This window comes from Streptomyces sp. NPDC059743 (genome assembly GCF_042732975.1).
GTDB lineage: Bacteria > Actinomycetota > Actinomycetes > Streptomycetales > Streptomycetaceae > Streptomyces.
On record NZ_JBHWGS010000020.1, the window covers coordinates 56,419 to 111,821 of the forward strand.

At 69.6% G+C, this 55,403-nt stretch carries 59 protein-coding genes (2 of these 59 only partly in view); 26 read left to right on the forward strand and 33 right to left on the reverse strand.

Annotated elements, in window-relative coordinates; genetic code table 11:
• The 7 genes in view from ACFV6H_RS30790 to ACFV6H_RS30820 are tightly spaced (at most 29 nt apart) and all read left to right on the forward strand, a layout consistent with a single transcriptional unit that may run on beyond the window.
• Nucleotides 1–961, forward strand: the 3' portion of a protein-coding gene (locus ACFV6H_RS30790; protein WP_385548725.1) for a D-2-hydroxyacid dehydrogenase. 38 nt of this gene lie to the left of the window's left edge; only the last 961 of its 999 coding nucleotides appear in the window; the start codon falls outside the window, past its left edge; its stop codon occupies nt 959–961.
• Between the two features lie 4 nt (nt 962–965).
• A complete protein-coding gene (locus ACFV6H_RS30795) occupies nt 966–2,075 on the forward strand; it encodes a radical SAM protein (RefSeq protein WP_385548728.1) in 1,110 nt (369 codons plus the stop codon).
• Complete coding sequence (locus ACFV6H_RS30800; RefSeq protein ID WP_385548731.1) at nt 2,075–3,202, forward strand: hypothetical protein; 1,128 nt, start codon at nt 2,075–2,077, stop codon at nt 3,200–3,202. Before ACFV6H_RS30795 ends, ACFV6H_RS30800 begins: the two co-directional genes overlap by 1 nt.
• A 29-nt stretch (nt 3,203–3,231) precedes the next feature.
• Nucleotides 3,232–4,029, forward strand: coding sequence for a radical SAM protein (locus tag ACFV6H_RS30805; RefSeq protein ID WP_385548734.1), 798 nt, complete (start codon nt 3,232–3,234; stop codon nt 4,027–4,029).
• Nucleotides 4,030–4,052: 23 nt separating this feature from the next.
• The gene (locus tag ACFV6H_RS30810; protein ID WP_385548737.1) at nt 4,053–5,777 is read left to right on the forward strand and encodes a carbamoyltransferase; all 1,725 of its coding nucleotides are present in this window, start codon (nt 4,053–4,055) and stop codon (nt 5,775–5,777) included.
• Between the two features lie 5 nt (nt 5,778–5,782).
• Complete coding sequence (locus ACFV6H_RS30815; protein ID WP_385548740.1) at nt 5,783–6,397, forward strand: HD domain-containing protein; 615 nt, start codon at nt 5,783–5,785, stop codon at nt 6,395–6,397.
• Nucleotides 6,394–7,380: a glycosyltransferase gene (locus ACFV6H_RS30820; protein ID WP_384981898.1), complete on the forward strand. Its 987-nt coding sequence runs from the start codon at nt 6,394–6,396 to the stop codon at nt 7,378–7,380. The genes ACFV6H_RS30815 and ACFV6H_RS30820 overlap by 4 nt, the downstream gene beginning before the upstream one ends.
• A 7-nt stretch (nt 7,381–7,387) precedes the next feature.
• On the opposite strand, the gene gltX is transcribed toward ACFV6H_RS30820, so the two are convergent.
• Together gltX and ACFV6H_RS30830 are read right to left on the reverse strand one after the other, a co-directional pair.
• Nucleotides 7,388–8,758: a glutamate--tRNA ligase gene (gene gltX / locus ACFV6H_RS30825; RefSeq protein WP_384982401.1), complete on the reverse strand. Its 1,371-nt coding sequence runs from the start codon at nt 8,756–8,758 to the stop codon at nt 7,388–7,390.
• Nucleotides 8,759–8,865: 107 nt separating this feature from the next.
• Nucleotides 8,866–9,474: a PH domain-containing protein gene (locus tag ACFV6H_RS30830; RefSeq protein WP_384981895.1), complete on the reverse strand. Its 609-nt coding sequence runs from the start codon at nt 9,472–9,474 to the stop codon at nt 8,866–8,868.
• Nucleotides 9,475–9,583: 109 nt separating this feature from the next.
• Here ACFV6H_RS30830 and deoC point away from each other — a divergent pair, with 109 nt between their 5' ends.
• The 4 genes from deoC to ACFV6H_RS30850 all read left to right on the forward strand — a co-directional run bounded on the left by deoC (nt 9,584) and on the right by ACFV6H_RS30850 (nt 13,247).
• The gene (gene deoC / locus ACFV6H_RS30835) at nt 9,584–10,531 is read left to right on the forward strand and encodes a deoxyribose-phosphate aldolase (RefSeq protein ID WP_384792048.1); all 948 of its coding nucleotides are present in this window, start codon (nt 9,584–9,586) and stop codon (nt 10,529–10,531) included.
• A 5-nt stretch (nt 10,532–10,536) separates the two neighbouring features.
• Nucleotides 10,537–11,994, forward strand: a complete 1,458-nt coding sequence (locus tag ACFV6H_RS30840) for an aldehyde dehydrogenase family protein (protein ID WP_385548744.1) — start codon at nt 10,537–10,539, stop codon at nt 11,992–11,994.
• Nucleotides 11,994–12,890, forward strand: coding sequence for an aldehyde dehydrogenase family protein (locus ACFV6H_RS30845; protein WP_385548747.1), 897 nt, complete (start codon nt 11,994–11,996; stop codon nt 12,888–12,890). Before ACFV6H_RS30840 ends, ACFV6H_RS30845 begins: the two co-directional genes overlap by 1 nt.
• 105 nt (nt 12,891–12,995) lie before the next feature.
• Nucleotides 12,996–13,247 (forward strand): type II toxin-antitoxin system prevent-host-death family antitoxin, encoded by a 252-nt coding sequence (locus ACFV6H_RS30850; protein WP_385548750.1) that lies wholly within the window; start codon nt 12,996–12,998, stop codon nt 13,245–13,247.
• Between the two features lie 42 nt (nt 13,248–13,289).
• Here the strand turns inward: ACFV6H_RS30850 and ACFV6H_RS30855 are convergent, their stop codons facing one another.
• On the reverse strand, nt 13,290–13,706 hold the full coding sequence (locus ACFV6H_RS30855; protein ID WP_385548753.1) for a hypothetical protein: 417 nt from the start codon (nt 13,704–13,706) through the stop codon (nt 13,290–13,292).
• A gap of 199 nt (nt 13,707–13,905) precedes the next feature.
• Between ACFV6H_RS30855 and ACFV6H_RS30860 the strand changes: the two genes are divergently transcribed.
• Nucleotides 13,906–14,565, forward strand: coding sequence for a uridine kinase (locus ACFV6H_RS30860; RefSeq protein WP_384981881.1), 660 nt, complete (start codon nt 13,906–13,908; stop codon nt 14,563–14,565).
• Nucleotides 14,566–14,815: 250 nt separating this feature from the next.
• Here ACFV6H_RS30860 and ACFV6H_RS30865 read toward each other — a convergent pair whose 3' ends face one another.
• The gene (locus ACFV6H_RS30865; protein WP_384791991.1) at nt 14,816–15,601 is read right to left on the reverse strand and encodes a SigE family RNA polymerase sigma factor; all 786 of its coding nucleotides are present in this window, start codon (nt 15,599–15,601) and stop codon (nt 14,816–14,818) included.
• A 192-nt stretch (nt 15,602–15,793) separates the two neighbouring features.
• Here ACFV6H_RS30865 and afsQ1 point away from each other — a divergent pair, with 192 nt between their 5' ends.
• From afsQ1 to ACFV6H_RS30890, 5 genes are all read left to right on the forward strand, one after another.
• On the forward strand, nt 15,794–16,471 hold the full coding sequence (gene afsQ1, locus ACFV6H_RS30870; protein WP_079124961.1) for a two-component system response regulator AfsQ1: 678 nt from the start codon (nt 15,794–15,796) through the stop codon (nt 16,469–16,471).
• A gap of 146 nt (nt 16,472–16,617) precedes the next feature.
• Nucleotides 16,618–18,132, forward strand: coding sequence for an ATP-binding protein (locus ACFV6H_RS30875; RefSeq protein WP_385548994.1), 1,515 nt, complete (start codon nt 16,618–16,620; stop codon nt 18,130–18,132).
• Between the two features lie 5 nt (nt 18,133–18,137).
• Nucleotides 18,138–19,013 (forward strand): hypothetical protein, encoded by an 876-nt coding sequence (locus ACFV6H_RS30880; RefSeq protein WP_385548758.1) that lies wholly within the window; start codon nt 18,138–18,140, stop codon nt 19,011–19,013.
• Between the two features lie 115 nt (nt 19,014–19,128).
• Nucleotides 19,129–19,704 (forward strand): VanZ family protein, encoded by a 576-nt coding sequence (locus ACFV6H_RS30885; protein ID WP_385548760.1) that lies wholly within the window; start codon nt 19,129–19,131, stop codon nt 19,702–19,704.
• A gap of 91 nt (nt 19,705–19,795) precedes the next feature.
• Nucleotides 19,796–19,996, forward strand: coding sequence for a PspC domain-containing protein (locus tag ACFV6H_RS30890; protein ID WP_161230585.1), 201 nt, complete (start codon nt 19,796–19,798; stop codon nt 19,994–19,996).
• A 117-nt stretch (nt 19,997–20,113) separates the two neighbouring features.
• Here the strand turns inward: ACFV6H_RS30890 and ACFV6H_RS30895 are convergent, their stop codons facing one another.
• Both ACFV6H_RS30895 and ACFV6H_RS30900 read right to left on the reverse strand, forming a co-directional pair.
• On the reverse strand, nt 20,114–20,503 hold the full coding sequence (locus tag ACFV6H_RS30895) for an ATP-binding protein (RefSeq protein WP_384981867.1): 390 nt from the start codon (nt 20,501–20,503) through the stop codon (nt 20,114–20,116).
• Between the two features lie 202 nt (nt 20,504–20,705).
• Nucleotides 20,706–21,821 (reverse strand): adenosine deaminase, encoded by a 1,116-nt coding sequence (locus ACFV6H_RS30900; protein ID WP_384791979.1) that lies wholly within the window; start codon nt 21,819–21,821, stop codon nt 20,706–20,708.
• Nucleotides 21,822–21,935: 114 nt separating this feature from the next.
• Here ACFV6H_RS30900 and ACFV6H_RS30905 point away from each other — a divergent pair, with 114 nt between their 5' ends.
• A complete protein-coding gene (locus ACFV6H_RS30905) occupies nt 21,936–22,754 on the forward strand; it encodes an alpha/beta hydrolase (RefSeq protein ID WP_384791976.1) in 819 nt (272 codons plus the stop codon).
• 167 nt (nt 22,755–22,921) lie between these two features.
• On the opposite strand, the gene ACFV6H_RS30910 is transcribed toward ACFV6H_RS30905, so the two are convergent.
• Nucleotides 22,922–23,971 carry a LysR family transcriptional regulator gene (locus tag ACFV6H_RS30910; protein ID WP_385548766.1) on the reverse strand — a complete coding sequence of 350 codons (1,050 nt, stop codon included), beginning with the start codon at nt 23,969–23,971 and terminating at the stop codon, nt 22,922–22,924.
• Nucleotides 23,972–24,033: 62 nt separating this feature from the next.
• On the opposite strand from ACFV6H_RS30910, the gene ACFV6H_RS30915 reads away from it, so the two are divergent.
• From ACFV6H_RS30915 to ACFV6H_RS30925, 3 genes are all read left to right on the forward strand, one after another.
• Nucleotides 24,034–25,374: an MFS transporter gene (locus tag ACFV6H_RS30915; RefSeq protein ID WP_385548769.1), complete on the forward strand. Its 1,341-nt coding sequence runs from the start codon at nt 24,034–24,036 to the stop codon at nt 25,372–25,374.
• A 103-nt stretch (nt 25,375–25,477) separates the two neighbouring features.
• Nucleotides 25,478–26,173, forward strand: coding sequence for a L,D-transpeptidase family protein (locus ACFV6H_RS30920; RefSeq protein WP_384791967.1), 696 nt, complete (start codon nt 25,478–25,480; stop codon nt 26,171–26,173).
• 65 nt (nt 26,174–26,238) lie between these two features.
• A complete protein-coding gene (locus ACFV6H_RS30925; protein WP_385548772.1) occupies nt 26,239–27,252 on the forward strand; it encodes a sigma-70 family RNA polymerase sigma factor in 1,014 nt (337 codons plus the stop codon).
• A gap of 13 nt (nt 27,253–27,265) precedes the next feature.
• Here ACFV6H_RS30925 and ACFV6H_RS30930 read toward each other — a convergent pair whose 3' ends face one another.
• The 11 genes from ACFV6H_RS30930 to ACFV6H_RS30980 all read right to left on the reverse strand — a co-directional run bounded on the left by ACFV6H_RS30930 (nt 27,266) and on the right by ACFV6H_RS30980 (nt 37,883).
• Entirely contained in the window at nt 27,266–27,607 is a 342-nt protein-coding gene (locus tag ACFV6H_RS30930; protein WP_385548775.1) for an STAS domain-containing protein, read from the reverse strand.
• 69 nt (nt 27,608–27,676) lie between these two features.
• The gene (locus tag ACFV6H_RS30935) at nt 27,677–28,270 is read right to left on the reverse strand and encodes a Uma2 family endonuclease (protein ID WP_384981843.1); all 594 of its coding nucleotides are present in this window, start codon (nt 28,268–28,270) and stop codon (nt 27,677–27,679) included.
• 131 nt (nt 28,271–28,401) lie between these two features.
• Nucleotides 28,402–29,691, reverse strand: a complete 1,290-nt coding sequence (locus ACFV6H_RS30940; RefSeq protein ID WP_385548779.1) for a thymidine phosphorylase — start codon at nt 29,689–29,691, stop codon at nt 28,402–28,404.
• Nucleotides 29,692–29,816: 125 nt separating this feature from the next.
• The gene (locus tag ACFV6H_RS30945) at nt 29,817–30,224 is read right to left on the reverse strand and encodes a cytidine deaminase (protein ID WP_385548781.1); all 408 of its coding nucleotides are present in this window, start codon (nt 30,222–30,224) and stop codon (nt 29,817–29,819) included.
• A complete protein-coding gene (locus ACFV6H_RS30950) occupies nt 30,221–31,513 on the reverse strand; it encodes an ABC transporter permease (RefSeq protein ID WP_385548784.1) in 1,293 nt (430 codons plus the stop codon). Before ACFV6H_RS30950 ends, ACFV6H_RS30945 begins: the two co-directional genes overlap by 4 nt.
• Nucleotides 31,510–32,646, reverse strand: coding sequence for an ABC transporter permease (locus tag ACFV6H_RS30955; RefSeq protein ID WP_093590947.1), 1,137 nt, complete (start codon nt 32,644–32,646; stop codon nt 31,510–31,512). The genes ACFV6H_RS30950 and ACFV6H_RS30955 overlap by 4 nt, the downstream gene beginning before the upstream one ends.
• Nucleotides 32,643–34,262 (reverse strand): ABC transporter ATP-binding protein, encoded by a 1,620-nt coding sequence (locus ACFV6H_RS30960; protein WP_385548787.1) that lies wholly within the window; start codon nt 34,260–34,262, stop codon nt 32,643–32,645. Before ACFV6H_RS30960 ends, ACFV6H_RS30955 begins: the two co-directional genes overlap by 4 nt.
• 271 nt (nt 34,263–34,533) lie before the next feature.
• A complete protein-coding gene (locus tag ACFV6H_RS30965; protein WP_093590953.1) occupies nt 34,534–35,598 on the reverse strand; it encodes a BMP family protein in 1,065 nt (354 codons plus the stop codon).
• 161 nt (nt 35,599–35,759) lie between these two features.
• A complete protein-coding gene (locus ACFV6H_RS30970; protein ID WP_385548791.1) occupies nt 35,760–37,004 on the reverse strand; it encodes an amidohydrolase in 1,245 nt (414 codons plus the stop codon).
• A gap of 175 nt (nt 37,005–37,179) precedes the next feature.
• Nucleotides 37,180–37,617: a type II toxin-antitoxin system VapC family toxin gene (locus tag ACFV6H_RS30975; RefSeq protein ID WP_385548794.1), complete on the reverse strand. Its 438-nt coding sequence runs from the start codon at nt 37,615–37,617 to the stop codon at nt 37,180–37,182.
• Nucleotides 37,614–37,883, reverse strand: a complete 270-nt coding sequence (locus ACFV6H_RS30980; protein WP_384981832.1) for a CopG family transcriptional regulator — start codon at nt 37,881–37,883, stop codon at nt 37,614–37,616. Before ACFV6H_RS30980 ends, ACFV6H_RS30975 begins: the two co-directional genes overlap by 4 nt.
• Between ACFV6H_RS30980 and ACFV6H_RS30985 the strand changes: the two genes are divergently transcribed.
• Entirely contained in the window at nt 37,867–39,276 is a 1,410-nt protein-coding gene (locus ACFV6H_RS30985; protein WP_385548797.1) for a tetratricopeptide repeat protein, read from the forward strand. The genes ACFV6H_RS30980 and ACFV6H_RS30985 overlap by 17 nt on opposite strands.
• Before the next feature lie 81 nt (nt 39,277–39,357).
• Here the strand turns inward: ACFV6H_RS30985 and ACFV6H_RS30990 are convergent, their stop codons facing one another.
• The 7 genes from ACFV6H_RS30990 to ACFV6H_RS31020 form a co-directional block, all read right to left on the reverse strand.
• Entirely contained in the window at nt 39,358–40,197 is an 840-nt protein-coding gene (locus ACFV6H_RS30990; RefSeq protein WP_385548800.1) for a class I SAM-dependent methyltransferase, read from the reverse strand.
• An 85-nt stretch (nt 40,198–40,282) separates the two neighbouring features.
• Nucleotides 40,283–40,618, reverse strand: coding sequence for a DUF6087 family protein (locus ACFV6H_RS30995; RefSeq protein WP_385548803.1), 336 nt, complete (start codon nt 40,616–40,618; stop codon nt 40,283–40,285).
• Between the two features lie 24 nt (nt 40,619–40,642).
• Complete coding sequence (gene tgmC, locus ACFV6H_RS31000) at nt 40,643–41,845, reverse strand: ATP-grasp peptide maturase system methyltransferase (RefSeq protein WP_385548806.1); 1,203 nt, start codon at nt 41,843–41,845, stop codon at nt 40,643–40,645.
• Entirely contained in the window at nt 41,842–42,738 is an 897-nt protein-coding gene (locus tag ACFV6H_RS31005; protein WP_385548809.1) for an ATP-grasp ribosomal peptide maturase, read from the reverse strand. Before ACFV6H_RS31005 ends, tgmC begins: the two co-directional genes overlap by 4 nt.
• A 77-nt stretch (nt 42,739–42,815) precedes the next feature.
• On the reverse strand, nt 42,816–43,019 hold the full coding sequence (locus ACFV6H_RS31010) for a DUF397 domain-containing protein (protein ID WP_385548812.1): 204 nt from the start codon (nt 43,017–43,019) through the stop codon (nt 42,816–42,818).
• Nucleotides 43,020–43,059: 40 nt separating this feature from the next.
• Nucleotides 43,060–43,275 carry a DUF397 domain-containing protein gene (locus ACFV6H_RS31015; protein WP_385548815.1) on the reverse strand — a complete coding sequence of 72 codons (216 nt, stop codon included), beginning with the start codon at nt 43,273–43,275 and terminating at the stop codon, nt 43,060–43,062.
• A complete protein-coding gene (locus tag ACFV6H_RS31020; RefSeq protein WP_385548818.1) occupies nt 43,272–44,138 on the reverse strand; it encodes a helix-turn-helix domain-containing protein in 867 nt (288 codons plus the stop codon). Before ACFV6H_RS31020 ends, ACFV6H_RS31015 begins: the two co-directional genes overlap by 4 nt.
• Nucleotides 44,139–44,304: 166 nt before the next feature.
• Between ACFV6H_RS31020 and ACFV6H_RS31025 the strand changes: the two genes are divergently transcribed.
• Entirely contained in the window at nt 44,305–44,760 is a 456-nt protein-coding gene (locus ACFV6H_RS31025) for an ATP-binding protein (RefSeq protein ID WP_385548821.1), read from the forward strand.
• Nucleotides 44,757–45,383 carry a hypothetical protein gene (locus ACFV6H_RS31030; protein ID WP_385548824.1) on the forward strand — a complete coding sequence of 209 codons (627 nt, stop codon included), beginning with the start codon at nt 44,757–44,759 and terminating at the stop codon, nt 45,381–45,383. Before ACFV6H_RS31025 ends, ACFV6H_RS31030 begins: the two co-directional genes overlap by 4 nt.
• Nucleotides 45,384–45,435: 52 nt before the next feature.
• Here ACFV6H_RS31030 and ACFV6H_RS31035 read toward each other — a convergent pair whose 3' ends face one another.
• Entirely contained in the window at nt 45,436–46,287 is an 852-nt protein-coding gene (locus ACFV6H_RS31035) for a helix-turn-helix domain-containing protein (RefSeq protein WP_385548827.1), read from the reverse strand.
• 15 nt (nt 46,288–46,302) lie between these two features.
• Nucleotides 46,303–47,061 (reverse strand): DUF6879 family protein, encoded by a 759-nt coding sequence (locus tag ACFV6H_RS31040; protein ID WP_385548830.1) that lies wholly within the window; start codon nt 47,059–47,061, stop codon nt 46,303–46,305.
• A 246-nt stretch (nt 47,062–47,307) separates the two neighbouring features.
• Between ACFV6H_RS31040 and ACFV6H_RS31045 the strand changes: the two genes are divergently transcribed.
• Both ACFV6H_RS31045 and ACFV6H_RS31050 read left to right on the forward strand, forming a co-directional pair.
• Nucleotides 47,308–47,808: a hypothetical protein gene (locus ACFV6H_RS31045; protein ID WP_385548833.1), complete on the forward strand. Its 501-nt coding sequence runs from the start codon at nt 47,308–47,310 to the stop codon at nt 47,806–47,808.
• A gap of 76 nt (nt 47,809–47,884) precedes the next feature.
• Entirely contained in the window at nt 47,885–48,541 is a 657-nt protein-coding gene (locus tag ACFV6H_RS31050) for a class I SAM-dependent methyltransferase (RefSeq protein WP_385548836.1), read from the forward strand.
• A gap of 45 nt (nt 48,542–48,586) precedes the next feature.
• Here ACFV6H_RS31050 and ACFV6H_RS31055 read toward each other — a convergent pair whose 3' ends face one another.
• The 6 genes from ACFV6H_RS31055 to ACFV6H_RS31080 all read right to left on the reverse strand — a co-directional run.
• Nucleotides 48,587–49,495: an RNA polymerase sigma-70 factor gene (locus ACFV6H_RS31055; RefSeq protein WP_385548839.1), complete on the reverse strand. Its 909-nt coding sequence runs from the start codon at nt 49,493–49,495 to the stop codon at nt 48,587–48,589.
• A gap of 46 nt (nt 49,496–49,541) precedes the next feature.
• On the reverse strand, nt 49,542–50,762 hold the full coding sequence (locus ACFV6H_RS31060) for an NAD(P)/FAD-dependent oxidoreductase (protein WP_385548842.1): 1,221 nt from the start codon (nt 50,760–50,762) through the stop codon (nt 49,542–49,544).
• Between the two features lie 101 nt (nt 50,763–50,863).
• Nucleotides 50,864–51,946: a hypothetical protein gene (locus ACFV6H_RS31065; RefSeq protein ID WP_384981789.1), complete on the reverse strand. Its 1,083-nt coding sequence runs from the start codon at nt 51,944–51,946 to the stop codon at nt 50,864–50,866.
• A gap of 5 nt (nt 51,947–51,951) precedes the next feature.
• The gene (locus tag ACFV6H_RS31070; protein WP_093603039.1) at nt 51,952–52,884 is read right to left on the reverse strand and encodes an N-acetylneuraminate synthase family protein; all 933 of its coding nucleotides are present in this window, start codon (nt 52,882–52,884) and stop codon (nt 51,952–51,954) included.
• Between the two features lie 10 nt (nt 52,885–52,894).
• Complete coding sequence (locus tag ACFV6H_RS31075) at nt 52,895–54,109, reverse strand: cytidylyltransferase domain-containing protein (RefSeq protein ID WP_385548846.1); 1,215 nt, start codon at nt 54,107–54,109, stop codon at nt 52,895–52,897.
• Between the two features lie 182 nt (nt 54,110–54,291).
• A protein-coding gene (locus ACFV6H_RS31080; RefSeq protein ID WP_093603035.1) for a DUF6716 putative glycosyltransferase crosses the window boundary here: on the reverse strand, nt 54,292–55,403 show its 3' portion. Its footprint extends 214 nt past the window's final position; 1,112 of the gene's 1,326 nt are visible here — the last part of the coding sequence; its start codon lies beyond the right edge, outside the window; the stop codon is at nt 54,292–54,294.

A 55,403-nucleotide genomic window follows, 5' to 3' on the forward strand; every position in this document is an offset into this window, starting at 1 on the left:
GCACGCCTTCTGGCGCCTGTCCGCAGAACACGAGCGGTCCCTGCGAACCGGCTTCCCGGATGTCGATGTCCGTGCTGTCAGTGTCGGGAGTCTCCCCAACTGCCTTCCTTCTGCGCGGGTTTTCTTCGGGTGGCGGTTCGATCCCGCGTGGCTGGTCGGTGCCCCTCACCTGAAGTGGATCTCCTCGCCGGCAGCCGGTACGGATCACCTCCCCGTGACGGAGATCGCGGCGGCAGGGGTAGCTCTGACCCGCTCGTACGGATTCCACGGCCGGCCCATGGCCGAGCACGCCATGGGGTTGATCCTCGGCTTCTCGCGCGGTCTGTTCCTGAGCCAGCGTCTTCAGCGGAACCGGACCTGGTGGAAGGACGACCTCGCCGAGGAGTTCTTCGATCTGGCCGGGGCGACGATGGCCATCGTGGGCTGCGGCAGCATTGGTGGGCACCTCGCCCGGGCTGCTCGCGCCCTCGGTATGAACGTGATCGGCGTACGGCGCACGCCTCCTTCGGCTCCGCGCGACGGCATCACGTGGATACACGTATCGGCGGTCCACCAGGCGGTCGCCGTCGCCGACGTGGTGGTCGATCTGCTGCCCGCCACGAGCGCGACCCTGCACTTCTTCGACCACGAACTCCTCTGCGCCTGTAAGTCCGGATCTCTCTTCATCAATCTGGGCAGAGCATCGACCGTCGATCAGCGAGCGCTCGTCGCGGCCCTCGATTCCGGGCATCTGCGCGGGGCCGCCCTGGATGTCGCTGATCCGAAGCCCTTGCCCGCACGCGACCCGCTGCGGCTCCACCCTCGCGTTCTGCTCACACCGAAGAGCGCTGTCTTCTCCCGCACCTACATGGACGAGGCGGTCGCCTTCTTTGCCGACAACCTGCGTCGCCACCTCGCCGATCGGCCGCTGAACGGTCTGGTCGGTGCCCCTCTCGTCCACTCTCCCCTCGCAGGAGGCTGACCTCATGCTCAGCACCGGCCACCGCGACCTCGTCGCCGACTTCACCGCGACCGGCCGCAACCACCCCTATCTGGCGCTCACCCTGAACTCGCTGTGCAACCTGGACTGCGTGTTCTGCAAGCCGCGCTGCATGCCGGACTACGGGCACAAGGACCGCCCCCTGACCTCGGCGGACTACGCGGCCATCGCCGCCGAGGCCGGAGCCTGGCAGGTGAAGAAGGCCCACTGCTCCGGGGGCGAGCCGACCCTGCGGGCGGACATCCTGGCCGTGATCGAGGGACTGGCCGACGGCCTCGGACCCGGCGCGGCGATCGGCATGACCAGCCACGGCAACCTGCACCGCGGACTGAGCGTCGAGCGATTCCAGCGGGCCGGTCTGACGTACCTCAACGTCAGCCTCCACAGCCTCGACCCGTCTCGGTCTGCCGCGATCATGGGCGGCGGGGACCCCCGCGAAACCCGGGCCACGATCGACGCCGCGCTCGCCCTCGGCCTACGCGTGAAGATCAACTGCGTACTCCAACGCACCTACATCGAGGACGCGTTCGCGGTCGCCGAGCTGGCCAGAGACCTTCCCGTCGCCGTGCGTCTGATCGAGCTGCAGAACATCGGCCCGGCACAGGCCCTGTTCGACACGGAGTTCATCAGCGAGGCCGAAGTGCGCGATCGGCTCCAGCGATGGTTCACGGGCGCGGGCGAGGTCCCCCGTACCCAGCTCGGAGTTCGCAGCCCCGGCCGTTACCTGCGACCCGACGGCTGGGCCGGCTCGATCGGCTTCATCTCCAACTCCAGCTGCGCCACCTGCTCGGACGCGAACCGGATCAAGATCACCCCAACAGGTGTGGCCCGGCCCTGCATCCTCCACAACCGCGACATCCCCATGAAGGCCCACCTGGCCGACGGGACACTCAGCGACGCCTTCGCCCACCTGTTCCAGTCCATGCTCGACCGCGACACGAACGACGCGTGGCAGGGCTACCACTACGTCGACTACGACCTGCGCTGGGACCGGATGGAACGTCCCCAAGGCACCCCCGTGCTTCCCCTGCTGCCCCTCCTCAACACAGGTGCGGCTGAGCCCTCGTGTAATCGCCGCGCCCCCGGGGAGGGCTGATGGCCGCCGCCCCCGCCGACACACTGCCGCTGTACGCGGCGCTCGGTGACCTGTACGGGAACGAGCTGGACGCCCAGGGCGTCGGCGCGGCGATGCTCACCCACAAGTGGCAGTCTGCCGACCTGCTGGCTCCCCACTCCGACCTGGACGTACGCGTTCTGTTGCGCGAGGTTCCCGCGGACTGGCAGGAGTGGAACCACCGCCTCGCCGCCGCGCACCGCGCAGCGGTCAGGCGGGACGTCTCCCACCGCCGCCTCCTTGAGCACCCGCCCGGCTTCGCCTTCACCCTGTCCGAGGCCGACCGTCGGCTGATCTCCCCGCCCGAACTCGCGACCTGGAGCCTGATCTGCGGGAGCGCACGCGACTTCCAGCGCTGGAAGTCCCATGCGCAGATGGCACCTTGGAGCGGCGTCGACGAGCGGTTCTACCGCGGCATCCTGGACGCACGGCTCGGCGGACGGTATCGGCCGGCGGCCGACAGTACGGACAACGTGATCGAGGACATCCTCGGTTATCGACGCCACTGTGTCGCCTGGCACTATCTCGCTCCGTGCTGGTTCGCCGCCGCCGCGCTGGCAACCCGCACCCGCTGTCCCGGCAAGACAGCCGCCCTCACCCAATGGCACCCGGGCGGGCTGGAACGGTACGCCGAGCTGTTCCTGCGGTACGCGAAGGCCACCGGCACCATCCGGTCTGCTTCCGCTCCCACCGTGCGGCACCTCCTCCGAACCGCCGACGTCGCTCTCGAAGCGGCCATGCGACGAGTCCCCGATACACCGCTGGATACGGACCCCGACGACGCCGAAGAGCGTTCCCGCACTGCCTGGACGATGACTGCGGGGATGCTCCGCGTACGGGTCGCGCGCTGGCTGTACTACCTCGGCCCACCGCCCGGTGTCGCCACCGGATATCTGATCACGCGCGAGGCGAAGGAACTTCGGGCAGCGGCGGAAACCCTGCGATCCCTGGCCGCCGAGGGAACCGGGCCCTCCCAGCGACTGGCGGGCCGGATGGCCGAGCTGCTCCCCACGGGCCCCACCACCGCCGGCACCCTGCGCGACGCGCTCGCCCTCTGGAGGAGGCAAAGAGCGGTGGTGCAGGACTTCCTCACCTTCCAGGCCGAGTGACGTACCCCCTGACAGAAGGAGCGATCGCCATGCCCGCCGGAGATTTCCCTCCTGGGACCCTCAAGACCGCCAAGATCAAGATCACGACCAAATGCAATCGTTCCTGCGACTTCTGCATCTTCGCCGACGGCGCCCAGGGCGAGAACATGCCCCTGGAGACGTTCTCCACCGTCCTGACCCGGCTGGAGACCATCCCCTTCCAGCAGTTGCACATCAACGGCGGCGAGCCCGCCGTCCACCGGGACTTCCCCGCCCTCAGCGATCTGGCCCGCACCCGGCTGCCGGACAAGGTCATGGTCTTGGGCACGAACGCCATCATCCTGGCCCGTAACCAGCGGATCATGGAGGCCACGCTCCGCTCGTACGACCAGATCCTCATCGGTTGCGACGACGAGCACGAGAACTACGCGGAGGTCCACGCCGTCGTTCCCCGCCTCCGCGCGGCCGGCAGGACCGTCGTCATCAACAGCGTCCTGGAGGGCATCAGCACCACCCGGCTCGCGGAGATCGCGGACCTGTGTGCCGCACACGGAGCGATCCACGTCACCAACCACGTGCACCACGTCGATGTCGGCCAGCCGGCCAACAAGCTGCGCGGGATCTGCTCCCGTTACCTCGATCAGCATCTGATGGTCGAGCTGGACGGCTCCTGCTATCGCTGCTTCAACGCCATGGCCAAGGACGACAGCGAATTCAGCATCTGGGACGAGGACTTCACCGCCAAGGTGTTCGCACCTCGCCGCCATCACTTCCGGTTCTGCCTGAAGTGCCACGAGTACGCCGACTCCGGATCCGCCATCGTCCCCACTCCGGTCATCGTCGTCTGACTCGTATCTGGAGGTGCGCGCTCATGCCCGCAGTCCTTGGACTGAACTTCCACCACGACACATCCGCAGCCTTGGTCGTCGACGGCCGCCTCTACGCCGCCGAGGAAGAACGGTGGAGCGGCATCAAGCACCACCGGCACACACGCAAGGGCGTCCTCACGGCTCCCGCCCGTTCCCTCAACTGGTGCATGGAGGCAGCCGGTATCGGACCGGAGGACGTGGACGCCGTCTGGGCGGCCTCCATGCGCCCCACCCCCGCCGCCGGCTGGTGGCTGGCCAAGGAGCGTGACGAACTCGCCGCCCTGCTCCCTGCCCCGCTCGGAGAGAACCTGCGGCTGCTTTCCCATCACACCTCGCACGTCCTCTCCGGCTATCTGCTCTCCGGGGACGACCACGCGGCCGGACTCGTCATCGACGCCGGCGGCTCGGCTCTCGGCTCCGACTTCGGTCCGGGCCGCGAACGCATCACCGGCTACGACTTACGGCCCGACCGCATCGACCGGCTCCATCAGGGCATGCCCCTCGTAGTGCCCGGCCCCGTCGGGCCCCGACGCGTCCATTCCTCGCTCGGCCACTTCTACCGCAACCTCGCCCAGCGGGTGATCCCGCCGGGCGACGAGCCCGAGGGCAGCATGATGGCCCTGGCCGCCCTCGGTGACCCCCTGCGCTACGGCCCGCAGGTCCGCGAACTGATCCAGCTCGGCGACGAGGGCGAGATCCGCGTCGCGCATCCGATGGGCTCGGCGGACAGCGGCACCCCGCTGCTGATCGGCGGACGGGCCTGGGCGGCCGACAACGTTACGGATCGCCCCGAGGCCGAACGCGCGGATCTGGCAGCCGCCGTCCAGGAGGTGTTCGCCGACTCCGTCGTACACGTAGCCAGGCACGTACAACGGCTCACCGGAGCAAGCACCTTGGTGTTCTCGGGCGGCTGCGCCCTGAACTCCCATCTCAACGGTCACTTGGCTGCCGACAGCGGCTTCGACACGCTGTTCGTCGCCCCCGCACCCCATGACGCAGGCACGGCGGTGGGTGCCGCGTTGTACGGCTGGCACTACCAGCTGGGGCAGGCCCGCCTCCCCGTCCCGACCGATGCGGCCTGGGGCCCGGAGCCGGGCCACATATCCGACACGCTCGTGCCGCCCGGATATCGGGCGATTCCCCGCCTCGGGAAGGCTCTCGCCCCGACCGTGGCCGCGCTGCTCGCCGACCGCCACATTGTCGGCTGGGTGCGGGGACCGCTGGAATTCGGCCCGCGCGCCCTCGGCCACCGTTCGATCCTGGCCCACCCTGGCCACACCGGTACCCGTGATCGGCTCAACGCGATCAAGAGACGAGCCGCGTACCGCCCGTTCGCACCGGCCGTACTCGCCGAGCACAGCGCGAACTGGTTCGAGACCGAAGGCGACCCGTTCATGAACCGCGTCGCTCGCGTCCGGCCGAGCCGTGCGCCGCGCATCGCCGCGGTCACGCACCACGACGGCACCGCGCGCGTCCAGACCGTCTCCGCCGACCACCAGGGGCTCCGCGAGCTGCTGGAACAGTTCCACCGCCGCACCGGCCTGCCCCTCCTGCTGAACACGTCCTTCAACCGCAAGGGCGCCCCCATCCTGCGGACCGCCGAACAGGCGGTACGCGCGACAGCCGAGCTCGGGCTCGACGCCCTGGCCGTCGGCGACACGGTGCTGCTCGCCGACCACGTCCCCGATCCACACGGGCTGCTTCTGTCGAACACGCGCGAGAGGTGAGCCCGATGAGCCCGAATGACCGGGCACACATCCTGACCACGCTCGGCACTACGGAATGGAACGCCCGGGACCGGGCACGCGCGCGCGTGTCCGGTGGCCTGGCCCTCACGGTTTACACCGGCCATACGCGCGATCAAGGCACCCCCTACATCCAGCACCCCCTGGCCGTGGTCGCCGTACTCCGGGCCGAACTCGGTGTGACGCTCCCCGACACGCTTCTTCTCGGTCTCCTGCACGACGCCTTGGAGATCGATCCCAGCGCGGAGGCCCTCATCATGAAGAAGTTGGGCGGCGCCTTCACCGCCCGCCTCCGAGCCATCACCCCCGACCACCGGCTGGAACGAAGGCCGAAAGGCGCCCGGGACGAGACCCGCTGGCGGGCGAAGACGGCCGGTCTGCCACCGGAGGAACTCGTGGTGCGGTTCGCCGACCGTATTCACAACCTGCGCGACCTGCACCGCTCTCCGGACCTCGGCCGACGCACGAAGTTTCTCCGGGCTCTGGCCGACTTCCATCTCCCCCTCGCCGACGCAGCCCGCCCGCTCAGCACCCATCTGGAAGCGGCGCACGCGCTGCTCCACGCCGAGTACGTCCGCCACCAACAGGAGATACGTCCATGAGACAGGTCGTGTACTCGATGGAACCGGTCGGCCGTACGGGAGGCCGGGCCTATCTACGGATGCTCCATGACGTGACCGCCGCACGCATCGAATGGCGCACGGTGCCGGACTACAAACGGGCCTATCGTGTCCGGCGCTGGCGCAAGCTGCGCCACCTCGCTCGCCTCGCCCCCGCCGTCCGGGCCCTGGACCGCGCGGCAGGCTCCTTCGTCTGGGACGACCTGAGCCTGCTGCTCTTCACACCGGGCATGAGGGCCAGGACCGTGTTCCTCCTCCACCACTACGAACCGTTGCAGCACGACTCCGCGCCCTTCGAGGCCATGCTCTGGGAGCGGCTCTTCGACGTCCTCCCGCAATGCGCCAACGTGGTGTGTGTCGCCCCGTACTGGGCCGATTTCCTCCGGGCCAAGGGAGTCCGCGACGTACAGATCATCTACAACGCCTTCGACCTCGCCGAGGTGGAGCGGACACTCCGCCTCGACCGGCACGAGTGCCGCGCCGAGTTCGGCATCGCCCCGGACACCGTCGCCGTCTACGCGGGCAAGGCCGTGCACTGGAAGGGCACGGTGAACGTCGCCGACGCCTTGGCCGGCGCTCACACCACACAAGTGATCACCAGCGGCAGCAACACGATCGGCTTCGACGGTACCCACTACGACCTGCCACGCGAGCGCTACCTGCGGCTGCTGCGCGCCTGTGATGTCGGTGTCTTCGCTCCTCGGATGCGGGAGGGCTGGAGCCGCTGCGCGGCCGAGGCCCTCCTGCTCGGGCTGCCCTGCCTGATCCGCCCCGTGGCGGGACTCGGCGATCTCGCCGAGCTGACGGGCCAGCCTGCCCCTGACTTCAGCCGTCTGCCCGTACAGGTCCTGGAGCGCGCCGCCGCACCGGAGGCCGAGGCCAAGGGCGCGTACGACGCCCTGGCCCGGTTCGATCTGACCTACTTCGGCAGCGCCTGGAGCGAACTGCTCGCCGAGATCGCCTGACCCACGACTACGACTGAGCGGCCAGCTTCTTCGAAGCGGCGTCCAGACGGGCCAGCACCCGGTCGCGACCGAGCACCTCCATGGACTCGAACAGCGGCAACCCGATCGCCCGGCCGGTGACAGCGACCCGGACGGGAGCCTGGGCCTTGCCCAGCTTCAGACCGTGCTTCTCACCGACCGCGACCAGTACCGCCTTGAGATCGTCCGCCCGCCACTCCGCGGTGGCCAGCTCCGCGCGTGCGTCGCGCAGGACATCGGCGGCGCCCGCCTTCATCGCCTTGCTCCACGACGCCTCGTCCTCGACCGGCTCGTCGAGGAACAGGAAGTCGACATAGCTCGTGATCTCCGACAGGAGCGCCAGCCGGGTCTGGGCCAGCGGCGCCACCGTCTCGAAGACCGCCACGTCGAATGCCTCCGGCGCCCACGGCGCGTAGGGAGCCACCAGCCATGGCGCGCACGCCGCAGCGAACTGCTCCGGTGCCAGAGCGCGGATGTACTCGCCGTTGAACGCCGTCAGCTTCTTCACGTCGAAGAAGGCCGGCGACGTGCCGACGTCCTCGATACGGAAGCGCTGCTCCAACTCCTCGTACGGAAGGATCTCCTGGTCATCGCCGGGCCCCCAGCCGAGCAGCATGAGGTAGTTCACCATCGCCTCGGGCAGGAAGCCCTCGGCCAGGTAGTCCTCCAGCGCCACCTTGTCCCGGCGCTTGGACAGCTTCTGCCGCTTCTCGTTCACGATCACGGGGAGATGCGCCCAGACCGGCGGCTCGGCACCGAGCGCCTCCCACAGCAGCTGCTGCTTCGGCGTATTCGACAGGTGCTCGTCACCGCGGATGACCTGCGTGATGCCTTCGTCCAGGTCGTCGACCACGTTGGCGATCAAGAAGACCGGAGACCCGTCGCCACGCGCGATCACGAAGTCCTCGATCGCGCTGTTCGGAAACGCCGGCTCCCCACGGATCAGGTCGACCACCACGGTCTCCCCCTCGTCCGGCGTCCGGAACCGCAGCGCCCGTCCCTCGACGTACGCCAGCCCCCTGTCCCGACAGAATCCGTCGTACCCGAGATGCTCCGACCCGGTGCGTTCCTTCAGCTGCTCACGGGTGCAGTCGCAGTGGTACGCCTTGCCCGCCGCGTACAGCTGCTGGGCAGCCTCGCTGTGCCGGGCGGCATTGTGCGACTGAAAGTACGGCCCCTCGAAGGCCGAGTCCTCCTCGTGGATACCGATGGCGGCCAGTGCGCTGATGATGCCGTCGATCCACTCCGGCTTGTTCCGGGCGGCGTCGGTGTCCTCGATCCGCAGCACGAACGTGCCGCCGGACTGTCGCGCCACCGCCCAGTTGTAGAGAGCGGACCGTGCGCCGCCGACATGGAACATGCCGGTCGGAGACGGGGCGAAACGAACACGAACCGGGGCAGTAGACATGCGCCCCAGGGTACCGACGCAGAACGGCCGCCTGATTCCCCGCCGGGCGGCGCACCGCCTCAGCCCGTGGCCAGGAGGACGATCAGGAGCACCAGGCCCGCCAAGGTCGGCGCGATCACCTCGTACGCCCAGCGGATCGTCGGGGTGCCCTGCGCCGTGGGGCGAGTGGTGGCCTGTTCGGACAGTTCGCGCAGCTCCGTGACCGCGCGGTCCGCGAGGGCCAGCTTGGCCGGGTCGAGGGTCTCCGCGGTGCGGGCCAGCCGGTCCTGGTAGCGGTTGGCGCGCTTGCGCTGGCGCAGGGAGACCGGGACGGCCCAGAGCTGGAACTTCCCGTCGTTCTCGGTGAAGACCTCGCAGGAGTACACGGCCCGTATGCCCGTCACCGTCGCCCAGGGCAGTGTGATGGTCCGGAACGGGTTTCTGATCCGCAGCCGGTCGTTCCCGGCGAAGACGGCCGGGCGCAGGCTGAAGGCGACGATCAGCGGTACGGCGAAGAGGAGACCGGCCAGCGCCAGCCACGGCGTGCGGCCCGTGCCCCAGACGAGCGCGTCGACGCCGAGCCAGGCCACGACCGCCAGCAGCAGGATCCCGCCGAGGATCCCGCCGCCCGACCGGAAGACACGGTCGCGGTAGGTCGGCTCGGAGGGCTGAGGCGCTGGACTCGTCATATGCCCGATTCTGCCGTACGCGTCCGTAAACCCTCGACGGACCCCGGTCACAGCTCGGACTCGCCCCTGTACAGGTCGCTACGCGCGTAGATATGCTCCTCTGGTGACCATGCCCACCATCACCCACGCATTCGCCGACGTGACCGCGTCCGACAGCGCGCTGCGCCGTTTCCTGCACGGGCTGCCCGGTGTCGACGCCGTCGGCCTGGAGGCGCGTGCCGGTTCGCTCGGGACGCGCTCGATCAAGACCACGGCCAAGGCGTACGCCATCGATCTCGCCATCTCCATGATCGATCTGACGACGCTCGAAGGCGCGGACACCCCGGGCAAGGTCCGGGCGCTCGCCGCCAAGGCCCTGCGGCCCGATCCGACCGACCGTACGACGCCCGCCACCGCGGCCGTCTGTGTCTATCCGGACATGGCGGAGACGGCGGTCGCCGCGCTCGCCGGGTCCGAGGTGAAGGTCGCGTCCGTCGCGACCGCCTTCCCGGCCGGCCGGGCCTCGCTCGCGGTGAAGCTCGCGGACACCCGGGACGCCGTGGCGGCCGGCGCGGACGAGATCGACATGGTCATCGATCGCGGCGCGTTCCTCGCCGGTCACTACCTCAAGGTGTACGAGGAGATCCGCGCGGTGAAGGAGGCGGCCGGCGCCGCCCGGCTCAAGGTCATCTTCGAGACCGGTGAGCTGTCCACGTACGACAACATCCGCCGCGCCTCCTGGCTCGGCATGATCGCGGGCGCGGACTTCATCAAGACCTCGACCGGCAAGGTAGGCGTCAACGCCACGCCCGCCAACACACTGCTGATGCTGGAGGCCGTACGGGACTTCCGCGCGCAGACCGGCGTACAGGTCGGTGTGAAGCCCGCGGGCGGTATCCGCACCAGCAAGGACGCGGTGAAGTTCCTGGTGCTGGTCAATGAGACCGTCGGTGCGGACTGGCTGGACAGCCACTGGTTCCGCTTCGGCGCCTCCAGCCTGCTGAACGATCTGCTGATGCAGCGTCAGAAGCTCAGCACCGGCCGCTACTCCGGCCCCGACTATGTGACGGTGGACTGATCACCATGGGTTCTGTTTTCGAGTACGCGCCGGCGCCCGAGTCCCGCGCCGTCGTCGACATCGCGCCGTCGTACGGGCTGTTCATCGACGGCGAGTTCACCGAGGCGGCCGGCGGCAAGGTCTTCAAGACCGTCTCGCCGTCGACGGAGGAGGTGCTCTCCGAGGTCGCGCAGGCGAGCGCCGAGGACATCGACCGGGCCGTCGGGGCCGCCCGTAAGGCGTTCGAGAAGTGGTCGGCGCTGCCCGGCGCCGAGCGCGCCAAGTATCTCTTCCGTATCGCCCGGATCATCCAGGAGCGCTCGCGCGAGCTGGCGGTCCTGGAGACCCTGGACAACGGCAAGCCGATCAGGGAGACCAGGGACACCGATCTCCCGCTGGTCGCGGCCCACTTCTTCTACTACGCGGGCTGGGCCGACAAGCTCGGGCACGCCGGGCTCGGCGCGGATCCGAAGCCGCTGGGTGTCGCGGGCCAGATCATCCCGTGGAACTTCCCTCTGCTCATGCTCGCCTGGAAGATCGCACCGGCGCTCGCCACCGGCAACACCGTGGTGCTGAAGCCCGCCGAGACGACTCCGCTCTCCGCGCTCTTCTTCGCGGACATCTGCCGTCAGGCGGGACTGCCCAAGGGCGTCGTCAACATCGTGACCGGTGACGGCAGTACGGGCGCGGCGCTGGTCTCGCATCCGGACATCGACAAGATCGCCTTCACCGGTTCCACCGCCGTGGGCAAGGCCATCGCGCGTGAGATCGCCGGTACGGACAAGAAGGCCACGCTCGAACTGGGCGGCAAGGGCGCCAATATCGTCTTCGACGACGCGCCTGTCGACCAGGCCGTCGAGGGCATCGTCACCGGGATCTTCTTCAACCAGGGCCAGGTCTGCTGCGCGGGCTCCCGGCTGCTCGTCCAGGAGTCGGTCCACGACGAGGTGCTGGAGTCGCTCAAGCGCCGGCTCTCCACGCTGCGCGTCGGCGATCCGCTGGACAAGAACACCGACCTCGGCGCGATCAACTCCGCCGAGCAGCTCGCCCGTATCACGGCGCTGGCGAAGACGGGCGAGGCGGAGGGCGCGGAGCGCTGGTCGCCGGCGTGTGAACTGCCGTCCTCCGGCTACTGGTTCGCGCCGACGCTCTTCACGAATGTCACGCAGGCGCACACCATCGCCCGTGACGAGATCTTCGGCCCGGTGCTGTCGGTGCTGACGTTCCGTACGCCCGAGGAGGCTGTGGCGAAGGCCAACAACACGCAGTACGGCCTGTCGGCGGGCATCTGGACGGAGAAGGGCTCCCGCATTCTGGCGGTGGCGAGCAAGCTCCGGGCGGGCGTCGTCTGGGCCAATACGTTCAACAAGTTCGACCCGACCTCGCCCTTCGGCGGCTACAAGGAGTCGGGTTACGGCCGTGAAGGCGGCCGTCACGGTCTGGAGGCGTACCTTGCCCCGTCGAGCCCGGAGGGCGAGCGCTGATGAGCACCGTCGATGAGACGCGACTGAGTGTCTTCAAGACCTACAAGCTGTACGTCGGGGGCAAGTTCCCTCGCAGCGAGAGCGGCCGGGTGTACGAAGTGACCGACTCCAAGGGCGCCTGGCTGGCCAATGCCCCGCTGTCCTCGCGCAAGGACGCCCGGGACGCGGTCGTCGCGGCCCGCAAGGCGTTCGGCGGCTGGTCGGGCGCGACGGCGTACAACCGCGGCCAGATCCTCTACCGGATCGCCGAGATGCTGGAGGGCCGCCGAGGCCAGTTCGTACGGGAGGTCGCCGACGCGGAGGGCCTGCCGAAGGCGAAGGCCGCGGCGGTCGTGGACGCGGCGATCGACCGCTGGGTCTGGTACGCGGGCTGGACGGACAAGATCGCCCAGGTCGTGGGCGGCGCGAATCCGGTGGCGGGCCCGTTCTTCAACCTCTCCACGCCCGAGCCGACCGGTGTCGTCACCGTCCTCGCACCGCAGGACTCGTCCTTCCTGGGCCTGGTCTCGGTCGTCGCGCCGGTGATCGCCACGGGCAACACGGCGGTCGTCGTCGCGAGCGAGCGGTCCCCGCTGCCCGCGCTGTCCCTGGGCGAGGTGCTGGCCACCTCGGATCTTCCCGGCGGAGTCGTCAACGTCCTGTCGGGACGCACCGCCGAGATCGCGGCCCCGCTCGCCGCGCACCAGGACGTCAACGGGATCGACCTGACCGGCGCGGACGCGGTCCTGGCGAAGGAACTGGAGGTCGCGGCGGCGGACAACCTCAAACGAGTCCTGCGCCCGCACGCCACGGACTGGCGCCCCGACCCGGGCACCCACCGCCTGACGGCCTTCCTGGAAACCAAAACGGTCTGGCACCCCACAGGCAGCCTGGGCGCCTCGGGCTCGTCGTACTGAGCCGCCTGGGAGACCTCGCACGGTCAGGGCCCCGCTTTCCCTCATTCGGGGGAAAGCGGGGCTTCGTGCGCTCGGAGGTACCTGCGGAGCCTCAGGCTTCTGTGCATGAACAACACCTGCACCCTCGCTGAGGCGCACGCCGCCTTCGACGCTCTGATGAGCCGAGTGACCCGATCGCGCGAACGGATCGCCATCACGGACCAAGGGCTTGTGGCGGCCGTCCTGATCAACCCGCTGGATCTGGCGGATCTGGAGGACGCGCTCGCGGTGGCCGAATATCAGCTCAGCAAAGAGCGCGGCACGCTCAAGCCGGCCATCCCGCACGACGAGGTCCGCCGCCTGCTGGGGCTGCGGTAAGCGCCCCGCAGAATCGCCCGCCTCGGCCGCGTCACCTGACCGTCAGGCCGATGCGGCCGGGAGCAGTAGTTTCAGGGCCGGGCCCGCCAGAGGGAGGTCTTGGAGGGCGCCGCCGCCCTTGGTGAGGGGGTCGGTCAGTGCGGCCGTGGACAGGGGCTTGAAGTCGGCGATCTGAGTGCCCACCGCGTTGTCCAGCGGGTCCACGCCGGTGCCGGAGAGCGGGTTGAGCTTGAGCTTGGTGACCGGGGCCAGCGCGCCGGTGGTGGAGTGCGTGAGCGCGCCCGTGAGGGCCTGGGTCGACGCCGCGCCCGCCTCGGCTAGCTGGAGGTCGCTGTCCGTCGCCGACGCCACGGCGACGGGCATACCGCCCAGGCCGAGGGCCGCACCCGCCGCGGTGACGGTCAGACCGGCGCGCAGCAGAGCGCGGTGCCGGGAGGTGGGAGCTGCATGACGTGCCATGAGTTTTCCTGCCTGGCCGAGTGGAATGTCCTGTCCTCTAACGACTCCCGGCCGCGTGGAGATGCGGTGTGACACCCCATCAGGACCGCTCGGCCCAAGATCGGTCCACACCCATTTGTCATCGGTTCGCCATGATCCGTCGTGGATCCGTACACCCGGGTGGTTCCCTGCACGGATCCATGCCGCACACTGGTGTCCCGTGAGCTCTCCTTCCCATCCGGCCCGAGTCGTTCTGCTCGCAGGCCCGTCAGGCTCCGGAAAGTCCTCCCTGGCCGCGCGTACGGGCCTGCCCGTGCTGCGCCTCGACGACTTCTACAAGGAGGGCGACGACCCGACGCTGCCGCTGGTCCCGGACAGTACGGACATCGACTGGGACTCCGCCCTGTCCTGGGACGCGGACGCCGCCGTCGCGGCGATCGAGGAGCTGTGCCGTACGGGCCGTACGACCGTTCCCGTCTACTCCATCGCCACCAGCGCCCGCGTGGACACGGAGGCGCTCGACATCGCGCACACGCCCGTGTTCCTCGCGGAGGGCATCTTCGCCGCCGACATCGTCGCGCGCTGCCGGGAGTCGGGCGTACTGGCCGACGCGCTCTGTCTGCGCGGCCGGCCCTCGACCACCTTCCGGCGGCGGCTGCTGCGCGATCTGCGCGAGGGACGGAAGTCGGTCGGGTTCCTGCTGCGGCGCGGCTGGCGGCTGATGCGCGCGGAACGCGCGATCGTCGCCCGTCAGACGGCCCTGGGCGCGTATCCATGCGGCAAGGCGGAGGCCCTGGGCCGTATCACCGCCGCGGCTGCGGTACGGAATGCCGCACCCTGCCCCGCACCCGCGCCCAGCCGAACCGCAAGCGGCCATTGAGCAACCCCCACGGCGAGCAACCACCTCCGCGAAAGCGGCGCCGGCTCAGGCGCAAAAAGCAAGACCGCACAAGACCCCCCGGTCCTGTACGGTCCCGCTTCTTTTCCCTGTGATTCCCGTGGGCCCCCACGACCCGCGAGTCTCCCCCGTGCTCCCCGTGCTTTCCCCGTACTCCCGCCGTCTCCCCCGAGACCGCGGCCCCCACCTTTCCCCCGTAGCCCCCGTGTCCCCCGTGTTCCCCCTGCGGCCCTCAGGCGACCAGTTCGCCGAAGGACTCCTCCTCGTCACGGCCGAAGCTGAGGACCTCGTCCTCGCGCAGCCGGCGGAGCGACCGCCAGATGCTCGACTTCACCGTGCCGACACTGATGCCGAGGATGTCCGCGATCTCCGGATCGGTACGGCCCTCGTAGTAGCGCAGTACCAGCATCGTGCGCTGGAGCTCAGGAAGGCGGGCGAGCGCCTGCCAGAGCACCGCGCGCAGTTCCGTGCCGCGCATCGCGTCGGTGTCGCCCGCCGTCTCCGGCAGCTCCTCCGTCGGATACTCGTTGAGCTTGCGCCTGCGCCAGGCGCTGATGTGCAGATTGGTCATGGTGCGCCGCAGATAGCCACCGACCGCGGCCTTGTCGCTGATCCTGTCCCACGCCCGGTACGTCGAGAAGAGGGCGCTCTGGAGCAGGTCCTCGGCCTCGAACCGGTCGCCGGTGAGGTGGTAGGCGGTGGCGTACAGGGAGGCGCGGCGCTCCTGGACGTAGGCGGTGAACGCCGCTTCGGCGTCCGCCCGCTCCGCCGGGAGCCGCCGCTCCCCCGAGCCCTCCCCGTACGTGGCGGCTCCCCCGTTGCCCGCCAGGTCCGCGTCAACCACCGTCATGTACGACGGCTTGTGCTGACGCCCGGCGCCGCGAACGCACCCCCGCCCGTTCACGGCGCCGGACTTCTCACCGTTCCTTGTGACATCGCTCCTGGTGACGTCGCTCCTCGTAACGTCGTGAAGACGCGTGACCACCGCGTTCGAGGCCGTGCCGTGCAGTGCGTTCATCCCGCGCCCCCCGTCGCTTGGAGTTGCTTCGTTCCCTGTGCCCAAGAGCTTGCCGGGGCAGTTTCATGGCGCTGTCCGCCGACTGTCACAGGCCTGTCACAGGGGGCGGCGTACCTTGCGCGGAGCGTGCGGAAAGTATGGGAGCGCTCCAACTGTCGAACTGTGGTCCCCCCATGGGACAGAATGACCTCCGTGCCTTTCCTGTTGCTGATCGAGGACGACGACGCCATCCGCACGGCCCTCGAACTCTCCCTGTCACGCCAGGGCCACCGTGTGGCCACCGCGGCGACGGGAGAGGACGGCCTGAAACTGCTGCGGGAGCAGCGGCCGGATCTGATCGTGCTGGATGTGATGCTGCCCGGGATCGACGGCTTCGAGGTGTGCCGGCGCATCAGGCGCACCGACCAGCTGCCGATCATTCTGCTGACCGCGCGCAGCGACGACATCGATGTGGTGGTCGGGCTGGAGTCCGGCGCCGACGACTATGTGGTCAAGCCGGTGCAGGGCCGGGTGCTGGACGCGCGGATCCGCGCGGTGCTGCGGCGCGGCGAGCGGGAGTCCACGGATTCCGCGACCTTCGGCGGTCTGGTGATCGACCGGTCCGCGATGACCGTCACCAAGAACGGCGAGGATCTCCAGCTCACACCGACCGAGCTGCGGCTGCTGCTGGAGCTGAGTCGCCGTCCCGGCCAGGCGCTCTCGCGTCAGCAGCTCCTGCGGCTGGTGTGGGAGCACGACTATCTGGGCGACTCGCGGCTGGTGGACGCGTGTGTGCAGCGTCTGCGGGCGAAGGTGGAGGACGTACCGTCCTCGCCGACCTTGATCCGTACGGTGCGCGGAGTGGGATACCGGCTGGACGCGCCTTCGTGAGCGAGGCGCACACGGTGGACGGGCCGGACCGCGGCCCGCACGGCTCGCACGGAGCGACGGAGAACGGCACGGGTGTCGGCGCGGGTACGGGCGCAGGCGCTACGCGCCGCAGTGCGACGGAGAAGGGCGGCGCGACGAAGAAGGCGATCCTGGCAGGGCTCCGCTGGACCAGTCTGCGGCTGCGGCTCGTGGTCGTCTTCGGCGCGGTGGCCCTGACCGCGGCGGTCTCCGCGTCCGGGATCGCGTACTGGCTCAATCGCGAGGCCGTGCTGACCCGCACCCAGGACTCGGCGCTCAACGACTTCCAGCAGAAGATGCAGAACCGGGCGGCGGAGCTGCCGCTGTGGCCGAGCCAGAGCGAGCTCCAGAGCACCGCCGAGCAGATGGCGGACGGCAGCGCCGGTTACAGCGTGCTGCTGATAGGCGAGCGCGCCGAGGGCAAGCCCGTCGTCGGCGCCTCCGACCGGGACACCTTCACCCTGGACGACGTACCGGAGTCGCTCCAGCAGGCCGTGAACGGCAAGCAGAAGGTCACCTCCGGCAACGCCTACCCGTACCACGTCTTCTGGCTGCGCACCGAGCTCGGCGGTACGCCCTGTCTGGTGGGCGGTACGCGGATCATCGGCGGCGGTCCGACCGGCTATCTCCTCAAGTCCCTGGACCAGGAGCGCGCGGATCTCAACTCGCTCGCCTGGTCGCTGGGCATCGCCACGGCCCTCGCGCTCGTCGGGTCCGCGCTGCTGGCGCAGGCCGCCGCCACGACCGTACTCAAGCCCGTGCAGCGGCTGGGCGAGGCGGCGCGGCAGCTCGGCGAGGGCCGGTTCGGGACCCGGCTGCGGGTGACGGGCACGGATGAGCTGGCCGATCTCTCGCGTACGTTCAACAAGGCCGCGGAGTCCTTGCAGAAGAAGGTCGCGGACATGAGCGCGCGGGAGGAGTCCAGCCGCCGTTTCGTCGCCGACATGTCCCATGAGCTGCGTACGCCGCTGACCGCGCTGACCGCCGTGACGGAGGTGCTGGAGGAGGAGGCCGACAGTCTCGACCCGATGATCGCGCCCGCCGTGACGCTGGTGGTGAGCGAGACCCGGCGGCTCAATGTCCTGGTGGAGAATCTGATGGAGGTCACCCGCTTCGACGCGGGTACGGCCCGGCTCGTCCTGGACGATGTCGATGTCGCGGACCAGGTCACGGCCTGTATCGACGCACGGGCCTGGCTGGACGCGGTGGAGCTGGACGCGGAGCGCGGCATCATGGCGCGGCTCGATCCGCGCAGGCTCGATGTGATTATGGCGAATCTGATCGGCAACGCGCTCAAGCACGGCGGCTCGCCGGTGCGGGTGGCGGTACGCACGGAGGACGGCTCCCTCGTCATCGAGGTACGGGACCACGGGCCCGGTATCCCCGAGGACGTCCTGCCGCATGTCTTCGACCGTTTCTACAAGGCGAGCGCGTCCCGGCCGCGCTCGGAGGGCAGCGGTCTGGGACTGTCGATCGCGATGGAGAACGCCCATATCCACGGCGGTGACATCACCGCGGCGAATGTGCCGGACGGCGGCGCGATGTTCGTCCTGCGACTGCCGAAGAACGGCGCGGAGCCGGAGTCGGAGTCGTCGGCGACGGACGGCGGAGCGGGACCGGAAGAGGAAGGCGACGCGCGGTGACGCCGATGAACGAACCACCGCGAAGCGGACGGAACGGTACGCGGACGACGGCCGAGGCAGCCCGGCACGGGCTCGGGCGTGGGCGTGGGCTCGGGCCGTGCCGCGTGGCTCGCGGCGGTACGACGGAGGAGGGCCGGATCGGTGACGGTACGGCCGAGGTCGGTACGGCCCGTATCGGTGCGGCCTACCACGGCCGGGCGCGGCGGGTGGGCTTCGTCGGCGTGCTTGCAGTGATGCTGGCCGCGCTTGTCGCCGGGTGTGGGATCAGGACCACCTCGGTGCCGGTGGACGCCGGGCCCGCGCCCTCGCGGATGCCGTGCCGGGTCGCGGGCGAGAGCGTGATCACCCAATCGCGGCCCGGCGTTCCGATGCGGATCTATCTGGCCTGCGCGTCCGGTCTCGCGTCGGTGGAGCGCGCGGCGCCGATCCCGCAGGGCAAGTCGGTCGACAGCCGCATGGCGATCGCGCAGGGCCTGCTCGACGAGCTCCAGGCCCAGCCGTCCACGAGCGAACGGGACGCGGGCTTCACCACGTACGTACGAGGTCCGCTGATCCTCTCCGCGCCTCGCAAGGGCGATCCGGCGGGCACGCTGCGGCTCAGCCGTCAGCCCGAGGATCTGCCCGCGACCGCGCTCGCCCAGATCGTCTGCACCTTCGCGGAGAGCGAGATCAGCGAGATCACGGACGGCACGGTGATCCTGGGCGGTCCCGGCGACTATCCGCCGCGCGGCTACGGATGCGATCCGAAAACGAAGAGCAACCCGGACACGGCGGTCCCCACGCTCGCGCCGCGGCCGTCGGCCTCCGCGTCGGCTTCCACTTCCGCTGCCGCGTCGGCGCCCGGTTCCGCTTCGGAGCCGGCTTCCGCTTCGGCGCCATGACGTCCTCCGGCTTCGGCGCCGTGACATCCGCCGTACGGGCGTGATGCCCGTCTCATGGCGGCGTTCCCGCGCGGGCGGCGGAACCGATTCCGCCGGCCCGCGCGTCCTTGGTTACGTGCGTCAAGGTCCGGGCGGCACCGCCGTCATCCGCTTCCGTACGGCGGGGCTCGTACTCCTCCTTCTGCATCTCGCGCTGGTGGGGTGGCTGACGCTCCGCCCACTGGACGTTCCGTGGGTGCACGCGGCCAATCTGACGCCGTTCGCGGGCATCAAGGCGGATCTGGCGCTCGGCCCTGTCCCGGGCGCGCGCCGGATCGCCGAAGGACTGCTCCTGCTGGCACCGCTCGGCGTGCTGCTGCCGATGGCGGGCGGCAGGATCGCCGTCTCCGGCTGGGCCTCCATGGCCCGTACGGTCACGGCGGGCGCGCTGATCTCCCTGGGCATCGAGCTGTTGCAGACCGGAGTCCCCGGCCGTGTGGTCGACGTGGACTCGCTGCTGCTCAACACGGCCGGTGTGGCACTGGCCCATCTGCTGCTGGTGCCCGCGGGCCGGGCACGGCTGCGGCGCAGGCGCCGGTCCCGTACACCGCGCCGCGCACCGCGACCCGGGGACGAGACGGGAGCCCTCCATCGGGACGAGACCTCTCAGGGAGCGACCCCGACGATTCCCAGGGTCGGCATCGCACCGTAGAGCGACGCCCGGGCACCGGCTCCGCACGCACCATGGAAACAACGGGAGCCCACCGAGAAGAGGCTCCCTCAAGGACTCGAAGGAGCCCACCATGGCCGCATTGATCCGCCCCCGTGACGGACGGATGATCGGCGGAGTGTGCGCGGCGCTGGCACGGCGCTTCGGTACCTCCGCGAACACGGTTCGTGTGATCTTCCTGGTCTCGTGTCTGCTGCCGGGACCGCAGTTCCTGCTCTATCTGGCGCTGTGGGCGCTGCTGCCGGGCGAGAAGACCGCCACGACCGCCTGGTAGTGGCCGCGCATGGTTCCGTACGCACACGCGCATGGTCAGTACGCACAGTGGGGCGCACACCCGGATGCAGGTGTGCGCCCCAGCGCTGTCGTCCCGGACAGCCGGCGAGCGGGCGGCTCAGCCGCCGATCGGGATGCCGTTGACGGGAAGTCCGCCCTTGGCGAGGCCGTTGACCGGCAGTCCGCCGAGCAGGCCGTTGAGCGGGCTCGCGGTGCCGGCGGTGCTCGCCGAGCCGAAGACGATCGGCGCGACCTGCCGCAGGGTGCCGAGCGCCAGCTTGCTGCCCTGGACGACATCGGCAGCGGGCGCGGGAAGCTGCTCGGCGGTCTGCTCCAGCGGCAGTTGCTCGGCGGCGGAGCCCACGGTGTCCAGCGCGGTGACCGTGCTCTTGGCGACGAGCGCGGCGGGTCCGGTGGGCGCGGCGGCCGAGGCGGTGCCCGCGGCGGCGGAGGCGAAGGCGGCACCGAGGGCGGCGACACCGAGAGTCTTGACGGCGGACTGCTTCATCTGCGGTTTCGTCCTTGGGGAGGGGAACGGGGAGGTGACGGGGCGGGGCGGGGAAAGACGCGCAATGCGAGCGGCTCTGCAAATTAGCCAGTCACCCATGTCTCCCGCAAACACCGGCGGGCGCCCGGGATTCCGTCTTCCGGTCCGCCCGCCGGAGTTTCCATCGCCACCTCCGCAGCAGATAACCGCTGGTCAGCGCCTTCTACTTGAACAGCCATTCGGATTTCAGCTCGGCATATCCGGGCTTGATCACGTCATTGATCATCGCGAGTCGTTCATCGAAAGGAATGAATGCTGATTTCATCGCATTGACGGTGAACCACTGCATGTCGTCGAGCGTGTAGTCGAATGTGTCGACCAGCAGCTCGAATTCCCGGCTCATGCTCGTACCGCTCATCAGCCGGTTGTCGGTGTTGACCGTGGCCCGGAAGTGCAGTCTGCGGAGCAGCCCGATGGGGTGCTCCGCGTACGAGGCCGCCGCGCCCGTCTGGAGGTTGGAGCTGGGGCAGAGCTCCAGCGGGATGCGCTTGTCCCGTACGTACGCGGCGAGCCGGCCCAGTGCCACCGAGCCGTCCTCGGCGACCTCGATGTCGTCGATGATGCGCACACCGTGGCCGAGCCGGTCGGCGCCGCACCACTGGAGCGCCTGCCAGATCGAGGGCAGTCCGAAGGCCTCGCCCGCGTGGATGGTGAAGTGGTTGTTCTCACGCTTCAGATACTCGAAGGCGTCGAGATGGCGGGTGGGCGGATAGCCGGCCTCCGCGCCCGCGATGTCGAAGCCGACCACTCCCGAGTCCCGGTAGCGGTTGGCGAGTTCGGCGATCTCCAGCGCGCGGGCCGCGTGGCGCATGGCGGTGAGCAGGGCGCCGACCCGGATGCGATGGCCGTTCGCGTGGGCACGTCGCTCGCCCTCGCGGAAGCCCTCGTTGACGGCCTCCACGACCTCTTCGAGGCTGAGCCCGCTCTCCAGGTGCTGCTCGGGCGCGTACCGCACCTCGGCGTAGACGACACCGTCCTCGGCGAGGTCCTCGGCGCACTCGGCGGCGACACGGAAGAGCCCGTCGCGGGTCTGCATGACGGCGCAGGTGTGCGCGAAGGTCTCCAGATAGCGCTCCAGCGAACCGGAGTCGGCGGCCTCACGGAACCAGATTCCGAGTTTGTCGGACTCGCGTTCGGGCAGGTTCTCGTAGCCGATCTCATGGGCGAGGTCGATGATCGTGCCGGGGCGCAGTCCGCCGTCCAGATGGTCGTGGAGGAGGGCCTTGGGCGCGCGGCGGATCTGGTCGGCGGTGGGCGGACGGTAGGTCTGGCTCGTCATCTGCGCACTCTAACGCCTACGCGCGTAGATCACGCCCGCCGATATGGCCGTCGATATGTAACAGTGACCGGGCGTACGGGTGGAGTACACCCGTCCTTCTGAGACTGTTCTGCTATGGGACAGAACGCAGTTCCCGGGCCGGGGGGACGTACGGCAGGCCGGGACGGTTCGCCGCGCGCGCGTCGCGCGGCGCCACGGGCACGGTTGGGACGGGCGTTCGCCGCACTTCCCGCGGGAGCGGCCACGGGAGGCGTGATCCTGGTGCTTCCCACCGGCGAGCCGGTCTCCGACCGCCGTCCCTCGCCCGTCGCATACGCCCGAGTGCTGCCGCTGGCACGGGCGTTGGCCAGAGCGGGCGCGGCCGAAGGGCTGGTCGTGCATGTGGTGCACTACCGCAGACGCGGCTGGAACGGCACGGACGCGCAGCTCGCGGCGGACGCCGAGTGGGCGACGGAGGAGGTCGTACGGCGGTACGGCGATGTACCGGTGTGCCTCGCCGGACACGGGATGGGCGGCCGGGCGGCGCTCCAGGCGGCGGGGCACTCCGCGGTCAACTCCGTGCTGGCGATGGCTCCTTGGCTGCCGGAGCAGGACAGGGCGGTGGAGCCTGAGCCGGTGGCGCAGCTCATAGGCCGGCATGTACTGATCATGCACGGCACCAATGACGAACGCAGCGACCCGGAGCTCTCGTACCGGCTGGCCGAACGGGCCAAGAAGCTCAGCCGCGACATCTGCCGCTTCGAGGTGCACTCCGACGGCCATGCGCTGCGCCAGCACCATGACGAAGTCCTGGCCCTGGCCACGGACTTCGTGCTGGGCGCGCTGCTCTCCCGCGCCTACTCCCGGCCGGTCGCGGACGCTCTGGCGGCCCCGCCGCCGCTGGGTCTGCGTATGCCGGTGGCGGCGGGCTTCGGCAGGTTACTGCGGCGGTAGAGGCGGGCGGCGGCACGAACTGGGGCCTCAATCCGGGGCTCAGCCTGGGACCGCGCTCGGGTCTCAATCCGGGGATCAGTCCGGGACCGCGCTCGGGCCTCAAGGCGGGCCTGTGCTCGGGCACCAACCCGGCTCAGTCCGGTCCCTAACCCGGGCCTCGACTCGGCTCAGTTCGGGAGCAGTTGGCCTCTGCGGGAGAGCAGGAAGCGTTTGAAGGCCGCCACCGGTGGAGTGTCCGGGGGGCCGTCGAGCCAGGCCAGGCCGATCTCGCGTACCGCGCGCGGCGCCGTGACCGTCAGTTCGACCACTCCCGGGCGGGCCACGGCCGGTGGTGGCAGCAGGGCCACGCCCAGGCCCGCCGCGACCAGGCCGCGCAGCGTCTCCGCCTCCTCGCCCTCGAAGGCCACGCGCGGCCGGAAGCCCGCCTGGGCGCAGAGGTCGTCGGTGATACGGCGCAGCCCGTACCCGGGTTCCAGCGTGACGAACGTCTCGTCCGCCGCCTCGACGAGCCGGATCCGCCGGCGCCCGGCGAGCCGGTGGTCGTCGGGCACGACCAGCCGTAGCCGCTGCTCGTCGACGCGGCGGGCCACCAGATCCGGCGCGTCGGGCACCGGTGAGGTGAGGCAGAGGTCCAGCTCGCCCGCGCGCATACGCTCCAGCATCGCCTCGCCGTAGTTCTGGACGAGCTGGAACCGTACCCGCGGATGGTCGGCGCGGAAGGCCCGGATCAGCTCCGGTACGGTCTCGGATCCCATCGTGTGCAGAAAGCCGAAGGCCACCTTGCCGGACTCCGGGTCCGCGTCGGCCCGTACGGACTCGGCCGCGCGCGCCACCTCCGCGAGGGCCCGCTCGACCGAGGCGAGGAAGGTACGGCCCGCCGGAGTGAGCGCGACCGTACGGCCCTTACGGGCGAACAGCGCGATGTCCAGGTCCTGTTCGAGCCGGACCATCGCCCGCGAGAGCGTGGACTGCGGTACGCCCATGTCCTGCGCCGCACGGGTCACATGCTCATGACGGGCCACGCCGGCGAAGTACGCGAGGCGCGGCGCGAGAAGAGCAGGCCAGGACTCGGGATCCAGCTCGGCCGCACCGGGCGCACCGGCTGCACCGGCCGGACCCGCCGGACCCGCCGGACCCGCTGCTCCAGGCGTCGCCGCCATGTCTTCTTCGTAACTGTTCCATGACACGCGCCTCTGTGACCTCTGCTCATGCGTCATGGGAACGATTATCGCGAGTCCATGCATTGGACGCATGAAGCCGCGGTGCTTACGTTCGAACCATGCCTTCCGTCAGTACCGGGGCGCCCACCACCGTGGGTGCCTCCTCCGCGCCGTCCACCGCCACCATCGATTCCGCCGCGCACCTCAGCCCGGGCCGTCCCGGCTACCGCCGGATGAGCCTCGCGCTCTTCGCCGCCGGAGTCGCCACCTTCGCGCTCCTCTACTCCACCCAGGCCCTGCTGCCCGCCATCTCCACCGGTCTCGGTGTGACGGCGAGCCAGGCGAGCTGGACGGTCTCGGCGGCCACGGGCGCGCTGGCGCTCTTCGTACTGCCGCTGAGCGCGCTGTCCGAGCGGTTCGGGCGGCGCACGCTGATGACCGTCTCGCTGGCGGTCGCCGTCGTGGTCGGGCTGCTGGTGCCGTTCGCGCCGAGCCTGGAGTGGCTGGTGGCGCTGCGCGCCGTGCAGGGCGCGGCGCTCGCCGGGCTGCCGGCGTCGGCGATGGCGTTCCTCGCCGAGGAGGTACGGCCGAAGGCGCTGGTCGCCGCGATCGGTCTGTTCGTCGCGGGCAACAGCGTCGGCGGGATGAGCGGCCGTATCGTCACCGGCTGGGCCGCCCAGCTCTGGGGCTGGCGCGCGGCGCTCGGCGCGGTCGGGCTGCTGGCGGTGGTGTGCGCGGTGGTCTTCCGCGTACTGCTGCCCAAGGCACGGCACTTCACGCCGCGTTCGCTGAGCCCGCGGTCGCTGGCGCGGACCGTCGGCGGGCATCTCGCCGATCCGCTGCTGCGCCGGCTGTACGCGATCGGTGCGCTCTTCATGACGGTGTTCGGCGCGGTCTACACCGTGATCGGCTACCGGCTGGTGGAGGCTCCGTTCAGCCTCCCGCAGGGCGTCATCGGCTCGATCTTCCTGGTCTATCTGGTCGGTACGCTCTCCTCGGCTGCGGCCGGGCGGCTGGTCGGACGGCTGGGCCGGCGCGGCGCCCTCTATCTGGCCGTGGGAACGACGGCGGCAGGCCTGCTGCTCTCGCTGGCGAACACCCTGACCGCGGTGCTGTTCGGCCTCGTGCTGATCACAGCGGGCTTCTTCGCGGGCCACGCGGTCGCCTCGTCCGCGGTGAGCCACACCGCGAAGACGGGCCGCGCCCAGGCCTCGGCGCTCTACCAGTCGGCGTACTACCTCGGCAGCAGCGCCGGCGGAACACTGGGCGCAATCGCCTTCCACACGGCCGGCTGGCCCGCGACCGTACTCCTCGGCCTCGCAGCAGTACTCGGCGTCGTCTCCATCACCCTGTACGCCACCCACCACGCCCACACCGAACGCCGCCGAACGGCCGCTTCGGCTGCTGCTACCGCCGCCGCCCTGGCCGGCGCCGCCACCGCCGAAACCTCCTGCGGCTGAGGGAAATCTCCCGTCCCGTCCGTGCAACTCCAGGCGCTCCTCACCCGTCTACCACCCCGAGTACGCCACACGAGTGACGTGTACCGAAGGGGGGACGGGCGAGATGGGGCACATACGCCGTACCGGGGCCGTGGCGGCCGGGGTTGTTGCTTTGGTGGTGCCGTTGGGGGTGGGGCTGGGGGCCGGGTCCGCGCAGGCGGCTTCTTGTACGACCAGCAAAGGGCCGTATCAGAAGCAGGTCGAGAAGTTTCTCGGGCGACCCGTGGACGGCAAGCAGTCCGCGGCGGACTGCAAGGCCATCCGTGCCTTTCAGTTGAAGCACGGCATCACGCCGACCATCGGTTACGCCGGGCCCGTCACCTGGGGCGTGATGGATCTGATGAACAAGCAGAAGGCCGCGGGCAAGACGCCGAACAAGGCCGGCAAGTGCCCGGTCAACAAGGGCCGGATCGCCTGTGTCGACCTCACACGGCAGTTGAGCTGGATCCAGGACGGCAAGAAGCTGGTGTACGGGCCGGTGCCGGTGCGTACCGGGCGTAACGGCTACGAGACCAGGACCGGGTCGAAGAAGATCTACTGGCGGCACAAGAACCATGTCTCCTCGATCTACGACGTGCCCATGCCGTACAGCCAGTTCTTCGACGGCGGCCAGGCCTTCCACTCGGTCGGTGTCAGCGTGTGGAACCCGCCCGGTTCCCACGGCTGCGTGAACATGACCAAGACCGCCGCCAGTAAGTACTGGTCCCTGCTGAAGAACGGTGACGACGTCTACGTCTACGGGCGTAAGCCGGGAACCTGAGCCGTTGTCAGTGGCCTGCGGTAGCTTCCGGGGGACTGGTTCCAAGGGGGCGACTGGGGTGACCTATGAGTGATCTGGTTTCGGCACAGGACCTTGATTCCCGGCTGGAGAAGCACCGCACGGAGCTGACCGGCTACTGCTACCGGATGCTGGGCTCGGCCTTCGAGGCCGAGGACGCCGTGCAGGACACGATGGTGCGCGCGTGGCGCGGCTTCGAGAAGTTCGAGGGCCGCTCCTCGCTCCGGTCCTGGCTCTACCGCATCGCGACCAACGTCTGTCTGGACATGCTCAACGCGGGCAACCGCAGGGCGCGGCCCATGGATCTCACGGCCGCGACGCCCGTGGCCGAGGCGCAGCTCAGCGCCCGTCCGGAGATCACCTGGCTGGAGCCGGTGCCGGACGGGCGCGTGCTGCCGTCGGTGGCGGATCCGGCGGACACGGCGGTGTCGCGGGAGACGATCCGGCTGGCGTTCGTCGCCGCGCTCCAGCATCTTCCGCCGAAGCAGCGGGCCGTGCTGATCCTGCGGGAGGTGCTGGCCTGGAAGGCGAGCGAGGTCGCCGAGCTGCTGGGCACCACCGTCGCCTCCGTCAACAGCGCGCTCCAGCGGGCCCGTGCGACGCTCGCCGAGGCGGAGCCCGCCGAGACCGATACGGCCGATCCGCTGGACGACGAGCAGAAGGCGCTGCTGGAGCGGTATGTCGCGGCTTTCGAGGGCTATGACATGGAGGCGCTGACGGCGCTGCTCCACGACGACGCCAAGTTCTCCATGCCGCCGTACGACCTGTGGCTCCAGGGCCATGCGGACATCGTGGGCTGGCTGCTCGGTGTGGGCTCCGTCTGCCGTGGTTCCCGGCTCGTCCCGACGGCGGCCAACGGCACTCCGGCGTTCGCCCACTACCACCCGGCCGAGGACGGCACCGGCCATACGCCCTGGGCGCTCCAGATCATCGAGATCGAGGACGGCAGGATCGCGGGCATCAACAACTTCCTGGACGCGGCCCGCTGGTTCCCGCTGTTCGGCCTGCCGCCGAGGCTGGAGGCCCCGAAGCCCGAGCCCCCGGAGTCCGAGGAGGCATGACCCGGTGACCTCCTCAGTGGTGCTCGCCGTCGTCGCTCGTCGGCGGCTCCTGGACCGGGCCCGGAAGGCCGCCCGCCGCCAGGCCCAGGAGGCCCACCAGGTCCAGGAGCAGCCGCAGTTCGCGGCCGGCGCCGCGCAGGCGGACGCGGCAGCCGTGGCGGCGGGCGGTGAGCTGGAGTCTGGCCAGCGCGTCGACGGCCGCGAGGTCCGGCGGGCCGAGGCCGCCGACGTCACAGATCGCCTCCGCCGCGCCCGTGCCGTACAGACGTGCCGTCAGCTCCTCGCACAGGCGCGGCACATCGGCCGAGGTGAGCCGGCCCGCGATGACGAGAACGATCGGTTCTGTGGCGTCCACGCCCAATGAGACCGCCCCGATGGCCGAAACTCATCGGGACGGTCCGGGCCCGCAGTCGGTCAGGGGCGGTCAGTCGACCGGGAAAGCGGCCGTTTCAATGGTCAGCCCGAAGGGGTCGGGCAGGACGATGTCCTCGCCGAACTTCACCGCCTGGTGCACTCTGTAGACATCGCCCGTGGGCTCCCCGTAGAGAGTGACCGTCGGACCGCCCGGGGCCCAGGCGTCGATGAGCAGATAGAGCGGAATACCCGCCTGGGCATAGCTCGCGGTCTTGGTGATGCGGTCATGGCTCGCGTTGGACTTCGAGGTGATCTCGACGACCAGTTCCGCCGCGGTGGCGGGGATGAACTTGCCGTGCTCGCTCCGGAGCACCGCCTTCGGTGTGACGACCAAGTCGGGAATGAAGAGGCCGTCTCGGGAGGGGACCGCGGCCCCAAGCGTCTGGTAGATCCCCCAGTCAGAAGGGATCACGGTGTACAGCAGACGCTGGACGGTATCGGCAATATCGTTGTGGGCGTTGGACGGCGGCGGTGCCACGGTGACGATCCCCTCGATGATCTCCACCTTGCTGCCCTCGGGTGCGTCCGTCTCCTCCCAGAGTCGGACAAGGTCGTCCCACTCGTGGCCATGGGCCGTTGGGGGGTCGACAGTGAGTGCGCTCATTGGCGGTCTCCAATCGGTACGTCACCGATCCCAGCATGACTGACGGGGCCGGTGGGGGTCCACCGGCCCCGTTCACCCGGACGGGTCGTTGACATCCCCTGGGGTCGGCCGCGGGCCCGGACCGGCCCGGATCAGTCGACCGGGTAGGAGATGCGCTCCAGCACCACCGGAGTCGGCTGGTACGAGGTGCCGGGCGGCGCGATGTCGTACGTGCCCGCCAGCGCCTCCAGCGCGTAGTCGAACTTCTCCGGCGTGTCCGTGTGCAGCGTCAGCAGAGGCCGGCCCGCCGTGATCTCGTCGCCCGGCCTGGCGTGCAGTTCGACGCCCGCGCCCGCCTGGACCGGATCCTCCTTGCGCGCCCGGCCCGCGCCGAGCCGCCAGGCGGCGACGCCGACACCGTACGCGTCGAGCCTGGTGAGGACGCCCGACGACGGAGCGGTGACCACATGCCGCTCACGGGCGACCGGCAGCGCCGCGTCCGGATCGCCGCCCTGGGCCGCGATCATCCGGCGCCAGACATCCATCGCCGAGCCGTCGGCCAGCGCCTTCGCCGGATCGGCGTCCTTGAGGCCCGCCGCGTCGAGCATCTCGCGCGCGAGGGCGAGAGTCAGCTCCACCACATCGGCCGGGCCGCCGCCCGCGAGCACCTCGACGGACTCCCGTACCTCCAGGGCGTTGCCCGCCGTCAGACCGAGCGGCGTGGACATGTCCGTGAGCAGGGCCACCGTCCGTACGCCATGGTCGGTGCCCAGGCCCACCATCGTGGCGGCCAGTTCCCGGGCGTCCTCGACGGTCTTCATGAAGGCGCCGGAGCCGACCTTGACATCCAGGACGAGCGAGCCCGTGCCCTCCGCGATCTTCTTGGACATGATCGAGGAGGCGATCAGCGGGATGGCCTCGACGGTGCCGGTGACATCGCGCAGCGCGTACAGCTTCTTGTCCGCAGGAGCCAGACCGTCGCCCGCCGCGCAGATGACCGCGCCGGTGGTCTCCAGGACCTCCAGCATCTCGGCGTTGGAGAGCAGGGCGCGCCAGCCGGGAATGGACTCCAGCTTGTCGAGCGTGCCACCGGTGTGGCCGAGACCACGGCCGCTGAGCTGCGGTACGGCGGCTCCGCAGGCGGCCACCAGCGGAGCCAGCGGCAGCGTGATCTTGTCGCCCACTCCACCGGTGGAGTGCTTGTCGGCCGTGGGCCGCGAGAGCGCGGAGAAATCCATGCGCTCGCCGGAGGCGATCATGGCGGCGGTCCAGCGGGCGATCTCGGCGCGGTTCATACCGTTGAGCAGGATCGCCATCGCCAGCGCCGACATCTGCTCGTCGGCGACCTCACCGCGCGTATAGGCGTCGATCACCCAGTCGATCTGCTCCGGGCTGAGTTCGCCCCGGTCCCGCTTGGCGCGGATGACGGAGATGACGTCCATGGCGTTCCTTTCGTACACAGGTCACACAGGTCACACGGGTCGTACAGGTCATACACAGGTGGTGCTACGACATACAGGCAGTACGGCCCCGGCCCGCCGGATCGCGGCGGTGCCGGGGCCGGGTCTCAGGTGAGATGCCCCGGGCCGAAGGCCTGCGGGAGCATCTCGTCGAGCGTGCGGATTCCGTCCGGTGTCTCCAGGACCAGTTCCGGGCCGCCGAACTCGTACAGCAGCTGCCGGCACCGTCCGCACGGCACCAGCACCTCGCCCGTGCCGTCGACACAGGTGAAGTGGGTGAGCCGGCCGCCGCCGCCGAGCTGGAGGGCGGAGACCAGCCCGCACTCGGCGCACAGCCCGAGGCCGTACGAGGCGTTCTCGACATTGCAGCCGGAGATCGTACGGCCGTCGTCCACCAGCGCGGCGGCGCCGACCGGATAGTGCGAGTACGGAACGTACGCGTGGGCCATGGCCGCCCGGGCCGCGGCCCGCAAGGTCTCCCAGTCGACGCCCGCGTCCGGCGCGGCGGTGGTCACTTGCCCTGTCCTCTGCGATAGCGCATGCCATCAGCTTTCGGCATCCGCAGCCGCTGCGCCGACAGGGAGAGCACCAGAAGAGTCACAACATACGGCGTGGCGCCGACGAAGTCCTCGGGCACGGTGTCCGTCAGCAGATACCAGACCAGGATGAGTGCGGCGACCACCGCGCTCGCGGCGGCCTGGATCATCGCCTTCCGGTACGCCTTCCACACGGCGAGCAGCACCAGCAGCACCACCAGCAGAAGCAGCAGCGCGTGGACGGTCTCGCCGCCGTTGCGGAGCTGGAGCGCGTCGGAGAAGCCGAACAGGCCCGCGCCCATGGCGAGACCGCCCGGCCGCCAGTTGCCGAAGATCATCGCGGCGAGACCGATGTAGCCGCGACCGCCGGTCTGGCCCTCCAGATAGATGTGCGACGGGACGGTCGCGAGGAAGGCACCGCCGAGTCCGGCCAGACCACCGGAGACGGCGACGGCCGCGTACTTGTACGAGTAGACGTTGACGCCCAGCGACTCGGCCGCGATCGGGTTCTCGCCGCAGGAGCGCAGCCGCAGCCCGAACGGAGTGCGCCACAGCAGCCACCAGGTGGCGATGAAGAGCACCGCGGCGAAGACCGTCAGCACCGAGACATGCGTGACCAGACCGCCGAGGATGCCCGCGAGGTCCGAGACCAGGAACCAGTGGTGGTTCGCCAGGGAGGTGAGACCGTCGGAGAGCCCGGGAACGGTGACATCGGGAATGGAGTCGACCGGTGGCGACTGCTTGGGATTGCCGCCCTTGGTCAGCGCCTCGCCGGAGTTGAAGAAGATCTTGGCGAGATACTGCGTGACGCCGAGGGCCAGCAGATTGATGGCCACACCGGAGACGATGTGGTCGACACCGAAGGTGACGGTCACCACCGCGTGCAGCAGTCCGCCGAGGACACCGAAGGCGACACCGGCGAGCAGTCCGAGCCAGGGATTGGTCTGCCAGCCGACCCAGCCGGCCCCGAAGGTGCCGAGGATCATCATGCCTTCGAGACCGATGTTGACCACACCGGCCCGCTCGGACCAGAGACCGGCGAGACCGGCGAGACCGATCGGCACGGCGAGACCGAGGGACGCGCTGATCTGGCCCGTGGAGGTGAGCTGGTCGGCGCCGGTGAGTATCCGTACGGCGGACAGCAGGATCAGGGCGCCCGCGATGATCAGCAGGACCCGGGCGACGGTGAGCCTGCGGCGTACGGGCGGCCTGGCGGCCGGGGCCTTCGGCGCGGCCGGAGGCGGCGTGTCGGTCGTCGTGGCAGTCATCCCGCCACCTCCAGCTTCTCGGTCTTGACAGCCTGGGCGGCCTGGGCGGCGAGTTCGGCGCCGACCCGCTGCTGCTGGCGCCTGAGGCCGTAGCGGCGTACGAGTTCGTAGGCGATCACGACGCACAGGACGATGACGCCCTGGAGCACTCCGAGGATCTCCTTGTCGTAGCCGATCACCTCAAGGTGGTTGGTGGTGCGCTCCAGATAGCCCCAGAGCAGCGCGGCGAGGGCGATGCCGATCGGGTGGTTGCGGCCGAGGAGCGCGATCGCGATACCGGTGAAGCCGATGCCCAGCGGGAAGTCGTTGCTGTACATATGGCTCTCGTTGAGCAGCGTCGGCATACCGATCAGCCCGGCCATACCGCCCGAGAGGATCATGCTGGTGACGACCATCTTCTTGACGCTGACACCGCTCGCGGCGGCGGCCGACTCGGACTGGCCGACGGCGCGCAGATCGAAGCCGAAGCGGGTGCGGCCGAGGACGAACCAGTAGGCGAGTCCTGCCAGTACGGCGATGAAAAGGAAGCCCCAGAGCAGACCGGCCGGGCCCATGTCGATGGTGAAGAACCACGACGACTCGGGCAGCGGCTTGGTGGAGACGAGCGTGCCCGCCTCGTCGAGCTGGCCGAGCCGCTCGGGCTGGATCAGATAGCCGATGATCGCGGTGGCGATGGAGTTCAGCATGATCGTGGAGATGACCTCGCTGACTCCGCGTGAGGTCTTGAGGACACCGGCGATCCCGGCCCACATGGCGCCGACCAGCATCGCGACGATGATGATCACCGGGATCTGGACGATGCCCGGCAGATCGAGCGTGCCGCCGACGACCGCGGCGAAGAAGGCCGCGATGCGGTACTGGCCGTCGACGCCGATGTTGAACAGGTTCATCCGGAAGCCGATGGCGACCGCGACGCCCGCGAGGTAGTACGTGGTGGCCTTGTTGAGGATGTAGACCTGGCTGTCGCTGGCCGAGCCGTACGACAGCATGTCGTTGAACGCCTCGAAGGGATTCTTGCCGGTGACGGCGATGACCAGCGCGGTGACGACCAGCGCGGCGACCACGGCCAGTACGGGCGCGGCGACGGCGAGGAGCAGCCGCTCCTTGTCGATCCGGGAGGTGAGCTTCTTCATCGGTCCTCTCCCCCGGCTCCGGTGCCTGAGGTGCTGGAGGTGCCTGAGCTGCTTGCGGTGCCTGAGGCACTTGTCGAAGTGCCTGAGGCGCTTGAGGCGGGCACGTCCGAGGCCTCCAGATGGCCGGTGACGGCGCCCGTCATCGCGGAGCCCAGTTCCTCGGGGGTGATCGTGGCGGGATCGGCGTCGGCGACCAGCCGGCCCCGGTACATCACCCGCAGGGTGTCGGACAGGCCGATCAGCTCGTCCAGGTCGGCGGAGATCAGCAGAACGGCGAGACCGCCGCGGCGTGCCTCGCGGATCTGGTCCCAGATCTGCGCCTGGGCGCCGACGTCCACACCGCGCGTGGGATGCGCGGCGATCAGCAGCTTGGGCGTGTGGCTCATCTCGCGGCCGACGATCAGCTTCTGCTGGTTGCCGCCGGAGAGCGAGCCCGCGGTGACATCGATCCCGGGCGTGCGTACGTCGTACTCGCGCACGATCCGCTCCGTGTCGAGACGGGCGGCGCCGGCGTCGATGAGTCCGCCACGGGAGTTGGGACGCTCGGTGACATGGCCGAGGATGCGGTTCTCCCAGAGCGGCGCCTCCAGCAGCAGTCCGTGCCGGTGGCGGTCCTCCGGGATGTAGCCGATACCGCTCTCGCGCCGCTTGCGGGTGGGCGCGTGGGAGATGTCGGTGGTGTCCAGCGTGATGACTCCGCCGTCGGGATCGCGCATACCCATGATCGCCTCGACCAGTTCGGCCTGGCCGTTGCCCTCGACGCCCGCGATGCCCAGGACCTCGCCCCGGTGGATGGTGAAGCCGATCCCGGCGAGGACGTCCCGTACGACACCGTCGGTGTCGGTGGCGGTCAGCCTCAGATCACGGACCGTCAGGGCGGGTACGTCGGTGACCGTGGACTCACGGGTCTCCGGCGAGGGCAGCTCGCTGCCGACCATCAGCTCGGCGAGCTGCCGGGAGGTGGTGGAGCGCGGATCGGCGGTGCCCACGGTCGTACCGCGGCGGATGACGGTGATCTCGTCCGCGACCGACAGCACCTCGCCCAGCTTGTGGGAGATGAAGATGACGGTCAGGCCCTCGGACTTGAGCTCGCGGAGATTGTCGAAGAGCGCTTCGACCTCCTGAGGGACGAGCACCGCGGTGGGCTCGTCGAGGATCAGGGTGCGCGCGCCGCGGTAGAGGACCTTGAGGATCTCCACGCGCTGGCGGTCGGCGACGCCGAGTTCCTCGACGAGGACATCGGGCCGTACGCCGAGGCCGTACGCGTCCGAGATCTCCTGGATCTTGGCGCGGGCGCGGGAGCCGATGCCGTAGAGCTTCTCGCCGCCGAGGGCGACGTTCTCCAGGACGGTGAGGTTGTCGGCGAGCATGAAGTGCTGGTGCACCATGCCGATGCCACGAGCGATGGCGTCCGCGGGGCTGCCGAAGGTGACCTGGTCACCGTCGACGGTGATGGTGCCCTCGTCGGGCTTCTGCATCCCGTAGAGGATCTTCATCAGCGTCGACTTGCCGGCGCCGTTCTCGCCGCAGAGGGCGTGCACGGTGCCTCTGCGCACGGTGATGTCGATATCGCTGTTGGCGACGACACCGGGGAAGCGTTTGGTGATGCCGCGCAATTCGACGGCGGGAGGGCTGGACGCGTTGATGGCGCACTCTCCTCGGAGGAAGGAGCGTTGGGGCGGGGGGCGTGGTGACGCTAGCGCGTCAACTCCCGCCTACGCGCGTAGAGTTGACACATCGTTATGGGCCCGGGAAGAGGATGTGAAGGCCTCTTCCCGGGCCCGTACGCTCAGCCGGCGGCGGGACTCGCAGGGAGATGGAGCCGCATGCCGGAGGTGGTCACGGAGTGGTCCTGACCGGTGGTCACCGAGTGGTGCTGACCGGAGGTCACGGAGTGGTCTTGACCGTGATGGTGCCGTCGATGATCTTCTGCTTGGCCTCGTCGATCTTGGCCTGAATGTCATCGATGAAACCACCGCTGGTGGCGAGCGAGACGCCGTCCTTGGCGAGGGAGTAGCTGTTCGTGCCGAGCAGCGGCTTCTTCTCGTGGACCGACTTGATCAGGTCGTAGACGCCGACATCGACGTTCTTGACGACCGAGGTCAGGATCGAGTCCTTGTACTTGGCGAGCGAGGCCTGGTTGTACTGGTCGGAGTCGACGCCGATCGCCCAGGCGCCCTTGACGCCGTTGACGGCCTCGATGGAACCGGAACCGGAGGAGCCGGCGGCCGAGTAGATGACGTCCGCGCCCTTGTCGAGCATGCCCTGGGCGGCGGCCTTGCCCTTGTCCGGGCTGGCGAAGCCGGAGGTGTCCGAACCGTGCGACAGGTACTGGACGTCGACCTTCAGGCTCTTGTCCGTGTCCTTGACGCCCTGGACGAAGCCCGCCTCGAACTTCTTGATCAGCGGAACGTCGACACCGCCGATGAAGCCGACGTGCTTCTTCTGCGTCTTCAGCGCCGCGGCCACACCCGCGAGATAGGAGCCCTGCTCCTCGGTGAAGACGATGTTGTCGACGTTCTTCGCGTCGACGACGGAGTCGACTATGCCGAAGGTGGTGTCGGGGAACTTGACCGCCACCTGCTTCATCGAGTTGGAGTAGGCGTAGCCGATGCCGACGACCGGGTTGTATCCGGCCTGGGCGAGCTGGGTCAGACGCTCGACGCGGTCGGCCTCGGTGTCGGTGGTCTTGGCGGTCAGTTCCTTGACCTCACCGCCGAACTCCGCCTTGGCCTTGTCCGTACCGCGCGCGGCGGAGTCGTTGAAGGAGTGGTCACCACGGCCGCCCACGTCATAGGCGACACCGACCTTGACGCCGTCCGCGGCGGAAGCCGAGCTCGACGTGTCGTTTTCCTTGGCCTTGTCGGCCGAAGTGCTGCCACACGCGGTGGCAGTCAGAGCGAGCGCGGCGGAGGCGATGCCCGCCGCAGCAATCTTGGTTACCCGGCGCAAGAGGGTGGTCCCTTCAACCTGACCGAAGCGCCTCTTCCGGCGCTGGTTTCGCGGCGATCGTAACGCGCGTAGATGTCAGATAAAGACCTGTACGGAAGCTGTTATCGGATCGTCGCGAACGGGAGGTGACGAGAGGTGTTCATGGCCGATTACAAATCGTTTCACAAACGGTTTCCGTCGATCAACGCGGCTGCCGTGAACAGCTCCACACCGACCTCGATCGCCTGCTCGTCCACATCGAAATCACCACGATGCAGGTCGTACCGGGCCTGGCTGCCGGGCGTACGGACGCCGAGCCTGGCCATCGCGCCCGGCACATGCTCCAGATACCAGGAGAAGTCCTCACCGCCGAGGCTCTGTTCGGTGTCCTCGATTGCATACGAACCGCGGCGCGCGGTCTGGGCGGCGCGCAGCAGCTCCGTGACGACCGGATCGTTGACGACCGGCGGCACTCCGCGGACGTAGTTGATCTGTGACTTGGCGTGATGGAGCGTGGCGATCTCGTCGATCGCGGCATGGACCAGGTCCGGAGCGTCGCGCCAGGCGGGCAGATCCAGGCAGCGGACGGTGCCGGAGAGCTCGGCGTGCTGCGGGATGACATTGCAGGCGTGGCCGGCCTCGATACGTCCCCAGGTGACGGCGAGCCCGGCGCGGGCGTCGACACGGCGGGCCAGCAGGGCCGGGACCTCGGTGGCGACCTTGGCCACGGCGGTGACCAGGTCGGTGGTGAGATGCGGGCGCGCGGTGTGGCCGCCGGGGCCGTCGAGGGAGATCTCCAGCCGGTCGCAGGCGGAGGTGATGGGCCCGTGGCGCAGCCCGATCAGCCCGGCGTCGACGCGCGGATCGCAGTGCACCGCGATGATCTTGCCGACTCCGTCCAGCGCGCCGTCCTTGATGGCATCGGCGGCGCCGCCGGGCAGCACCTCTTCGGCGGGCTGGAAGATCAGCCGTACGGCGTTGGGCAGCAGGCCCTGCCGGTCGAGCCCGGCGAGCACCAGACCGGCGCCGAGGACGGCGGAGGTGTGGACGTCATGGCCGCAGGCGTGCGCGCGGTTGGGCACGGTGGAGCGGTACGGAGCGTCGGTCTTGGTGTCCGGGATCGGCAGCGCGTCGATGTCGGCACGCAGCGCGAGCATGGGCCGGACGCCGTCCCAGGTCCCTACGTCACAGACGAGCCCGGTCCCGCCGGCGAGCACCCTGGGCACGAGCCCGGCCCGCTCCAGCCGGTGCTTGAGCGCGGCGGTGGTACGGAACTCCTGATTGCCCAGCTCGGGATGCATATGCATGTCCCGCCGGAAGGCGATCAGCTCGGCACGCAATCCGTCGCTCACCGCGCCGGGCAGCGCGGCTTCCTCCGGCAGTGCGCCGTCGCCGGGCAGCTCGTCGGTCTCGGACTCTGGGGACATCAACTTGCTCACCTGCTGAAGACTAGGCCTCTTCAGGGATCAACGAAGTCACGATCAGCAAAATTTCAGCCACCCAGCCGAAGAAACCCGGCGCGCCAGCGCATACGGAAGCAACGGAGCGGGTATACCGGCCCGCTTCGTCCCCCGCCTCGCCCTCTCCCTGTGGCACGTCACCTCAGAGGTCGTCGGGCAGGATCCTGAAGTGCGTGTACCTGCCGCCCGGCGGTCTGACGGACCGGAAGTCACGGATGTCCCGCGTCAGGATGGCGTCCGTGTCGTACTCGGCGGCCAGAACGACGTTCAGCGCATCGCCGAGATCGAGGTCGAGAGATCCGTACCGGGCCCGCACGGACAGAGCCGTGTCGAGGAACTCGGGCGTGGCAGGAGCCAGAACCAGTCGCATCCCGCGGATGCGCGCCGCGAGGGAGCGCAGGATCGCATCGGCGGCACGACGCCCCGCGCGGCTGGTGGCGACCTGGTGCACCTCGGTGAGCACCAAGGGGGAGGCGACGAGAAGCGCGGTACTGTCCGCGGCCTTCCTGGCCCCTTGGTGAGCCGGGTCCGCGCGGTTGAAAAGAGCGAGGAGTCCGGAGGTGTCGGCGATGACGATCACGCCGCGTGCCCGCCGTTCCGCCGCTCGCGCGACTCGTATCCATCGGTCACAGCCGCACGGATGTCGTCCCTGGTGACGGGCCCGCCGAGGTCGAAGGTCTCTTCGTCGGCGATGAACGGCTCGTCCCACACACGGTGCGCCAGAGCGATGCGATGAATGCCCTCACGGATTATCTCGGCTTCCGGGACGCCCAGACGCGCCGCGGCCTCCTTGATCAGAGCGAGGTCGGCGTCGTCGGCGTAGACGTTGGTGCGCTTCAGTGCCATACGGCCATGGTACAGGTCATGTACCACGAGGGCTGGGTCGAAGAGGGCGGCAGGGGAAACCGAGTGCTCAGCCGCGCCGACGGACGAGGGCGGCGACCTCGGCGATACGGGCGACGCGACCGCGCCAGGCGCGCCGGACGATCCGAACGCCCTGGACGATCTCCTCGCCGAGGCCGAAGTCCTGCGCGCCGATCACGCGTGGCGGGAGGGCGACGTCGACCGGGCGGACGCGCTGTTCGCGTCGGCCGCGCGGCGCAGCGTCGACGCGGGCCGCCCGTGGGACGCGGCCGAACCGCTCGCCCGGCGAGCACGGCTGCTGGGCATGCTGGGCCGTCCGCAGGAGGCCGAGAGCGCCGCGCGCGCCGCACTGGAGCATGGCGCGGAGCTGGTGGCGGCGGACGAACTGGGCCGTCTGCGGCTGACGTTGGCAGATGTCCTGTACGAGCAGGGCGGCAAGGACGCCGAGGCCGCCGAGTACGCGCTCGAAGCGGCCCACTGGTTCGACGCGGCCGGAGAGTCGGCGGGCGCGGGAGCGTACGCCCGGCTGCTCCTCGCCCAGGCGTACGGCGATTCCGGACGCCATGCCGAGGCGGCCGAAGTCCTGGAGTCCGCGCTGCCTGATCTGCTGGAACACGGCGAGGAGCAGACCGTACGGGCCCGGGAGACGCTCGGCCGGAATCTGCGCGCCCTCGGCGACCGGCGGGCCGCGGCGGAGCAGTATCTGCTCGCCGCCGAGGTGGCGGGCGGCTGGGAGGACGAACGTCCGCAGGCCCAGCTCGCCACGCTCGCCGCCGAGTCCCTGTCGGAGGCGGGCCTGCGCGACGAGGCGGTCGCCGCGTACCACCGGGCCATCGAGCTGTGGCGCGGCGTGGGCGAACCGGTCGCCACCGCGCGGGCCCTGCGCTCCCTGGCCTGGCTGGAGGTCCGGGCGGGCGATCAGGACACGGCGAAGGAGCTGATGGCACAGGCGGCTGCGGCTGTCGACGGCGACAGCGACGAGCACCTGGTGGAGCGTGCGCGTACGTGGTCCCAGACGGGCGAGCTGCTGCTGAACGAGCTGTACGAAGTCGAGGAGGACGAGGAGGACGAGGACGAGGAGCCCGACGAGAACGCCACACCGCCGACCGACGCACTCCGCATACGCGAGGAGGCGCTGCGGCTGCTGGAGCAGGCGGCCTCGGCATTCGCCACGCTCGGCGCCGACGTCCTGGACGAACGGGTCCGCTGTGTCGTACGCATGGCCTGGACCGAACAGGAGATGGACCGCACCGACGCCGGCGCCGCCCGGCTGCGGACGCTGATCGGTGAGGTGTCCGTACTGGACACGGACGACGCGCGTACGTTGCTGACGCGCCTGGAGCACACGCTGAAGCAGCTCACTCAGCAGGGCTGACCCCAGGGGCCCAAGGGCCCAACGGCACCGGCCGGTCGCAACGACCGGCCGGGTGCCGGTCCACACCGGTCGCCGCTCCCGTCAGACGGGCGTGTGCCAGATGAAGATCTCGGTGCTCGGCTGACGCTCGGAGAAGCGGCCCGAGGCGGAGTGTTCGCACAGCAGCCGGTCGAGGTCCGCCGTGAATTCCCCAAGGCGCTCACCGAACAGATGCGGCGCGGAGCTCGACATGGAGAACACCCATGCGGCGATGTCGTCACAGGTCCGCTCCAGCGCCTGACCGCCGGGTACGACATACCGCCCGGGACCGGTGAAGCCCGCCCGGGTGAGTACGGCGGCCTCGTCGCCGGGCGTCCCATGGAGAAGCACACCACGGCCGGCTCTTCGAACCGGTCCGAGATAACGCCTGGTCAGGTCCTCGATCGCGGCGTACGGCACCGCCGGATACGGCAGACCGTCGACGCTCAGACGCTCCGTCTTGAGATCCGAGACATGAACGAGCGCGCCACCGGGCCTGAGCATGTCCCTGACCTTGGCGGCCACGGCATCGCGGTCCATCCAGTGAAAGGACTGGCCGAAAGTCGCCACAGTGAAGGTCCCCAGACCGGCAGGCAGTTCCTCCGCACGAGCCCGCACCCACCGGCTCCGTCCATGCCCAGGCCCCCGCGCCGCCTGCCGCTCGGCCTCAGCGATCATCCCCCGGTCCGGATCCACCCCGACGACCTCGTCAAAGAGCCGCACCAACTCCAGCGCCAGCGTCCCCGGCCCGCACCCCACATCAATCAGCCGCCCACGCCCATCAAGCGAGAGAACCTCGCCCAACAACTCCGCAAGCCCAGGCGCATACGGCAGCCTCCCGCGCCGGTAGAACGGGGCGGCCCCGAGAAACAACGAGTCGTCCCACTCCCACCCATCAACCACCGCTACCCACCCCACCCACCCGAACACACCCTGCCACCACCGACCGGACCGTACAGCGCCAGCCCCGCGCCCACCGGGTGCGAGGTCAGGTACGGCGGTGCCGCCCTGTGCCCTTGCCGAGCCGAGGCTGACGGTCGCTTGCCTCGACCTCGACCTCGGCGACCGGCGGCGGCACATGGCCCAGGAACTCCCTGGCCTGGTACGCGTCCTGGGCGACACCGACCGTTGCCCACGCCGTGCCGTCCCACTCCAGAAGCAACCGGGGAGCATCCGGAGTCACATGCGCGGCCCGCGCTCCTTCGCCAAGAACGACGACGCGACGGTTCCCGGTGATCTCCCGGTGGGCCGCTCGACGTTCGTCGCGCCGGGCGGCCCAGGCATCGAGCGGCTCGTCCGGGCCGACCGGGTCGGTAGGGTCCATAGCCATCGAAGGTACCCGTTCCGGTCAGACGGGCAGAGGCCAACTCGGGCCGTCCGGGTCCCCGAGCCACACGCGCTGCCGCCCAGGCGCGACGGTCAGGCCGAACGCTGTCTGAGGCGGCGATCCGGCCCGCCGCCAGGTCTCGACAGCGTCTTCGACGGCATCCCACAGCCGGACGGTGCCGCCCTGACGGACGGCGAACGCACCCTCGCCGTCCGTCAGCAGCGTGGCGAACGACGGTCCTGCCAGGTCGACCAGATGATCCAGCATGGGTCCGCCGTCCTTGCTCATCCCCAGATACTGCGCACCCGGCGCGGCGAGCTGCGCAAGAAACTGAGGCGTCCAGTCGCTCAGCACCTCGGGCCCGAAACGCGCGGGCCGCTCGTGGGCGGCCTGCTCCAGCAGCTCGGAGACGCTGGTGAGTGCGGGGGCCGCCTGCGGCCGGGCGATCATGAAGGAGACAGTGCCGGGCAGGAACCTGCCCTCGGCGGTTCCGTTGTCGCCCACGGTGAGCCGGACCAGGCCGGAACCGTACAACCAGCCGGACAGCGTGGTCAGGATGGTGCCCCCGGGCCGCACCTGCCGGAGCCACTCGGGTGGGATCGTACGCACGGAACAGGTGGCGATCAGCCGGTCGTAGGGGGCGCCCGCCCCGTACCCGAGCAGACCGTCACCGTTGATCAGCGTCGGCTCGTACCCGGCGGCCTTGATCGCGGCGCGCGCACGCCCGGCGACGGCAGGGTCGTACTCGACCGACGTGACGTGCTCGCTGCCGAGGCGGTGGCACATCAGCGCCGTGGAGTATCCGGTGCCGGTGCCCACCTCAAGCACTTGGTCACCGTCCTGCGGGTCCAGGTCCCCCAGCATGCGAACGACCAGACTCGGCAGGGTGGAGGAGGAGGTGGGATCACCGGGAACCGGTCCGTCAGCGTCCGTCGGGCCGATTCCCCCGTCGAGCTGGGTCACGAGCGTGGTGTCCGTGTACGCCTCTTCCAGCCAGGCGTCCGTCCCGGTCCGCTCGGCCGTGACCGGTGTCCAGAGGGTGCCCCGGGGACCGTTGGTCCTGCGGAAGAACGCGGGGACGAACAGATGCCGAGGCACAGCCGTGACGGCCGCTCGCCAGACAGGCGACCGAAGATTGCCGCCCTCTTCGAGCCGGTCGGCGAGCTGTTCACCAAGCCGGGCAGCGTGTCGTTCGTCCACGGTCGGGACAGCGGGCTCGGTCACGCGGGTCGTCCCTTCTCCAACAGGTCGGCGAGGGCCTTGGTGATGGCCCTGGTCGTATCGTCGCCCACGAACGCCCACTGCCCGTTCGGATTGCATTCATAGAACCGCCACGCCTCGCCACGGTCCAGGGCGAAGTCGAAGGCCCCGAAGGCCAGACCGAAGGCATCCATGTAGGCGTGGATGCCGTGCCGGACCGGCCCTGGGACATCGATGGGAGCGAAGGTGATCCGGTCGTAGTCCAGGCGCCAGTCAAGGTGATCACCGTCGATGGTGACACGGGACGCGAACAGGCGCCGCCCGACGGCTGCCACCCGAACGTCCGCCGTCTTGCGGACCACCTGCTGGAACAGGTGCGGGCAGGCGGCGACACCGTCGCCGATCTCGTCGGCCTCGACCTGGCGGACCCAGACGGTGCGCATTTCACCGTCCTCCTTGTAGTCCGTGGACCGCAACGGCTTGTAGACCACCGGCCCGTTCTTCTTGGCGAAGGAACGGGCGGCGTCCGGATCATTCGTGATCAGCGTCGGCGGAACCTCCAGCCCCGCCCGTACGGCCGCGGAGATCTGGCGAGGCTTGTACTCCGCGCCCCAATTCAGGTGTGGATGGTTCACATACAGACAGTCCGGCAGGGCCGCGAGGATTCCGCCGAGGCCGTGCCGGACCTGCGCAACGGCGAACCCACCATGCTGGGCGTCCAGCCCCTCCGGCGCGGTGTACGGCGACGGCCGCCGGTAGTACACAGCCCTGGCCGCCTCCAGGCCGAGAACGCGGCTCGGAGTGGTGAGCGGCCCATGCCAGGACCGGCCGGCTCCCGCGTACGCGGAGAACGTCACCGCAGCCGCCTGCCCGGGGTCGAGCCGTACGACCGCGCCTCGTCCCACGCTGCCTGGCACACCCGCGCCGGAGCGCGCTCGCCGGGGGCGGCCCGGGTTCGGTCATGCGACAGTTCGGAACACCTGGGCTGTCAGCGTCAGCGGAACTCGCCAGCTGTTACGCCGCTGACGAAGGCGCTCCACTGGCCCGGGCCGAGGAGCAGGACCGGGCCGTGGGGGTTCTTGCTGTCGCGCAGGGCATGGCCGCCGGCAGGCAGGGCGGCGACCTCCACGCAGTCCCCGTTCTGGCCGGAGTACGAGGACTTGACCCACTCCAGCCCCCGAGCCGAAGCGGACGCCATGCAAGACTTCACGGTCCCACCATTTCCGTTAAGGCGACGGTCAGTTGAACTCGCCGACGGTCACGCCGCTGACGAATGCATCCCACTGGCCCGGGCCGAAGAGTAGGACCGGGCCATGGGGGTTCTTGCTGTCGCGCAGGGCATGGCCGCCGGTCGGGAGGGCGGCGGCCTCTACGCAGTTGCCATTGTTTCCGGAGTACGAGGACTTCACCCACTTCAGCCCCGAAGCCGAAGCGGATTCCCTGCAAGACTTCACGGTCCCACCATTTCCTTTATCGCGTCGGTGATCAGAGTCCGAGACTGGGTGACATTGGCGGCGGCCATATTGAGGCGCCGGAACAGGGTGGAGTACGTCTCCACATCGCTGTCCTCTTCGTAATACAGGGCGCTGGTGAGCGCTTCGGTGTACATGATGTCCGTCTCAGCCGCGTTCGGAAAACTCATAATCACGAACGGGCCGAACAGGCAGGAGTTCATGGGGTCTTCGCGAGGCAGCACCTGTAGTTGGACGTTCGGGCGCCGACTCTCGTCGATCAGCGACTCCAACTGGGCTTTGAGTACGTTGCGTCCACCCACCCGGTGGTACAGCACGCTCTCCGCGAGGATGACCCAGAGCTGAAGCGGGTTGTCCCGCGTCAGGATCTTGCGGCGCTCGCGGCGGACATTGACCTGAGCCTCCACGGCCTCCGGGGTGGAGTCCGGTGCCTGCAATTCGATGAGCGCCTTGGTGTACTCCGGTGTTTGCAACAGGCCCGGAATGAGGCTGGTTTCTACGTTGTACAACTCCGCCGCGTCCCATTCGACCGCAACGTACGCAGCGTAGGCGGAATCAACAACGTTGGCATACCGCGACCACCAACCCTTCTGCTTGGCCTCGCGCGAGAGCTGTTCGATCTCGCTCCGCTCCGCCGGGTTGGTCACGCCGTACGCGTCCAGCAGGGCGCGCAGATCCGGCAGTCGGACGCCCGACAGCGCGTTCTCGATGCGGCCGACCTTCGATTCGGCCGAGCCGAGGGCCTCGGCCGCGTCGGCGTGGGTCATGCCCGCGGTCGTCCGAAGCTCGCGGAGCCTGCGGGCCAAGCGGCGCTGACGGATCGTCGGGTTGTTGTTGGTGGCCACGTTCGTGCCGCCTTCCTCCTGCTTCTCGCAGGTCAAGTGTGCCGGTCGTCAACTACGAGGGCAATAGCCCTTCACTCTTGCCGAAGTAGTGACTTGACACTTTAACTTCCCCAAGGTGCATAGTACTTACTCTGGCAAGGCCCGGACTCACGCCAAGGAGGCGTGCATGGCTCTCATCAGGACCGAACAGACGCGTTATCGCCGGTACCGACCCGCCGCCAAGGCTGCCCGAACCAGGGCGCGCGAGTTAGCTGAGGAGTGGCAACTCACCGGAATGAGTGATGCCTTGGAGTCGGCGGTCAGCGAACTGGTCTCGAACGCCGTAGTCCACGGGCGGGCTGCCCGGGGCAGCCGCGTCACCGTCACCTATCGCCTGGCCCGCGACCGGGGCCGTCTCCGGCTCCGTGTCGAGGTACGGGACTGGGCCACCGGCATGCCACAGATCACCTGGACGGCGTGCGGAAACGGGGACGGGACCGAGGGCATCCCCGACATCCCTGAGAGCGGGAGAGGGCTGTGGATGGTGGCGGCGATCGCCGACCAGTGGGGTGTGATCCCTCGTGTCATCGGCAAGAGCGTCTGGTTCGAACTTCACCTGGCTCGTGCCGGAGGCGTGTCATGAACGCACGGCCCGATACCGTCCCGTACATCACCGGCTGGACCGCGGAGCGCGTCAAGTCCCCGATCGTGACGGCCCGTCCGGCCGTGGGTGTCGCGTACGTCGGCGAGGACCCGTTCGACCGTGATCTGCAAGGGGTTCTGTGGAGTCGGACACTGCTGAGGCAGGGCCATGGGCGGCCGGAGTTCAGCCGCGTCCATCCGCTACGGCAGCGCAGGGCCATGCGCAAGCTGCTGTGCCAGGTCTGCGGCGGTCCCGCCGACCGGAACGAGCACGGCGTGCTGTGGCTGCTCGGTGACCACCGCGACGACTGGCCCAACTGGCCCGAGGGCATGGGCGCGACTCATCCGCCGCTCTGTCTCCCCTGCGCCGGCAAGTCCGTCCGCGCCTGCCCTCACCTGACCCGCGGCTTCGCCGCCGTCCGTGTGAAGGACCCCCGTGTCAAAGGCGTGTACGGCGCCCGCTACAACCCGTTCAACCCGTTCCTCGGCCCGATCGAGGACGTCACCGTCTCCTACCGCGACCCGGCCATCCGCTGGGTGATCGCCAGCCAGCTCGTCACGGGCCTGCACGGCTGCACTTTCGTAGACCTCGAAGCCGAACTCGCCGCCCGGGCAGGGCGATAGGCGTTGGCGGACTCGGCCGACAACGCCGAGTTCTTCGTCGGACGCGTCGGCCTCAGCGTGAGTTCAGCGCCCGCTGTGCCGCACTGATGAGGTTGTGCGCGTCAACGCCGTACGCGGCGGACTCCCGGAGCGTGTTCCAGACCCGCAGGTAGGTGTCCACGCTGGTTTCGTCGTCGATCCACAGCTCCGCGTGCCAGTTCTCGACGATCACCTGGCGGTCGTCGTAGATCCAGAAGGCGGTGGCCGGAGGGATCTTGAGGGCGGCGGACAGCGGGATGATCCCCAGCTCCACCGTGTCCAGGCCGACGGCTCCCGCGAGGCGGTCGAGCTGGGCCGCGAGAACCGAGGGCGGACAGATCAAGGCGTGAAGGGCGGCCTCCCACATGATGAGGTGGAACCTCTTCGAGGAGTCGTACAGCGCCTCCTGTCGCTTCATACGGGACCGCACCGCCTCCTCGGTGTCGCGCGGCGATCGCTGTAGCTCCGCGTACCTCGTGAAGATCGACCGGGCGTAGTCCGGCGTCTGGAGAATTCCGAAGATCATGGACGGCTCCCAGCCGCGGAACACAGTGGCGTCGGCATGGGCGCTCAGGTGGGTGTCCTGAACCGCCTTGTGCCCTGAGGCCAGCTGCCGGCGCCATGACCGGATGTGGGACTCGAAGCCGCGAAGACGGGCGAGGAGTTCGTCGTACACCTCGGGCCGGCCGGTTGCCTCGGCCCATTTGCGGAGGTCATCGGGTGTAGGGGTCTGCCTGCCGTTCTCCAGCCTGCTGACCTTGGACTTGTTCCAGCCGTGCTGCTCGGCGAGTCGCATGCCGGTGAGCCGGCCACCAGGGGCTGAGAGCCTGAGTTCGCGCAGCCGCACCCCGAGTGCTTCTCGTGCCTGCTGATAGTCCGTGCTCACCGGTACGCACCTGCCTTATTCCTCCTTCGCGGTCAGCCGCGCCGCGAACTCCTGGTACGGAATGGCATGATGCATCGCCGCATCACGTGCCATGGCGTACCGCAGCACCGCTGCGGGCTCCGTAACCAGCTCGACGTCAACCAGATTGTCGGCGTCGTCGAAGTTGAGCAGTGCGACCAGCCGGGAGTCGAAGATCCAGAAATCTTCGGCGGGCAGACCGAGCCGGTCGGCGTTCGCGCGCCTGAGATTGAGGATCTTCTCGCCGACGGCGCTGTTGCGGCGCGCGTTGTCGAGCAGGTAGAGCTGGCCTGCCGTGGGCGGACTGTCGACAATGCGGACGCGGTCGAACCGCTTGCCGAGCGCGGTCTGCTCGCGGCGCTCCGCGCACCATTCGGTGTCGACCCCCTCCCAGTTGACGGGCTCGCTCCGGGTGAACTGGGCGTAGGTTTCCGTGAGTTCGTCGGACGCGTACCGGCGGCGGGTCTCCAGGCGCCAGGCCGTGTGCTCGAACCGTGTGAAGAGCCGATCGAACTCGTCCAGTCCGATGATGTCCGGCACGCGGGTGACCTCCTTGGGGCCGAAGTCGACGAGCAGCTCGCGAGGCACGACGATGGGCACCTCACCCTCGTTCAAGTGCCGGAGCTGGGCGATGTCGTCGGGATCGGTGAGGGCTGGGCCGTGCACGACGACCTCGCCCGTGCTGAGGTCTTCATGAATGGACGGGCACCCGTTGACGCCGCTGCCCGTGCCGTTGAAACGCAGTCGTCGGGCCATGGGCACGTCCTTCCGTCGGGGACTGATCTGCCAAGCTTCCCCGAGGTCAACGTCCCGTGTCGGGGTTCCGCGGGGCCTGTATCAGCAACCTTCCGCAACCGTATCGAACGGTGGAGCAACTTCGCGCAACTCCCCTGGCGTCGCTCAACTCCCTTTCCTTACTGTCCCGTTCATGGCCACAGCACATGAGTCACCAGGCCTCGGTCCAATCGGCACGGCACGATCCGCCTCCGGAGGAGTTTGCCCATGACCGTTACTCTCGATCGGCCCGCGAGCACCCGTACGCGGGACCCGAAGGAACTGCTCAACGCCGTCCAGCCGCGCGTCAAGCACCTGCCGATCAACGTGCTGGACAGCGGCATGACCCTGTGGGACCGCGAGGTCGCCCTGCTGCTGCGCGACCACACGATGGTCCGCGACATGGCCGAACGCATCCTCGGCAACGCCGTCATGTACACCCTCGGCTGTATGGAACACCCTGAGGTCCACCTCGGGGTCGGCAAGCTCGTCGACATCGGCGTCCACCAGCTCATCCTCGACACACCCGTCTGGTGGGCCCTCTGCAACACGTACAACAAGGGCCGCTACAAGCACCACTCCCCGTTCATCGAGCGCCGCCGCGACGGACTGTGCCTGCGCACCGCTGACTTTCTGACATCGATCGGGTTCGATATCGACGAGGAGCTGTGGGCGATCGACGGCACGGAGTGCTCGCCGTGCGACGACAAGGTCCCCGACAGCCACTGAACCGTCCTGCGCAAGCCCTCCGCCCTTGGTTCCTCAGAGGGCAGAGGGCTTGCCCCGTGAAGAGGAACGAACCGTCTTGCCCGCACACCACGACATCGTCGCCGAGACCGAACTGTGGGACGCCTATGCCGCCTCCGCCTTCAAGGACGACGCCGAGCCGGGCTTCTGCTGGACTCAGTACGCCGGTCACGGGCCCGGACCCGAACTGCTCGGTGACCCGCGCTCCGTGCTGGAGATCGGCTGCGGCACCGGTCGCGCCCTCGCCCACCTCGCTCGGCAAGGGATCGCTGCTCGGGGCGTCGACCTGTCTCCCGTCATGGTCAGGAAGACCACCGCGAAGTGGGACGGCACCGGCGCGGTGTTCGTGTGCGCCGAGGTCCTGGAGCATCTGAGCGAACACGAGGAGCTGTATGACGCCGTCTACTCCGTCTTCGGAGCCGCCTGGTTCACCGATCCGGGCCGTCTCTTCCCGCTCGTCCGGCGGCGGCTGAAGCCCGGCGGCGTCTTCGTCTTCTCGCAGCCTCCGGCCATCCCCGGCGCGTACGGGCCGCAGGGCATGTACAAGGGAGGCTTCGCGGGCAAGGCGTTGTACACCTACCGGTACAGCTTCCGGCCGGCCGTGTGGGAGCGGCTGCTCGCGCGGGCCGGGTTCGCCAGCGCTGACGCGCGTGTTCTCGACGCGCCTCAGCCCGGGCACATCGGGACGCTCCTGGTCCGCGCGGTCGCCCCGTAACCCGGTGGGTCTGTGCCCGCCCGTGTTGCGGGGCGCCTGTGGGGGTCATCGCAGCGTGAGTGGCGTCTCGGATTCGACGCGGGACAGTTTCTCCGGGTTGCGGACGTAGTAGAGGCCGGTGATGCGAGCGTTCTCGACGCGGATCGCCATGACGCCGTCGATCTCGCCGTCCAGGCGTACGACGAGTGCCGGGTTGCCGTTGACCAGGGTGAGGTCGCTGCTGAGCCTGCCCGCGACCTTGCCGCTGCCGCCGAGGATGAAGCGGCCCGCCTTCTGGGCGCCGATGACCGGTCGCAGCGCGGCCTGCTTGAGGCCGCCGCCGTCGCCCACAAGGACGACCTCCGGGGCGAGGACGTCGAGGAGTCCCTGGAGGTCGCCGGTTTCGAACGCGCGCTGGAACGATTCCAGGACCGCCCGGCTCTCGCCGGCGGAGACCACCTCGCGCGGGCGGCGGGCATCGACGTGCCGGCGGGCACGGTGCGCGATCTGGCGTACGGCCGCGGAAGTCTTGTCGACGGCGGCGGCGATCTCGTCGTACCCGACATCGAAAACCTCGCGCAGTACGAAGACGGCTCGCTCCGTCGGCGACAGCGTCTCCAGGACGAGCATCAGCGCCATCGACACACTCTCGGCGAGCTCGACGTCCTCGGCCACGTCCGGCGCGGTGAGCAGCGGCTCAGGCAGCCAGGGGCCGACATACGCTTCCTTGCGGCGCTTCATCGCGCGCAGCCGGTTGAGCGACTGCCGGGTCGTGATCCTGACCAGATAGGCACGTTGGTCGCGCACCTGCGCCAGGTCGACCTCGGCCCACCGCAGCCAGCTTTCCTGGAGGACGTCTTCGGCGTCGGCCGCCGATCCGAGCATCTCGTACGCGACGGTGAAGAGCAGGTTGCGGTGGGCGATGAATGTCTCGGTCGCCGGGTCGGTGGTGTGGTCACTGGTGTGGTCGCTCATATTCCGGCCCCTTTCCTTCTCAGCCGACCCCCGTTGCCGAATGCCCTCAAGCCGTCGCCGCCGCCTCGGCGCGCTTGGCCCGCAGCAACTGCCGGCGCTTGGGGCCTCCTGATACGCGGTGCAAGCCGTACGAACCGGGCTTACGCGCCTCATCGGCCAGATACTTGACGGTGCCCTTGCACACGATCTCCTTGAGCCTCGCGGCAGGGCGGCCGTCGATGTGGAACCACAGCGCGACATCGTTCCTGTTGGCGGCCTGGACGATACCGGCGCGCCGGCCCAGGCTGATGCACTGGCCGACGAGCAGCTCGTTGAGGCGCGAGGGCCGCTCACCCGCGATCCGGCTGAGCACCGTGTCGGCGGCCCGCGCGCCCAGCGGAATCGCGGACTGGCAGCTCATCCGCAGCGGCAGGCCCGACGGTGCCGCCGAGTCGCCGGCCGCGACGATGCGCGTATCGTCCACGCTGGTCAGCGTCTCGTCCGTGAGCAGGCGGCCCAGGGCGTCGGTACTGAGCCCGCTGCGGGCGGCCAGGTCCGGTACGCCGAACCCGGCGGTCCAGACGGTCACCGCGCTCGGCAGCTCGCGCCCGTCGCTGAGCCGCACGGCATCGCGCGTCACCGCCGTGACCTTCGTGTCGGGGCCGTCGAGTACGGTCACTCCGAGCTTGGCCAGCCGCCTGGCCACCGAGCGCCGTCCCCGCGGGTGCAGGTACGGGCCGAGCACGCCGCCGCAGACGAGGGTCACGGTACGGCCCAGCTCCGCCAGTTCGGCAGCGGTCTCGATGCCGGTCGGACCGGCTCCGACCACCGTCACCGCGGCCGTGGCGGGCGCGGCGTCGACGGCCGGCCGCAGCCGGTGCGCCTCCTCCAGGCCGGCGATCGGGTAGGCGAACTCGGCCGCTCCGGGCACCCGTGGGTCGGCGCTGCCGCTGCCCACCGCGTAGATCAGATAGTCGTAGCGGACCGTGCCGCCCGAGGCCAGCGTCACACCGCGCCCGGCCGCGTCGATCCGTGTCACGGTGTCGGCCACCAGCCGGACGCGCTCGCCCAGGATCTCCCGATAGTCGACAACCGCGTCGTCGGACCCGCCGACCAGTTGGTGCAGACGGATCCGGTGCACAAAGGTCCGGCGCGGGTTGATCAGAGTCACGGTCACATCGTCGCGCCGCGTCAGCCGATTGGCCGCCATGACGCCGGCGTACCCGCCGCCGATCACGACCACATCGGTGTTCTCGGCCGCATCGGTGTTCCCAGCGTTCTCAGCCATGAGGTCTCCTCCGTTTCCAGGGGTTCGACCTCAAGACACCGCGTCACCGGCCGCTGTGACAGCCTGTGAGGCAGATCACAACGCCTCGTACGTAAACCGAGCTACGCCGGCGACGCCGTCTTCGGCAGCCTGTGCACATCCCGCGCCGTCGTCGTCACTCCCGACAGGAAGCCCTGCGCCCGCGGGGACGCCGACGACTTCAGCCACTCCGGCGCGATGTCGCACACCGCCACGCGTACGCCCGTACCCGCCAGGGCCAGCGGGAGCGTGTGGACGACCGTGGACGGGAAGCTCAGGATCGTGCTGCCGATCGGGCCGCGGCGGGCGATCAGTTCCAGCGGGAGGTCCGGGCGGACGATCTCCAGGCCGGTGGCCGTGTGGAGGCGGTGGAGCTTGTCCGCGCTCTCGCGGCGGTGGGCGAAGTAGCGCGTGGCCTTGTGGGTACGGGCCAGCGCGGCGACCGCCTCAAGGTACTGGTCCGCGTCGAGCACGCCCGTCTCCACGAGCGAGGTGCCGACCATGTCCGCGCCCTCGTGGACCCTGGGCGGGCCGAAGGTGGCCCTGGTCCACTCGAAGCGGTTGGCGGTCACGGTGATCCCGTCCGGTACGTCCTCGACGGGCATCGAGGTGAAGACCTCGACCGGACGCTCGCCGGACGGAGTCAGCCTGCGCCGCGCGGCGGCGGTGACCGGTGCGAGCACCAGTTCCCGCGGCCCTCGGGAGCCACCGCGCCGGTGCCAGCGCACCAGCCGCTCGCCGCGGGCGATCTGGCCTATGAACTCCACGGTCGCGGTGCCGTCGTCCACGACCGTCAGCTCCTTGGTGCCGACCAGTGTCAGCAGGAGCTGTACATAACGGGAGAACGGATCGCCTATCACGATCCTGCCGGCCTTCCGCAGCAGCGGTGCCAGCTCCCGTACGGTCCGCAGGGGCGCCCCCGCACCACCGCGCGCGTCCTGCCAGCGCACGGTGAAGCCCTCGTCGCGGGCCAGCTCCGCCATCCGCCGGAGCTGGCCGCGTGACATGGGATCGGTGGGCGAGAGCACGACGACGGTGAGCGCGTCAGCCGCGTCACCGGTCGCGCTCGCGCGCGCCCACTCCAGCACATTGAGCAGCTGGACCGGGCTCTCCACAAAAGCGATCACACGAGGGTGCGGGGGACGGCCCCCGCTGGGACCGGTCATGGCCGTCAGACCGCCGAGGACTCGGCGGCGGCAGACTCGGCGACGACGCCCGCGACACGGCGGAGCTTCTTCATCGGGCCGAGCTCCGACTCGTAGACCTTCTTGACACCGTCACCGAGGGAGGCCTCGATGGTGCGGATGTCACGGACGAGACGCTGGAGGCCCTGCGGCTCGACCGAGGCGGCCTGGTCCGAGCCCCACATGGCGCGGTCCAGGGTGATGTGGCGCTCGACGAAGGCGGCACCGAGGGCGACGGCGGCGAGCGTGGTCTGGAGACCGGTCTCGTGGCCGCTGTAGCCGATCGGCACGTTCGGGTACTCCGCCTGGAGCGTGTTGATCACGCGCAGGTTGAGCTCCTCGGCCTTGGCCGGGTACGTCGACGTGGCGTGGCAGAGCAGGATGTTGTCGCTGCCCAGGACCTCGACCGCGTGCCGGATCTGCTTCGGCGTCGACATGCCGGTGGAGAGGATGACCGTACGGCCGGTGGCGCGCAGGGCGCGCAGCAGCTCGTCGTCGGTCAGGGACGCGGAGGCCACCTTGTGGGCCGGCAGGTCGAACTTCTCCAGGAAGGCGACGGCCTCGGTGTCCCACGGGGAGGCGAACCAGTCGATCCCGCGCTCCTTGCAGTGCTCGTCGATGGCGCGGTACTCGTCCTCGCCGAACTCGACGCGGTGACGGTAGTCGATGTACGTCATCCGGCCCCAGGGAGTGTCGCGCTCGATGTCCCACTGGTCGCGCGGCGTGCAGATCTCCGGGGTGCGCTTCTGGAACTTGACCGCGTCACAGCCCGCCTCGGCGGCCACATCGATCAGGGCGATGGCGTTGTCCAGCTCGCCGTTGTGGTTGATGCCGATCTCACCCGTGACATAGACGGGCTGGCCGGGGCCGGCGGTCCGCGTGCCGAAAGTCCGCAGGCGGGAGGTGGCGTCGGTGCTCATGGGTGGGTCCTTACTTGTTGAGGGTGTTCGTGTGGGGGGTCTGGAGACCCGGACCGAGGAGCCAGGCGGCGATCTCGCGGATCGCCCCTTCGCCGCCGGGGGTCGTGGTGACGGCACGCGCGGCGGCGCGTACGGCGTCATGGGCGCTCGCGACGGCCACCGGCCAGCCGACGAGGCCGAAGCACGGGAGATCGTTGACGTCGTTGCCGACGTACAGCACGCGCTCGGGCGTGATCCCGTGCTCGTCGCACCACTGCTTGAGTGCGAGGTCCTTGCGGTCGATGCCATGGAGCACCGGCACCTGAAGCTTGCGGGCGCGCGCGGCGACGACCGGGTTCTGCTCGGTGGAGAGGATGAGCAGTTCCAGGCCGGAGCGGCGCAGCGCGGCGATCCCGAGTCCGTCGCCGCGGTGGACGGTGACCGTCTCGCGGCCGTCGGAGTCGATCATCACTTTGTCGTCGGTCTGCGTCCCGTCGAAGTCCAGGACCACGGCGTCGACATCGTCGTACGTGGGCAGGACGGCCGGGTCGAGCAGCGGCGCGAGGGCGCGGGCGCGGGCCAGGTCGTGCGGATCGTCGATCTCCAGCACCCGGGCGGCGTCGGTCTTGACGAGCGCGGTACGGCCGAAGAAGCGGTGTTTGGCGGCGCGGAAGCCGTCGGCGCGCATCGCGTAGGCGGCGCCGGTCTCCAGATACTCCTGGGGACGGTCCTGGCGGCGCGGCCGGTTCGACTTGTCGTGGTTGACGCCGTAGCCGCCCGAGGCTCCGGCGTCGGCGCTGCCCGCGCTGTCCTGGCGCCAGATGAAGCCGTGCGTGGGCGCGACGGTCAGCGCGCTGTCGGCGCCGTCCTCGGTGACTGCGCCCGCGACGCCGTCGAGGTCCTCGGCCGTGATGAACGGGCTGGTGCACTGGACGAGCAGTACGACATCGGCGGCCACGCCGCGCATCGCCTCGTACGCGTCCATCGCGTGCAGGACGGCGGCCTCGCTGGTCGCGGTGTCGCCCGCGATCGCCGCGGGACGCAGGACGACCTCGGCACCGGCGGAGCGTGCCGCCTCGGCTATGGCCGCGTCGTCGGTCGAGACGACGACATCGGTGACGCGCCGGGCCGCGAGGCTGGCGCGCACGGCGCGTACGACGAGCGGGACACCGCCGACGGGTGCGAGGTTCTTCGCGGGTACGCCCTTGGATCCGCCGCGTGCGGGAATTACCGCGAGGACGGTCATCTGTACTCCTTGGTCCGCGGGTGCTGCCTCCGCGGCGGGTTGCTGTGCGGCTCGTGCTTCTTGCTCTGGCTCTACTGCGGCTCGGTGCTGTTCTTCTGCCTGTACGGGTGCCGGCTGTGCTGGTGCTGCCTGTGCTCGTGCCGGTGGCGCTGTGTACGGGATGTACGAGGTGTCGCGGCGCGTCACAGGTCGCCCATACGCCGGATGACGGGAGCCACGCGCTGTACGCCGTGCCGGTACGCGCCGCGCGCCGCTCCCCGTACCGCCTCGCGCACCACCCGGCGGACTCCGCCGTTGCCGCCCGCCGCCGCCTTGGCCGCCGAAGGCAGCGGTGTGCCGTCCGCCGCCAGGTGGTAGCGGGCGAGGAGGCCCGGCAGATAGCCGGGCGCGGTGGTGGCCGTGTAGTACGGGTTCAGCGGCGGCAGCACGGGCCCGTCGAGCAGCTTGGCGACCTGCTTGCGCGCCGTGTCGAAGGCCGAGGAGTACGAGCCGTCGGCCGCGACGCCCTGGCGGTCCGCCCAGACGGCGTCGGCGCGCGGGCGTCCGCCGCCGTCGAGCTGGTCCCAGGAGGCCAGACAGCCGGAGCCGATGAAGTGGTGGTTGCCGAGCGGCTCGCGCACGCCGAGATCGGTGAGGATCGCGGTGGGAATGCGCCGGTGGAGGGCTTCCAGGGCCGCAGTCGAGGAGACGGTGACCAGCAGATCGGTCCGGTCGAGAAGCTCGCCCATGTTCCCGTAGACCAGCTTGAAGTTGGGCGGCAGACCGCCCGGCACCTTCTCGGCGAGCCGCTGGTACGGGAACTCCTCCACATGCGTGGTGTGTTCGCCGATCTTGCTGCGCAGCTTCAGCAGGACCTCGCGGCGCGGATGCAGCCGGGCGTGCTCGACCAGGCGCTTCAGCAGATAGGCGCGGTCGGCGCGGTTCGCCGGTACGGACGGCTGCGCGGCGAAGACGACCGTGTCACGGCCCTCCTCGGGGACATAGCGCTCACCGCCGAGGAAGGGCAGCGCGGCCTCGGTGACCGAGGAGGCGTCGGCGCCCACGCCTTCGTAGACGGCGCGGAAGCGCTGGCCGTCGAAGCGGGAGTTCGCGAGGACGACATCCGCGCCGTGCCGCAGCAGCAGACCGTCCGAGAGCTTCTCGTAGACAACGCCCACATAGCCGGTGACGATCACCGGCCGGTCCGCCAGCTTCAGTGCGGATATCCCGTGGAGCATGGCCTGTACGGCGCCGCCGACCAGGGCGAGCACGACGAGGTCGTACTCCTTCTCGCGCAGCGTCTGGAGGAACGCGG

Bases quoted from the DNA above. Each gene is read 5' to 3' on its own strand.
- ACFV6H_RS30795 (WP_385548728.1), top strand. From the start codon at position 966: ATGCTCAGCACCGGCCACCGCGACCTCGTCGCCGACTTCACCGCGACC.
- ACFV6H_RS30800 (WP_385548731.1), top strand. From the start codon at position 2,075: ATGGCCGCCGCCCCCGCCGACACACTGCCGCTGTACGCGGCGCTCGGT.
- ACFV6H_RS30805 (WP_385548734.1), top strand. From the start codon at position 3,232: ATGCCCGCCGGAGATTTCCCTCCTGGGACCCTCAAGACCGCCAAGATC.
- ACFV6H_RS30810 (WP_385548737.1), top strand. From the start codon at position 4,053: ATGCCCGCAGTCCTTGGACTGAACTTCCACCACGACACATCCGCAGCC.
- ACFV6H_RS30815 (WP_385548740.1), top strand. From the start codon at position 5,783: ATGAGCCCGAATGACCGGGCACACATCCTGACCACGCTCGGCACTACG.
- ACFV6H_RS30820 (WP_384981898.1), top strand. From the start codon at position 6,394: ATGAGACAGGTCGTGTACTCGATGGAACCGGTCGGCCGTACGGGAGGC.
- gltX (WP_384982401.1), bottom strand. From the start codon at position 8,758: ATGTTCCATGTCGGCGGCGCACGGTCCGCTCTCTACAACTGGGCGGTG.
- ACFV6H_RS30830 (WP_384981895.1), bottom strand. From the start codon at position 9,474: ATGACGAGTCCAGCGCCTCAGCCCTCCGAGCCGACCTACCGCGACCGT.
- deoC (WP_384792048.1), top strand. From the start codon at position 9,584: ATGCCCACCATCACCCACGCATTCGCCGACGTGACCGCGTCCGACAGC.
- ACFV6H_RS30840 (WP_385548744.1), top strand. From the start codon at position 10,537: ATGGGTTCTGTTTTCGAGTACGCGCCGGCGCCCGAGTCCCGCGCCGTC.
- ACFV6H_RS30845 (WP_385548747.1), top strand. From the start codon at position 11,994: ATGAGCACCGTCGATGAGACGCGACTGAGTGTCTTCAAGACCTACAAG.
- ACFV6H_RS30850 (WP_385548750.1), top strand. From the start codon at position 12,996: ATGAACAACACCTGCACCCTCGCTGAGGCGCACGCCGCCTTCGACGCT.
- ACFV6H_RS30855 (WP_385548753.1), bottom strand. From the start codon at position 13,706: ATGGCACGTCATGCAGCTCCCACCTCCCGGCACCGCGCTCTGCTGCGC.
- ACFV6H_RS30865 (WP_384791991.1), bottom strand. From the start codon at position 15,601: ATGAACGCACTGCACGGCACGGCCTCGAACGCGGTGGTCACGCGTCTT.
- ACFV6H_RS30880 (WP_385548758.1), top strand. From the start codon at position 18,138: ATGAACGAACCACCGCGAAGCGGACGGAACGGTACGCGGACGACGGCC.
- ACFV6H_RS30890 (WP_161230585.1), top strand. From the start codon at position 19,796: ATGGCCGCATTGATCCGCCCCCGTGACGGACGGATGATCGGCGGAGTG.
- ACFV6H_RS30895 (WP_384981867.1), bottom strand. From the start codon at position 20,503: ATGAAGCAGTCCGCCGTCAAGACTCTCGGTGTCGCCGCCCTCGGTGCC.
- ACFV6H_RS30900 (WP_384791979.1), bottom strand. From the start codon at position 21,821: ATGACGAGCCAGACCTACCGTCCGCCCACCGCCGACCAGATCCGCCGC.
- ACFV6H_RS30905 (WP_384791976.1), top strand. From the start codon at position 21,936: ATGGGACAGAACGCAGTTCCCGGGCCGGGGGGACGTACGGCAGGCCGG.
- ACFV6H_RS30910 (WP_385548766.1), bottom strand. From the start codon at position 23,971: ATGACGCATGAGCAGAGGTCACAGAGGCGCGTGTCATGGAACAGTTAC.
- ACFV6H_RS30915 (WP_385548769.1), top strand. From the start codon at position 24,034: ATGCCTTCCGTCAGTACCGGGGCGCCCACCACCGTGGGTGCCTCCTCC.
- ACFV6H_RS30920 (WP_384791967.1), top strand. From the start codon at position 25,478: ATGGGGCACATACGCCGTACCGGGGCCGTGGCGGCCGGGGTTGTTGCT.
- ACFV6H_RS30925 (WP_385548772.1), top strand. From the start codon at position 26,239: ATGAGTGATCTGGTTTCGGCACAGGACCTTGATTCCCGGCTGGAGAAG.
- ACFV6H_RS30935 (WP_384981843.1), bottom strand. From the start codon at position 28,270: ATGAGCGCACTCACTGTCGACCCCCCAACGGCCCATGGCCACGAGTGG.
- ACFV6H_RS30940 (WP_385548779.1), bottom strand. From the start codon at position 29,691: ATGGACGTCATCTCCGTCATCCGCGCCAAGCGGGACCGGGGCGAACTC.
- ACFV6H_RS30950 (WP_385548784.1), bottom strand. From the start codon at position 31,513: ATGACTGCCACGACGACCGACACGCCGCCTCCGGCCGCGCCGAAGGCC.
- ACFV6H_RS30955 (WP_093590947.1), bottom strand. From the start codon at position 32,646: ATGAAGAAGCTCACCTCCCGGATCGACAAGGAGCGGCTGCTCCTCGCC.
- ACFV6H_RS30970 (WP_385548791.1), bottom strand. From the start codon at position 37,004: ATGTCCCCAGAGTCCGAGACCGACGAGCTGCCCGGCGACGGCGCACTG.
- ACFV6H_RS30980 (WP_384981832.1), bottom strand. From the start codon at position 37,883: ATGGCACTGAAGCGCACCAACGTCTACGCCGACGACGCCGACCTCGCT.
- ACFV6H_RS30995 (WP_385548803.1), bottom strand. From the start codon at position 40,618: ATGGACCCTACCGACCCGGTCGGCCCGGACGAGCCGCTCGATGCCTGG.
- ACFV6H_RS31010 (WP_385548812.1), bottom strand. From the start codon at position 43,019: ATGGCGTCCGCTTCGGCTCGGGGGCTGGAGTGGGTCAAGTCCTCGTAC.
- ACFV6H_RS31025 (WP_385548821.1), top strand. From the start codon at position 44,305: ATGGCTCTCATCAGGACCGAACAGACGCGTTATCGCCGGTACCGACCC.
- ACFV6H_RS31030 (WP_385548824.1), top strand. From the start codon at position 44,757: ATGAACGCACGGCCCGATACCGTCCCGTACATCACCGGCTGGACCGCG.
- ACFV6H_RS31040 (WP_385548830.1), bottom strand. From the start codon at position 47,061: ATGGCCCGACGACTGCGTTTCAACGGCACGGGCAGCGGCGTCAACGGG.
- ACFV6H_RS31045 (WP_385548833.1), top strand. From the start codon at position 47,308: ATGACCGTTACTCTCGATCGGCCCGCGAGCACCCGTACGCGGGACCCG.
- ACFV6H_RS31055 (WP_385548839.1), bottom strand. From the start codon at position 49,495: ATGAGCGACCACACCAGTGACCACACCACCGACCCGGCGACCGAGACA.
- ACFV6H_RS31060 (WP_385548842.1), bottom strand. From the start codon at position 50,762: ATGGCTGAGAACGCTGGGAACACCGATGCGGCCGAGAACACCGATGTG.
- ACFV6H_RS31065 (WP_384981789.1), bottom strand. From the start codon at position 51,946: ATGACCGGTCCCAGCGGGGGCCGTCCCCCGCACCCTCGTGTGATCGCT.
- ACFV6H_RS31070 (WP_093603039.1), bottom strand. From the start codon at position 52,884: ATGAGCACCGACGCCACCTCCCGCCTGCGGACTTTCGGCACGCGGACC.
- ACFV6H_RS31075 (WP_385548846.1), bottom strand. From the start codon at position 54,109: ATGACCGTCCTCGCGGTAATTCCCGCACGCGGCGGATCCAAGGGCGTA.